This window comes from Streptomyces sp. NPDC005803, assembly GCF_040630435.1.
In the GTDB taxonomy this organism is placed as follows: domain Bacteria; phylum Actinomycetota; class Actinomycetes; order Streptomycetales; family Streptomycetaceae; genus Streptomyces.
The window spans coordinates 1-57,671 of the sequence record NZ_JBEXXO010000003.1 but is presented as its reverse complement, the minus strand read 5'-3'; the positions used below and the strand labels follow the sequence as shown (position 1 = coordinate 57,671).

Sequence of the window (57,671 nt, the reverse complement as noted above, 5' to 3'; positions counted from 1 at the left end):
CCACCCGGTCCGCAGGACTGCTCAACAAGATCACCACGCCGGGCGGCAAGACCCAGTCGGCCGTCACCTACGGCACCACGGACGACCTGGTCGTCCAGGCCACCGACGGCGACGGCGGCACCTGGAAGCTGAACCCCGCCACCGTCACCGGCTCGTCCCAGGTCTACCGCTCCGCGGTGATGGGCACGGCGCCGGCCGGATACTGGCGCCTGGACGACACCCAGGGCGCCGCACAGGCCGCCAACGAGCTGCACACCGGCTTCGGTACGTACAACAGCGTCACCCAGGGCGTGGCCGGGCCGTTCGGCACCGGTGACGTCACGGCGGCGCAGTTCAACGGCACCAGCTCGTACGCGGAGATCCCGTACGCGGGCTGGCACGGCAAGGGCGACCGCTCCGTCGAGCTGTGGTTCAAGACCGCGAAGCCGGGCGTGCTGGTGTCCGACCAGACCAAGGCCCCCAACGACGCGGCCGGGGCGAGCGGTCCCATCGACCCCGTCCTGTACGTGGGTGCCGACGGCAAGCTCCGCGGCCACTGGTACAGCGTGTCCGGTTCGGCCGCCACGGACTTCGGGTCCAAGGCGACGGTCACCGACAACACCTGGCACCACGCCGTGCTCTCGGCGACCGGAACCACGCAGACCCTGTACGTGGACGGCGTCAAGCAGGCCGACTTCACCGGGGCGCCCAACGACCAGACGAACACCCGGACGTTCATCGGCGCCGGCTTCGCCAAGGGCTGGATCAGCGCTCCGGCCGACGTCAGCTACTTCACCGGCTCCATCGCCGAGGTCGCCGTGCACGCGGGCGGACTCACCGAGGACCAGGTCGAGCAGCACTGGTCGGCGTACAAGGCATCCGCGGGCGTCGCCCCGGTGCGGACGGTGAAGCTCACCGACCCCACCGAGAAGACGATGACCTACGTGTACGACGCGGAGATGGGCAACCGTCTGCTCACCGCGATCGACACCAACGGCAAGCGGACCACCTACGGCTACGACACGGCGGGCTTCCTGCGCACCGTGACCGACGCCAACGGCAACCGCTCGATCACCGGCCACGACATCCGCGGCAACACGGTCTCCCAGACCATGTGCCAGGACACGGCCGCGGGCAAGTGCGCCACCGACTACTACACGTACTACCCGGACTCGACCACGGCGTTCCCGCCGATGGACCCGCGCAACGACCTGGTGCTCACCGAGCGCGACGGCCGTTCCTCGGGCCCGACGGACAACACCTACCTGACCAGCTACGCGTACGACACCGCGGGCAACCTCACCTCGGTGACGACGCCGCCGGTGCCGGGCCACCCGAACGGGCGGACCGCCACCACCACGTACACGACCGCCACCACCGCGGCGGCGGAGGGCGGCACCGCGAAGGCGCCGGCCGGGCTGGTCGCCGAGGTGGTCACCCCGGGCGGCCGGAAGACCGCGTACTCCTACTTCGCCAACGGTGACGTCGCCGAGACGACGGACGCCAACGGGGCGAAGGAGAAGAGCACCTACGACAACCTCGGCCGTCAGATCACCAGGACCGAGGTGACCGACGCCCAGCCGGGCGGCCTCACCACGACCCTGACGTACGACAAGGACGACCAGGTCCTCACCGAGACCGACCCGCCGGTCACCAACCGGGTCACCGGCGCCGTCCACACCGGGCGGACCAGCACCGTCTACGACGCCGACGGCAACGTCCTCTCGCAGACGATCGCCGACCTGACCGGCGGTGACGCCTCCCGCGCCACCTCGATCACGTACGACGCGTACAACCGCATGGCGTCGAGGACGGACCCGGGCGGCGACACCACGTCGTTCGAGTACGACGTGTACGGCAACAAGGTCAAGGAGACCGACCCGGCCGGCAACGTCAACACCTACACCTTCGACGGCGAGGGCAGGCCCCTCACCACCAACCTGCTGAACTACACGGGCGACCCGGCGAACCCCTCGCCGGCCACCACCCTCGTGCAGGAGTCCCGGGCCTACGACCCGGCGGGCCGGCTCGCGTCGATCACCGACGCGATGGGCCTCGTCACGGCCTACACCTACACCGACGACGGCCTCGCCGCCTCGGTGATGCGCAAGGACCCGGCCAACGGCCTCTCCTTCACCGAGGAGGCCAACACCTACGACGCGGCCGGCAACCTGGTCAAGCAGGTCACCAACGACGGCCAGACCGTCTCCACGTTCACGGTGGACGCCTCCGACCGCACCACGTCGTCGGTCCTGGACCCGGGCGGCCTCGCCCGGACCACGAAGGTGAGCTACGACCCGGACGACAACGTCGTCTCGGAGACCGACCTCGACCCGGCCGACGGCCGTACCAGCACCGAGGACACGCTCTACGACAACCTCGGCAACGTCACCGGATCCACCGTCCACGACGGCACCACCGCACCGGTGGCCCGCTGGAAGCTGGCCGAGACGAGCGGCACCTCGGCCGCGGACTCGTCCGGCGGGAACAAGGCCGTCACCCTCGGCAGCGGAGTCACCCGCTCCACCGAGCACGGTGGCGCCGCCGTCTTCGACGGCACGGCGAACGCCTACGGCGAGACGCAGGGCGCGGTGGTCAACACCGGCGGCTCCTTCACGGTCTCCACGTGGGTCAAGCTGAACTCCACCGCGGCCAACAGCACCTTCCTCGCCCAGGACGGGAAGATCGGCAGCGGCTTCCAGCTCTACTACTCCACGGCGTACGGCTGGACGTTCAACCGCCACGGCTCGGACATGTCCGGCCCCACCATCGCCCGGGCGTCCTCGGGGACGGCCGCGGTGAGCACCGGTACCTGGACGCACCTGACCGGTGTGTACGACAACGAGGCCGCCCAGATCAGGCTGTACGTCAACGGCGTCCAGTCCGGCACCTCTACGGCGTTCACCACGCCCTGGGACGCCACGGGCCGGCTCCAGGTCGGCCGCAGGCTCGCCAGCGGCGCGTACGCGGAGAACACCAACGGCGCGCTCAGCGACATCCAGGTCTACGGCGAGGCGCTGAACTCGGCCCAGGTGACCGCGCTCAAGGGCGGCACCCTCCCGGCGGCGGGCAGTTCCGTCCGCACCAACACCTGGAAGCTGGACCAGCGCGGACTGCCGCTGGCCATGACCGACGAGAACGGGGTCACGACCGACTACGGCTACGACGAGGCCGGTCAGCAGACCAGCGTCACCGAGCCGGCGGTCAACAGCGAGACCGGCGGTGGCACCCCGGTGTCGGTCCGCCCGGTGTCGATGACCGGCTACAACACGTTCGGTGAGGACACCGAGTCCTCCGACCCGCTCGGCAACGTGGTGACGACGGCGTACGACGCCGAGGGCCAGGAGTCCTCGACGACCATGCCGAACTACACCCCGCCGGGGGCCTCGGCCCCGATCACGGCCGCGACCTGGAACGAGTACAACAAGCTCGGCCAGGTCACCGCCGAGGTCGACCCGCTGGGCAAGCGCACCGAGTACACCTACACCCAGCTCGGCGACCTGGCCTCGGTCAAGGAGCCCGGCGGCGCCACGACGCGGTACACGTACACCGCCAACGGCGACCAGCTGTCGGCCACCCGGCCCGGCGGCGCCCGCCAGGAGACCACCTGGGACTACCTCGGCCGCCCGGTCACGGACACGGACATCGTGCGCCAGCCGACCCAGCGGGCGTACACCTCCATCAACGAGTACAACGCCCCGGGAGGTGAACTCTCCCGGACGGTCAGCCCGACCGGGGTGAGCGAGTCCTACAAGTACAACGTCCTCGGTGAGACGACGGAGGTGACCGACGCCGCGGGCGCCACCAGCCGCTTCACGTACGACATGGACGGCCGGCCGCTCACGTCGGTGGACGCCGACGGCACCAGCACCGCCAACACCTACGACGGCTACGGCCAGCTGACCGCCACGAAGGACCTGGACGCGACGGGCAAGGTGCTGCGCACGAGCAGCTCCACCTACGACCGTGCGGGCAACCCGACGTCGGTGACCGACTACCGGGGCCACACCGTCACGCTCACCAGCGATGCGACGGGTCTGATCACCAAGGCGGTCCAGCCGGTCTCGGCGACCGAGTCGATCACCACGACCTTCGGCTACGACGCGGCGGGCAACCGCACGCGCTTCACCGACGGCCGCGGCAACGCCTTCCTCACCACGTACAACACGTGGGGCATGGCGGAGAAGGAGATCGAACCGTCCACCCCGGCGCATCCGGACCTCGTGGACCGCACGTTCACGATGGTCTACGACGCGGCGGGACGCCCCCAGGAGCAGCGCTCCCCGGGCGGGGTCGTCGTCAGCAACGAGTACGACGACCGGAGCCGGCTGGTCCGCCAGCACGGCACGGGCGCGGAGGCGGAGACCACCGACCACACCTACACCTACGACGAGGACGACCAGGTCACCTCGGTGGCGGGTGCGGACGAGGAGAAGAACACCTTCTCCTACGACGACCGCGGCCTGCTCCTGAGCGCCAACGGCCCCTCCGGCACCTCCTCCTTCGCCTACGACGGCAATGGCGCGATGACCTCGCGCAAGGACGCGTCGGGCACGTCGACCTTCGGGTACGACACGGCGGGCCGGCTGAAGACGGCGGTGGACGGTGCGAGCGGTACGTCGATGACGTACGGCTACGACACCGAGTCCAACGTGACGTCGATCGAGTACGGGCAGGGCAAGGGGAGGCGTGACTTCTCCTACGACTCCCTGGGCCAGCTGACCACGGACAAGCTGACGTCACCGACCGGCAAGTCACTGGCGTCGTTCACCTACGGCTACGACCTCAACGGCAACGAGACGTCGAAGACGACGACGGGTGTCGCCGGGGCCACCACGAACACGTACACGTACGACTGGGCGAACCGCCTGTCGTCCTGGAACAACGGGAGCACGACCGAGCAGTACGGCTACGACGCGTCCGGCAACCGGACCCGCGTGGGCGGTGACACCTACACGTACGACGCCCGCAACCGCCTCACCTCGGACGGGCAGGGCACGTACACGTACACCGCGCGCGGCACGATGAGTTCGGTCACCGACGAGGGCGGTGTGCAGACCTCGGTGAAGGCGGACGCCTTCAACCGCGTCATCAGCGAGGGCGAGCGCACCTACACGTACGACGGCCTGGACCGGACGCTGAAGGCCACGGACGGCCAGGGCGGCACGATGTACGACTTCGCGTACAGCGGGGCCGGCAACGACGTGGCGTCCGACGGCGGCACCAGCTACAGCCGCAACGTCGACGGTTCGCTGATGGGCATCAAGTCGGCGATAGGTTCGGTGCTCGCACTGACCGACATCCACGACGACGTGGTGGGACAGTTCACCGCGGACGGCGAGGCGCTGACGGGCTCGACCACGTACTCCCCGTTCGGGAAGGTCGAGCAGTCCACGGGCATGGTCGGACACCTCGGCTACCAGTCGGGGTGGACGGACCCGGAGACCGCCAAGGTCAACATGGCGGCGCGCTGGTACTCACCGGAGACCGGCCAGTTCAACAGCCGCGACACGGTGGGCATGAGCCCGCTGCCGACGTCGGTGTCCGCGAACCGCTACGCGTACGCGGACCAGAACCCGATGACGGCGACGGACCCGACGGGTCACTGGCCGAGCTTCGTCGACAAGGCCATCAAGAAGGTCAAGAAGAAGGTCAAGAAGGTCGTCAAGTCGGCCTACAAGAAGACCAAGGCCGCGGTCAAGAAGGTCGCGAAGAAGGTCAAGGCCGCCGCCAAGAAGATCAAGAAGGCGGTCAAGAAGGTCGTCAAGAAGGCCAAGCGCGTGGTGCGCAAGGCCGTGCACTATGTCGCCGACAGCGTCAAAAAGGTCAAGAGATACGTCAAGCGGACCTATAAGCGCGTTAAGAAATACGTCCACAAGGTCGTCAAACACGTCAAGAAGACGGTCCGCAAGGTCGCCAAGGCCGTCAAGAGCGTGGCGCACAAGGTGGTGAAGGCCGCCAAGAAGGTCGGCAAGGCCGTCAAGAAGGCGGCCAAGGCCACAGCCAACTTCGTGAAGCAGCACGCATCGACGATCGCCTCGGTGGCGGTCGGCGTGGCGGTCTTCGCGGGCTGCACGGGGGCGACCTTCGGTGGGGGCGTTGTCGCTTGCGGAATGCTCGCGGGCGCTGCCGCCAACGCGGTCGGCTACGCGATGAGTGACGGTCCCAAGACCCTGGCCGGCTTCGCGACCGCGGTCGGCGTGGGAGCCCTCACCGGCGCCCTCGGCGGCGCGGCCGGCGGCGCGGCCTCCGGCGCGGTGGGCCGCCTGCTCGCCGGTGTCGGCGGCAAGGCGCTGAACGGCGCGGCGATGGGTGCTGCGGGCGGCGCTGCGGAAGGCGCGGTCGGCTACGGCATCTCCTGCGTGACCAGCGAGGAGGGCTGCAGCGTCTCGGGCGCGGCGAAGGCCTCGGCGGTCGGCGCGGCAACGGGCGGTGTGTTCGGCGCGGCGGCAAGTAAGTTCGGCCGCAAGTCGACGGCGAAGCAGGAACCGGACGGTCAGCCGACGTCTCCGGGTGGCAGTTGCCGGGTTCGCGTTCCGCACAGCTTTACGGGCCTGACCGCAGTGCTGCTGGCGAACGGCACGACCAAGCCGATCTCCGAGGTGAAGGTCGGGGACTACGTCCTGACGGCCGAACCGGGCAAGAAGAAGAAGGAGAAGCACAAGGTCAAGGCGGTCATCGTCACCAAGACGGACCGTGACTACGTCGACGTCGTCGTGGATACGAAGTCCGGCCAGAAGACGATCCAGACCACCAAGCACCACCAGTTCTACGAAGCCACCAAGAACGCCTGGACCCAGGCCGCCGACCTCAAGGCCGGCCAGAAACTCCAGAACGATACCGGCGGCCCGACGGTGGTGATCGACACCAAGGCCTACACCGCAACCCGCACGACGTACGACCTCAGCATCGAGGGACTGCACACGTACTATGTGCTGGCCGGACAGACTCCGGTCCTCGTCCATAATGCGTCGCCTACTCCTCCGACCCCCCCAGGCGTTATCTACCTGAGGACTGACATTATTTCCGGAGAGGAGTATGTCGGTCAGGCGAAGAGTTGGAAGCGGTACATGAAGCGTCAGCGTGAGCACGCCAAGGACTACCCCCACAAGTCGTTCACCTTTGAGGTGCTCGACAGGGCAAATCCTGGACAGGATCTTGATGTCCTCGAGGAGAGCTGGATGCGTGCCGGTGGCGGAAAGAAGTCAGTTCCAGGAAGTGTCCTCGAAAACGGTCGAGTGCAAATGAATGATGCCCGTTACAAAGCTGCAGGAGGGACTGTATGCTAGGGAAATACAGAAAGGGCGACATTCTGTCCGTCCCGGTGAACGGCCAAGAGATTGCTTTGGCGCAGGTGATCGAGAAGCTTGGTGGAAATGTTCTGCTGGCGGTCTTCTCTGATCTCCTGGACGTTGAAGAGTCACGCGACATCGAGTCAATTGAACTCGATACGCCAATCTTTCTCGTGGAGACCATGGATATTCGCATCAAGGACGGTGCCTGGCCTGTAGTCGGTAACCGTCAACTGGTTGGCGGTATCCCGGACCTGGAATACAAGGTTTGGGTCGAGCCGCCTGGGGAATATCGAATCCAGGATGTGCGCGGCAATGTAGGGGTCTCGATTTCTTCGGAGCGGGCGAGCAAAATGAAGCTTCACAAGTCATTTTCTCCTGCTGTCGTTGAATCGGCCCTTCGTGGATTCCATGGGTATGGCCCGTGGAACCAGGCTTTTGACGATCTGACGATCTGATCCGAAGGTCTGAGTCTTCTGCGGTTGGCTCTGTACCGATCGCACGGCTGGAGTCCTGCCACGATGTTCTGTGGCAGGACTCCAGTTGCGTTTCTGTCAAGAAATAAACGGATTATTCCTGAGAATTCGAATTCCAGCCGGGCGGACCGGCTTCCGGAGATGCTGCCCACGGACACCGGACGGGCGGATTCAGTCGATACTTGAACGTCCACGGAAGAGTCTGGATGCCGGACGAGCAGGGGCTGTCGGAGTCCGGCAGTCCCTGCTCCCTTTGTGCGGCGGAGTGCCGGGCGCGCCACCACCCGGTCCGGCCGGGCAGCCGCGGCGACTACACGGGGCGCGCCGTGTCGTGAGCCCGCAAGCCGTGGATCAGGACGGTTGAACCAGCCCCGCCTTGCCGTAGATCGTTGCCACCCGCGCGCCCGCGTCTCCCGAGGCGAACCCCATGCCGATCCGGAAGACGCCGGGCTGGGCCGGGTCCGGGACGTACACGCCGAGGCCCTCCGGCTCGCGGTAGTCCAGCGTGTACGCGGCCGCCGTGTGGGCCGGGTTGACGGTCTCCTTGAACGGCGTGGGCGGCGCGGGGTCCAGGGCGCCCGTGGTGAGGTTCACCGAGGTGATGAACGTATTGCCAGAACCTGATGACGGCGACGGACCCGACGGCTGTTCTGATCGACCATCTCGAATCACGTCTGGGCCGGCTCGTCGGAGCATGGCCGGTCAGGGACGGCGCTCCGGAAGGCGCCGCAGAGGTGGGGTATGTCACCGGTGGCGTCTTCGACGGAGTTCAGTCCTACGCCACCACCATCCTGCACCGGACGCATCTGGCTTCGCCCACCACGGGTGATCCCCAGCACCTGGAACTGCTCGGCTGCACCCGCCCCGTCGCCGGGGACGAGTACGGTCCGTTCCCGGAGTGCTGGAGTGGGCGGCTGAGCGTCTGATGACGTCCGGAACGGCGGTACAGGGAGAGACTGCCCGCCCGACGGGTCCGGATGACGTTCCGCCGATGAGGTGTTGAGGAACATCTCACCAACGTGTACCAGGTAAGCGAACTCGAGAACGAAGCGAGCCAATGTGATGGATCCTAGAGGGTTGCCGCAGTTGTCGGAGTGGGTGACCGGCGACGAGGCCGACGGGTACCACATTCAAGGCTTCATGTCTGCCCATGTCACCGTGGCCGAGGCCGCAGCGCTGGCAGACTTGTACTGGCCGAACTTTGTGGAATACCGAGACTGTGTATTCCTCGGTTTCAAGTTCGACAGGAAATCCGTCGATGAGTGGTATGTTCGTCTGCAAGGCGATGTGCGGGCGATCGAATCGGTAGTGAACCACGTGCACTTGTGGGACTACTTCGTGATCACTCTGCAATCGGAGTACGAGGCGCTTCCTGCATTGGCGGAGAGTATCGCCACCATGTGGCGAGCAGCGGCACGAACGGCTTTCCCTGACCGGGAGCTCGAAGTTGCCATGTCCGACGGTTCCGGTGACTACGGTCCGACGCTGAGACTCGCTGGGCGCTGATCCCTCCGGCAGTTGTTCCGACTGCCGGAGTAGACCTCAAGCCCCGCCGGACGGATTTCCGGCGGGGCTTGAGGTGCCTCCACGTCGCTTGTGATCCGTATTATGTGCGTTAGGGGAGCGGGCGAGAATGCTAGATGCTGAGCTGGAACGCCTCAGCGGCCATCTTCAGGCACTCGACAGGCCGGTAGTGGCCTGGATGGTGCCTGGGGTGGATGCCGGTCGCGTCGCATCGGTCCTCGGGGGTCCGATTCCGGATTCGGTTGCTCGGTGGTTTCACTGGTGCAACGGAGTTGCCGACGCTCCCGGGCAGGTCCAGGACGACGTCAACGTGATTCCGGGTTATACCCCGCTCTCCCTTGAGGAGGCTGCTCGTATGAGGAGCGCCTACGCGGGCGACTCGGTACTCGGTGATCACTGGGTGCCGCTCCTGGGAAGTGGCGGCGGTGACATCTACGCAGCTGTCTGGAACCTGGGCAAGGAGGCCGTGATTGCGGGCGTCCTGATCGGCGAACCAACAGAGATTGAGTTCTCGACGGTTGAACAGATGGTGAATTTGTTCAACCGGTGTTTCGAGGAAGGCGCCTATTTCGTAAACTCGGAGGGCATGTTCTGTATGTCTCCTGAGAAATACGATGAGGTGTACGAGCGCGTAGTGGGGCAGTGATCATTCCCCAGGGATAGCGAAGTGCGCCGGGTTGACGCCACGATGGCGTCGGCCCGGCGTTTTTCGTCGGTTTGGCTCGTGCCGCTCCACTGGGACTCTGGGAACTTGAGCAGGATGGAGGCCGTCAATGCTGAGCCTCTCGGTCGCACCCGGCTGGAAGGCCGGCGGATTCGCTTCCTGGCACGGCACGGGCCGCGCCGACGTGCTCTGCTCGTGCGGGGCCCGGACGGACCTTCTGGTGACGGTGGCGAGCAAGGAGTGGGACGGCGGCAGCCGCAGCTGGATTCCGGCGGAGGACCGTGCGGCGTCGCAGGACATGGACGCCAGTACGCCCACCCAAGTCACCGTGGGCCGCTGGGGCTCCATGAACGTCTTCCTCTGCCGGGCTGACTTCACGCATCCGCCGCAGCTCATCTTCCAGGGCTGAGATCCGCGCACGCGTCGAAGCGGCTGCCCGGTCTGCGCCGGCCTCGTACCAGAACGACCACCGCGGTCCCCGAGAGTGCACCTCACGCCCGGGGCAGTTGGCCGGTCTGCTTGTCGTCGACGACGTCTCCTCCGTCGACCTGGAGAACGGGACGCATGTAGGCCGGCGGCGGGATGAGCGCGGGCCTCCGGAACTCTCCGGGGGCCCGCGGTCGCGTCCGGGCGCCGGTGGGGGCGCTTGGCTCTTCCGCCCCGCCCCGCCCCGCCCCGCCCCGCCCAGTCAGGTCAGGACGGCTGAACCAGCCCCGCCTTGCCGTAGATCGTCGCCACCCGCGCGCCCGCATCTCCCGAGGCGAACCCCATGCCGATCCGGAAGACGCCGGGCTGGGCCGGGTCCGGGACGTACACGCCGAGGCCCTCCGGTTCGCGGTAGTCCAGCGTGTACGCGGCCGCCGTGTGGGCCGGGTTGACGGTCTCCTTGAACGGCGTGGGCGGCGCGGGGTCCAGGGCGCCCGTGGTGAGGTTCACCGAGGTGATGAACGTGTTGCCGACGCCGGGCGCGGAGATCACCGTGTCCTGGCCGTTGATGTCCTGGACGGAACCGTAGCTGTTGCCGTGCAGCATGTAGAGGTACTGGCCGACGACGGCGTACCCCTGGAGGAACGGGCGGCCGTAGGTGGTGAGGGGCCAGCCGGGAACCGCCGTGATGTCCGGTTCGCGGACACTCGCGAGCGGCTGGCTCCAGATGCCGAGGCGGGCCAGATCCAGGTCGTGGACCTGGAAGACCATCACGCCGTCCGTGTCGCGGAAGCGGATGGCGAGCCGGCCGTAGACCGGGTCGACGGAGGCGGTGTACGTCGTGGCCCCGGCGACCGGCTCGTACAGGGTGAGTCCGGCCGAGCCGGAGTCGAGCACCTGGCCGTTGACGAAGGGGAAGCGCGCCAGACGCCTGCCGCGGCTGGTGGTCTTGGTCGGGTCGTCCGGGTGCACCGGGTCCGCGACCTCCTGGCCGTCGGCCTCCGTCCACAGGTAGGCCTTGCCGCCGAACGGTTCGACACCGATGCTCATGCCGTGTCCGAAGCCGCGCAGATACATGTAGCCCAGCGTGTTGCCGGACATGTCCCACTTGGTGAGGGTCAGGTCGCCGCGCCGATTGCGGTCGACACTGCTCACCGCAGCGGACTCGCCCGAGAGTTTCAGCCCGCCCTGCGTCACCTGGGCCAGGTAGATGTGGCCGTTGGCGTTGTCGTAGCCGAACGACTGAATGATCGTGGTGTCACGGGTGGCCTTCTGGCGTATCCAGTTGTCCGACGCGCTGTTCAGGTCGAGCCGGGGTGACGGCACCAGCAACGCCGAGCCCGGCGTGGGGTGTGTGGCGGCGGAGGCCGTGCCGGTGCCGATGGACACGCCAGCAGCGGTGAGCGCGCCGACGCCGCTCCACGCGAGCAGGGAGCGGCGGCTGGGGTGAGTGGGTCTGTCGTGGGTCATGGTGCTCATCCAAGACGGGGGCCCGACCGCACTCAACCCCGCCTCCCCAGCTCAGTTCACCCAGCCGTCGCCCCCACGCCACACGCATCATCCGCCCTCGACACGTTGACCGGCTGATGTACATTCGTGCTGATCTCGCTGGTGGTGCCCTGCTTCAACGAGGAAGACATCCTCGAACGCTTCCATGAACGTGTGACGGACGAGATGACCCGCCTGGGCCACGCGTTCCACATCGTGTACGTGGACGACGGGAGCGCGGACCGGACGCTGCCGATCCTCCAGGAGCTGGCCGCCGCCGACCCCCGCGCCCGTTACGTCTCCTTCAGCCGCAACTTCGGCAAGGAAGCCGCCATGCTGGCCGGCCTCCAGCACGCCGAGGGCGACGCCGTCGTCATCATGGACGCCGACCTCCAGCACCCGCCGGAACTCGTCGGCCGCATGCTCCAGGAACACGCCCAGGGCTACGACCAGGTGATCGCCCGCCGCACCCGCAAGGGCGACCGCGTCACCCGCACCCTCACCGCACGCGCCTACTACTGGCTGATCAACCGCCTGGTCGACGTCGAACTCGTCGACGGCGTCGGTGACTTCCGGCTGCTGTCCCGGCGCGCCGCCGACGCCGTGCTCGAACTCACCGAGTACAACCGCTTCTCCAAGGGCCTCTTCGCCTGGGTCGGCTTCCCCACCACCACGTTCAGCTACGAGAACGCCGTACGGGAACAGGGACGCTCCGCCTGGACCTTCGGAAAGCTGCTGAACTACGGCCTCGACGGGCTCCTCTCCTTCAACAACAAGCCGCTGCGCGCCGCCCTCTACCTCGGCATGCTCCTGATGTCCCTGGCCTTCGTCTACGCCGCCTGGATCGTCGGCGTCGCCCTGGTGAAGGGCGTCGACACCCCCGGATACGTCACCCTCCTCGTGGTGCTCACCGCCCTCGCCGGAGTCCAGATGGTGATGGTCGGAGTGGTTGGCGAGTACGTCGGCCGGATCTACTACGAGGTGAAGCGCCGCCCGCACTTCCTGGTGAAGGCCACCAACACCCGCACCCGCCGGCCCGCCCAGGAGCAGGAAACCCTGGAGTTCGTACGCCGATGACGGTCAAGGCACAGATGGCCCGGTTCGCCCTCGTGGGCGCGGTGAACACCGGCACGTACTACGGCTGCTACCTCGTCCTGCTGCACCGGCTGCCGTACATAGCGGCTCATGTGCTGGCCTTCGCGCTCAGCATGACCGGGTCGTTCTTCCTCAACTCCTACTTCACCTACCGCACCCGGCCCACCTGGCGGAAGTTCCTGCTCTTCCCCCTCACCAACGCGGCCAACTTCGTCATCACCACCGGCGGCGTCTACCTGCTGGTCGACCTGGCCGGATTCAGCAGCCGGTACGCCCCGCTGGTCGCGGCAGCCGCCGCCATCCCCATCACCTTCGTCGTCTCGCGCACGATCATGCTGCGACCGGACGCCCCGCCGAAACCGGTCGAGCGGGTCGGCTGAGCCGGGCGGTACGGAGCCGGGTCCCCCGTATGGCAAAGTAACCCGGTCACATGCGCTGAGCTGGGCAAAGCCCTCCCGCCGCGCATCACTGGGCGGGGCCGTCGCTCCCGCAGCGGCCCGTCACGTCCGACGCGCCGCCCCGCCCTTGCCCGAACCACTCGAAAGGTGCGTCGTGAACGCGAGAAGACATCGTGCGCTGCTGGCCGCCGTCGCAGAGATGCTGGAGCCCGGTGAGCAGGTCCAGGCGACGTCGCTGGTCAATCTCAGCCAGGTCTCCGTCAAGAAGAACATAGCGGTGGGACTCGCCGCGGCGGTCCTGAGCGGTGGAACGATCATCGCCGCGGCGACCCCGCAGCCGATGTACCTCGCGGCCAGCGGCACCCGCCTGTTCCTGTTCCAGGCCAACCCGGCGTTCGCCAAGCCGGACCGGCACGTGGCGACGTTCCGGATCCCCGAGGTCAAGCGGTCCGAGGTCAAGCACGGGCTCGTGAAGCATTCCTTCGTCCTCCTCCACGAGCCCACCGGGAGCGCGCTGCGCATCTTCTTCCCCCGGCTCGCCGCGGGCAGGGACCTGGACGCCATCGCGGCACTCATACCGACGGCGACGGCGTAGCGGCAGGAAGGGCCACGACGGGCCCCGCCCCGCACACCCCCGCCGCCCGCCGAAACCGCCCCCACACGCCGGCGCGGCCACGCCGCCGGACGCCCACATCCCCAACTCCTCCCGAATCGTTGGTCGAATCAGTGGCCCGGACCAGCTCCACTGCCTACCATCGATCACCGCAAGGCTTTGTGCACCGCCGCACAATCTCCTCGGGAGGCTCCTTTGCACCGCCGCCGTCGCACCGCGCTCATCGTCTCCGCCGCACTGCTCACCGCAGCGCCGCTCCTCACCGCCTGCGGCAGCCAGGCCCACCCCGGCGCCGCGGCCGTCGTGGGCGGGGACCGGATCACGGTGGCCACCGTGCAGGGCCAGGTGGCGGACGTACGCCAGGCACAGGACGCCTCCGAGCAGTCCGCCCAGATGACCGGCCAGTCCGGCCAGCTCGTCCGCGCCAAGCTGCACGGCCTGATCCTGGACCGGGTCCTCGACAAGGCGTCGGCGGACGCCGGGGTGACCGTCACCCGCGCCGAGATCCAGCAGATGCGGCAGTCGGCCGTCGCCCAGTACAAGGGGGAGGACGGGCTGCGCGCCGCGGTGCTCCAGGAGCGCTGGATCGCCCCGGACCAGATCGACGCCTTCCTGCGCGAGCAGGTCCAGCTGACCAAGCTCGGCCAGGCGCTCGGCGCCGACCCGACGACCCCGGCCGGCACGAAGATCCTCGGCGACGCGCTGACGAAGGCGTCCAAGGCGCTCGAGGTCGACGTCAACCCGCGCTTCGGCGCCTGGAACAACCAGCAGATCCAGCTCGGTGAGTACAAGGCCCCCTGGATCACCCAGGTCACCGAGCCGGCCCAGTCGGCCGCGGAGGCCGGGGCCTGAGGACGGTTGGGCGGCCGGGGTAGATTCGCAGGGTGAACGCTGAAGACCCCGGCCGCATCGTCCTGCTCACCGCCAGCCACCGCGTGGCCCCCGGCCTGCTGTCCTGGCCCGCCTGGCAGACGCTGCACGCCGCCGACCGGGTGCACTGCGGGGAACCGGACCAGCCTCAGCTGCCGTACCTGCGCGAAGCGGGCATCACCGTCACGCTCGGCGTGCCCGAGGCACAGGAACTCGTCGACGCGTGCGCCGGCGGCCGGACCGTCGTCGTCCTCACCGGCGGCGAAGGCAACCAGCCCCTGACGGACGGGCTCGCCCGGCTGGCCGGCTCGGGCCGGGTACGGATGCCGAACCTGGAACTCCTGCCCGGTTCGTACGACCTGCCGGGCGCCCGGCTCCTCGATCTGGTCCAGGTCATGGACCGCATCCGCGTCGAATGCCCGTGGACCTCGCAGAAGACCCACGAGGGCCTCGCCAAGTACGCCATCGAGGAGGCGTACGAACTCGTCGAGGCGATCGAGGACGGCACCCGCGAGGAACTGCGCGAGGAGCTCGGGGACGTACTGCTCCAGGTCGTCCTCCACGCGCGCATCGCCGAGGATGCCGACGAGGAGCCGTTCTCCGTGGACGATGTCGCGGCCACGCTCGTCGAGAAGCTGATCCACCGCCACCCGCACGTCTTCGGCGACGAGACCGCCGAGACGCCCGAGGACGTCCACGCGCACTGGCTGCGCACCAAGGCCATCGAGAAGCAGCGCGCATCCGTCACCGACGGCGTGCCGCTCGGCCAGCCCGGTCTGGCCCTCGCAGCGAAACTGGCGAGCCGGGTCCGTACCGCCGGCCTCGACGTAGCACTCCCCGAGAGCGGGAACGGGGGCGACGACATCGGCTACCGCCTCCTCGCCCTGGCCGTGCGCGCCCAGGAGGACGGCACCGACCCGGAGGCCGCCCTGCGCGCCGCGGGCCGCGCCTACCGGGACGCGATCAGGGCGGCGGAGGGGCTCGGCTGAGGGCGGACGGCCACAGGAGGCGCCGGAGGGCTGCGGATAACGTCGGGGGGGTGAACGACCACCCCGCCGGCCGCCCCGCCGAAGCCCCTGCCGGCTGCCCCGCCCACGCGGCACCCACCGCTCCGCCCGCGCCCGAACTCTTCACGTGGGAGTTCGCCACCGACCCGTACCCGGCCTACGCATGGCTGCGCGAGCACAGCCCCGTGCACCGCACCACGCTGCCGAGCGGGGTCGAGGCCTGGCTCGTGACCCGGTACGCGGACGCCAGGGAGGCGCTCGCCGACGCCCGGCTGTCCAAGAACCCGGCACACCACGCCGGGTCCGCGCACGCCAAGGGGAAGACGGGCATTCCGGGCGAGCGCAAGGCGGAGCTGATGACGCATCTGCTCAACATCGACCCGCCCGACCACACCCGGCTGCGCCGGCTCGTGTCCAAGGCGTTCACCCCGCGGCGCATCGCGGAGTTCGAGCCGCGGGTGCAGGAGCTGACCGACCGGCTCATCGACGGGTTCGCCGGGAAGGGGGAGGCGGACCTCATCCACGAGTTCGCCTTCCCGCTCCCCATCTACGCGATCTGCGACCTGCTCGGGGTCCCCCGCGAGGACCAGGACGACTTCCGCGACTGGGCGGGCATGATGATCCGCCACGGCGGGGGCCCGCGCGGCGGGGTGGCCCGCTCCGTGAAGAAGATGCGGGGCTACCTCCTCGAACTGATCCACCGCAAACGGGAGGACCCGGGGGACGACCTGATCTCAGGGCTGATCCGGGCGAGCGACCACGGCGAGCACCTGACGGAGAACGAGGCCGCGGCGATGGCCTTCATCCTCCTGTTCGCCGGCTTCGAGACGACCGTCAACTTGATCGGTAACGGCCTCCACACCCTGCTGGGCCACCCGGAGCAGCGCGAGCGGCTCCAGCGCTCGCTGGCCGCGGGGGAGACGGAGCTGCTGGCCACCGGCGTCGAGGAACTGCTGCGGTACGACGGGCCCGTGGAACTCGCGACCTGGCGGTATGCCACCGAGGCGCTGACCATCGGTGGGCAGGAGGTCGGCGAGGGGGATCCCGTGCTCGTGGTGCTGGCGGCCGCCGACCGGGACCCCGCGCGCTTCGACGGACCGGACACGCTGGACCTTGCGCGGCGTGACAATCAGCACCTCGGCTACGGGCACGGCATCCACTACTGCCTGGGAGCACCGCTCGCCCGGCTGGAGGGGCAGGCAGCCCTCGCCACGCTCCTCAGACGCCTTCCGGACCTGCGACTTGCGGGGGAAGCTGCCGATTTGCGCTGGCGGGGCGGGCTCATCATGCGGGGGCTGCGCACCTTGCCGGTGGAGTTCAGCCCGGGACCGGCGCTCGGTGAAGGTGACACTCTGTCAACTCTGTGACTTTCACGTGATCTCTGCTGCATCGACTTGTGACACACGTTCGAGTCCCGCTAGGTTCACCGTTCGACTCACCAGTCACTCGTCAGTCACACGGAAGGCATTCCCATGGGCTCCGCGAACGGCAGACACCGTCGCCCTCGGCAGGCACCCGCGATCATCGTCGCCGCAGGCGTGACCGGCTCGGCCATCGCCATCCCGCTGCTCGGCGCGGCGGGTGCGCACGCCGCCGACGCCTCGACCTGGGACCGGGTGGCCGAGTGCGAGAGCGGCGGCATGTGGAGCGCCGACCTCGGCAACGGTTACTACGGGGGCCTGCAGTTCTCGCAGGACCTCTGGAAGTCCTACGGCGGCGACTCGTACGCCGAGCGCGCGGACCTCGCCAGCCGCTCGCAGCAGATCGCCGTGGCGGAGAAGGTCCTGGCGGACCGGGGATCGAAGGCGTGGCCCAGTTGCGCGGTCGTCTCGGGCCTCGCCGTGGACACCGGCCTGCCGGGTGTGGACCCGGGCAGCGCTCCGTCCGCGGACCCCGCCGGGAGTGCGGACACGTCCGCGAGCGCATCCCCCGCCGACCCCTCCGAGCACGCCGCCCCGTCGGACGGCGCGACCTCGAAGACGACGAAGCCCGCGGGCGACGCGAAGGGCAAGACGGCCGAGCCGGACGCGTCCGCGTCGTCGCCGGCCACGCCGTCCGCCACGCCCTCGGGTGAGGCCTCCGGGTCCCAGGAGGACGCGGGGGCGCAGGAGAAGGCCGGCAAGCACCGGGGCGCGCCCGCCCCCGAGGAGAGCCGGTCGGCCGGTCTCGGTGGTGACCGGGACGCGGGGCGGCATGCCTCGCGGGGTGACGGTGACGCACGCGACCCTGGCGCCGCGGCTGCTGACGGTACGTACACCGTCCGGGCCGGCGACAATCTCTGGGCGATTGCTGACGCACAGAAGCTGTCCGGCGGCTGGACGGCGCTGTACGAGGCCAACAAGGCGGAGGTCGGCTCCGATCCGGACCTCATCCTGCCTGGCCAGAGCCTCGATCTCGGCGTGAAGGCCGAATGAGCGCGGTCTGATCATCAGCTGAAAACGCCCCCGAAACTGGGGTAGTTAAGAGGCCTATGTCCCACTTTTGACTCAGTGAGACATGGGTCTCTTTGCGTGAACTGGCGCATCTTGTTCCGGAGGCCCCGTCACATCCGCCCCGACCTGCGCAAACAGCGGTTATTCGGATGCGCGTAAGGGCCGTTTATCCGGTATGTCTATCTTTGGTTCTGGGGGTGGAGTGTGTTTACGGTCGGAACCGCTCGCACCGCGGGCCCCATCGACCGTCACGCCGAATCCTGCCGTCGGTCGAAGGGAACAGACGCGTAAAGCGCCGTAGGCAGGAGCGGGGGACCCAGGTAAGCGCCGGGCCCGATCGTCGGGAGACGCATCAGGACCGGCTTGGGGTGAAGTCGCACGCAAGGACGTGCGACCGGGCAACTCACTTGGCCCGAACCCGACAGCTCACCTCGTAGGCGTCGGTGAGGAGAAGTCTCGATGCTGCTCAACAGCAAGGGCAACAAGCACCGTCGCCCGTCCAAGGCCGTCCGTCTCGCCACGCTCGCCGGTGTCGCCGGTGCCGCCATCGCCGTGCCCCTGATGGGCGCGACCGGCGCCTCCGCCGCCTCCGTGGCCACGTGGGACGCCGTCGCCCAGTGCGAGTCCGGCGGCAACTGGTCCATCAACACCGGCAACGGCTACTACGGCGGTCTGCAGTTCTCGCAGTCCAGCTGGGCCGCCGCCGGCGGCACCCAGTACGCGGCCCGTGCCGACCTGGCCACCAAGGCCCAGCAGATCGCCACCGCCGAGAAGCTCCTCGACATGCAGGGACCGGGCGCCTGGTCCTGCGCCGGCGCCGGCAACCTGAGCAACGACGGTGTCGACCCCGGTGTCGGCACCGGCTCCGCCGCCAAGACCGAGACCCCCAAGAAGCAGTCGGCCCCGGTCCAGAAGGCCGAGCCGAAGAAGGCCGAGCGCGCCGAGGCCCCCTCCACCAACCGCTCGGACCGTTCGACCGCCCCCAAGGCCGAGTCGAAGACCGTCACCACCCCGACCGGCAAGAAGGTCGAGAAGGGTGATGGCGAGTACAAGGTCGTCACCGGCGACTCCCTGAGCAAGATCGCCGCCGACCACAAGGTCGAGGGCGGCTGGGAGCAGCTGTTCAAGCTGAACAAGGACATCGTCACGGACGCCGACCTCATCTACCCGGGTCAGCAGCTCCACCTGACGAAGTAGTGGCGATCTCTCCTCGCTGATCACTCCGGCCGCCCCGGCCCCGTGCGCACCCTCCCCCGTGTGCGCCGGGCCGGGGTCGGCCGGTTTCCGCGTCGCTCGTTCAACTGTTGTAGTTACCGGCCAGTAAATTTCTGGTCCTATGCCCTGCTATGCCTGCCCTTGGGTCCTTTTTCGTCCCAGGGGACGGGCGGTCGGCCGACTGAGAGGGCCCAGCCGGTTAGGCTCTTGTCGCAAGGCCAAAGCGACCCTGCACCACCAGTGTCACATTCCAGAAGGAGATGCCTCGTGCCGTCCATCGACGTCGTCGTAGCCAGGGAAATCCTCGACTCCCGCGGAAACCCCACGGTCGAGGTCGAGGTCGGCCTCGACGACGGCAGCACGGGCCGTGCTGCTGTGCCGTCCGGCGCCTCCACCGGCGCGTTCGAGGCCATTGAGCTTCGCGACGGAGACCCCAACCGCTACCACGGCAAGGGCGTCGAGAAGGCCGTCCTCGCCGTGATCGAGCAGATCGGCCCGGAGCTCGTCGGCTACGACGCGACGGAGCAGCGTCTGATCGACCAGGCGATGTTCGACCTGGACGCCACGGAGAACAAGGGCTCGCTCGGCGCCAACGCCATCCTCGGCGTCTCGCTCGCCGTGGCCCACGCCGCCTCCGAGGCCTCGGACCTGCCGCTGTTCCGCTACCTCGGTGGCCCGAACGCGCACCTGCTGCCCGTCCCGATGATGAACATCCTCAACGGTGGGTCGCACGCCGACTCCAACGTGGACATCCAGGAGTTCATGATCGCGCCGATCGGCGCGGAGTCCTTCTCCGAGGCCCTGCGCTGGGGCGCCGAGGTCTACCACACGCTGAAGAAGGTCCTGAAGACCAAGGGCCTGTCCACCGGTCTCGGTGACGAGGGCGGCTTCGCGCCGAACCTGGAGTCGAACCGCGCCGCCCTCGACCTCATCGTCGAGGCCATCAAGGAAGCCGGCTACGCCCCGGGCAAGGACATCGCGCTCGCGCTCGACGTCGCCGCCTCGGAGTTCTACAAGGACGGAAAGTACGAGTTCGAGGGCAAGTCCCGCTCGGCCGCCGAGATGACCGAGTACTACGAGGAGCTCGTCTCCGCGTACCCGCTGGTCTCCATCGAGGACCCGCTGTACGAGGACGACTGGGCCGGCTGGAAGGTCATCACCGACAAGATCGGCGCCAAGGTGCAGATCGTCGGTGACGACCTCTTCGTCACCAACCCGGAGCGTCTGGCCCGTGGCATCGAGGAGGGCTCCGCCAACGCCCTGCTCGTCAAGGTCAACCAGATCGGTTCGCTGACCGAGACCCTGGACGCCGTCGAGCTGGCCCAGCGCAACGGTTTCAAGTGCATGATGTCGCACCGCTCCGGCGAGACCGAGGACGTCACCATCGCCGACCTCGCGGTCGCCGTGAACTGCGGTCAGATCAAGACCGGCGCCCCGGCCCGCTCGGACCGTGTCGCCAAGTACAACCAGCTGCTGCGCATCGAGGAGATCCTCGACGACGCCGCGGTGTACGCGGGCCGCTCGGCGTTCCCGCGCTTCAAGGGCTGACGCGTACTCACGTACGACGAGGCCTGAGCAACCCCGGCGGGGTGAAGTGCCCCGGCCTCCGTCCGTCCCCGCACTCGGTCCCGTACCGTGTGCGGGGACGGACGTGCGTAATGGGGAGGCGGAGACATGGCCGCGAAGGACCGGGACCGGTTCTCCACCGCGACCCGGCTGCGGTTGCTCGGCGAGCAGACCGCAGCCCGCGTGTACCGGTCCCAGAACCGCCGTCAGGCCCGCCGCTCCCGGCTGACCGGCCGGGCGGCGTTCCTGGCCCTGGTCGTCTGCTCCCTGATCGTCGCCCTCGCGTACCCGATGCGGCAGTACGTATCGCAGCGCGACGAGATCGCCGACCAGGAGCGGCTGGCGCAGGAGGCGGAGGCCCGCACCGAGGAGCTGCGTGACGAGAAGGCGCGGCTCGAGGACGACGCCTACGTCAAGCGGCTGGCCCGTGAGCACCTGCACTACCTTCTTCCCGGGGAGACCGGCTACACCGTGGTCGACCCCGACGCGGTCAGGGAGCGCAACGGGAAGCAGGAGGAGACCGACCGGCCGTGGCACTCCAACCTGTGGGACGGCGTCGACAGCGCCGACGGCGGCTGAGCCCCGGCCCCTGTTCCCCTCGCTCCCCTGACGTCGTTCCTCGTACCTCCCCGTCTCCGTCTGCGGAACCGCAGTTCGAGCAGTCCGATCAGAACCCTAGGCAGGCATGGAAACGCCCCCTCCCCAGACCGAGTCCACCGCGCCCACCGACGCGGACATCGCCGCGTTCCAGCAGCAGCTGGGGCGCCCGCCGCGCGGGCTGCGCGCGATCGCGCACCGTTGTCCGTGCGGCAACCCGGACGTGGTCGAGACGCAGCCCCGGCTGGAGGACGGTACGCCGTTCCCGACGACGTACTACCTGACGTGCCCGCGTGCGGCGTCCGCGATCGGCACGCTGGAGGCGAACGGGGTCATGAAGGAGATGACCGAGCGCCTCGCCACCGATCCCGAGCTGGCCGCCGCGTACCGGGCCGCGCACGAGGACTACCTCGCGCGGCGTGACGCCATCGAGGTACTGGAGGGCTTTCCCAGCGCGGGGGGCATGCCGGACCGGGTGAAGTGCCTGCACGTGCTCGTCGGGCACTCGCTGGCCGCGGGACCGGGCGTGAACCCGCTCGGGGACGAGGCGATCGCGATGCTGCCGGAGTGGTGGCGCAAGGGGCCGTGCGTGACGCCGTGCGGCGGGCCGGGCGAGGATGGGGGCGAGGGCTGAGCGTCCTCGCCCGGGGGCTCTGCCCCCGTGCCCCCGCTCCTCGATCGCCGGAGGGGCCTGAGCGGGGCTCTGCCCCCGTACCCCTGCTCCTCAATCGCCGGAGAGTTGAAGACATGACACGCGTGGCCGCCATCGACTGCGGTACCAACTCGATCCGTCTGCTGGTCGCGGACGCCGACCCCGCCACGGGTGAGCTCGTCGAGCTCGACCGGCGGATGGAGATCGTGCGGCTGGGGCAGGACGTCGACCGGACCGGCCGGCTCGCCCCCGAGGCGCTGGAGCGGACCTTCGCCGCCTGCCGGCGGTACGCGGAGGTGATCAAGGAGCTCGGTGCCGAGAAGGTCCGCTTCGTCGCCACCTCCGCCTCCCGGGACGCGGAGAACCGGGACGATTTCGTCCGCGGGGTGCTGGACATCCTGGGCGTCGAGCCCGAGGTGATCACCGGCGATCAGGAGGCCGAGTTCTCGTTCGACGGGGCCACCAAGGAGCTCGCCGGGCGCGACGACCTCGCGAAGCCGTACCTCGTCGTGGACATCGGCGGCGGCTCCACCGAGTTCGTCGTCGGCGACGACCGGGTGCGGGCCGCCCGGTCCGTGGACATCGGCTGCGTCCGGATGACCGAGCGCCACCTCGTACGGGACGGTGTCGTCGGCGACCCGCCCGCGCCGGACGCGGTCGACGCGATCCGCTCCGATGTCGCCGCCGCGCTGGACCTGGCCGAGGAGACCGTCCCGCTCACCTCGGCGGCCACGCTCGTCGGGCTCGCCGGAACGGTCACCACGGTGGCCGCCATCGCGCTGGGGCTCGAGGAGTACGACTCCGAGGCGATCCACCACTCCCGGGTCTCCCTGGAGCAGGTCCGGGAGATCACCGCACGGCTCCTCGCCTCGACCCACGCCGAGCGTGCGGCGATCGGCGCGATGCACCCGGGGCGGGTCGATGTGATCGCCTCCGGGGCGCTCATCCTGCTGGCCGTGATGGAGCGGACCGGGGCGCGCGAGGTCGTCGTCAGCGAACACGACATCCTCGACGGCATCGCCTTCTACGCGGCCCGTTAGAACCCGGCCCGCAGGGGCCCGCGTACGGTGCTCATCGGCACTCCGGCCTGCACCTTTGAGCCGCTCGGAACCGCTTCCCGGGGCCTGTGCGGGCCCCTTCGGGGACCCGGCGCCACGAAGTTCGTGAACTTCTTCACAAGGAATTCGGTCCCCCGGGCCGGACTTCTGCTCCGAACGGGCCCGCAGGGCGGTGGGCGGGGTCACTCGGGCCGCATACGGGACGGTTCCGGGCGCGTTGCGGGAGTGTGTACCGGAGGGGTGGTCCACTGCGTGCGGCGGCTCAAGGTCCAGCTCACAAGCGGTGAACAACGTTCGCCGGGGGGCTGTGGTTCCCCTGCCGGGTCATGACCTGGGTCACGTGGGCGGCGAAGTGTAGCAGAGGGCGGGGCATACCTTGTGAAGGGGCTCACGAGCATGCCCCCCGAGGGGGGTGGATACTCGATGGCATGAGCACCACGGAGCGTCCCAGGATCCTCGTAGTAGGCGGTGGGTACGTAGGCCTGTACGCAGCTCGGCGCATCCTGAAGAAGATGCGCTACGGAGAGGCGACCGTCACGGTCGTCGACCCCCGGTCGTACATGACCTACCAGCCCTTCCTCCCCGAAGCTGCTGCCGGCAGCATCTCGCCTCGGCATGTCGTCGTCCCGCTGCGACGCGTGCTGCCCAAGGCTGAGGTTCTCACCGGCCGAGTCACGACCATCGACCAGGACCGCAAGGTCGCCACGGTCGCGCCGCTCGTCGGCGAGGCCTACGAGCTGCCCTTCGACTACCTGGTCATCGCGTTGGGCGCCGTCTCCCGTACCTTCCCGATCCCCGGCCTGGCCGAACAGGGCATCGGTATGAAGGGCATCGAGGAGGCCATCGGCCTGCGCAACCACGTCCTCGAGCAGCTGGACAAGGCTGACTCGACGACCGACGAGGACGTCCGCCGCAAGGCGCTGACGTTCGTCTTCGTGGGCGGCGGTTTCGCCGGTGCGGAGACCATCGGCGAGGTCGAGGACATGGCGCGCGACGCGGCGAAGTACTACACGAACGTGAAGCGCGAGGACATGCGCTTCATCCTCGTCGACGCCGCCGACAAGATCCTTCCCGAGGTCGGCCCGAAGCTGGGCACCTGGGGCCGGGAGCACCTGGAGTCCCGCGGTGTCGAGGTCTTCCTCTCGACCTCCATGGACTCCTGCGTCGACGGTCACGTGGTGCTGAAGAACGGCCTGGAGGTCGACTCCAACACCATCGTGTGGACCGCCGGTGTGAAGCCGAACCCGGCGCTGGCCCGCTTCGGCCTGCCGCTCGGCCCGCGCGGCCACGTCGACACCTCCGAGAAGCTCCAGGTGCAGGGCACCGACTACATCTGGGCCGCGGGCGACAACGCCCAGGTGCCGGACATGGTGGGCCGCAAGGCCGGCAACCCGAACGCCTGGTGCCCGCCGAACGCCCAGCACGCGCTGCGTCAGGCCAAGGTCCTCGGCGACAACGTCATCTCCGGGATGCGCGGCTTCCCGCAGGGTGACTACAGCCACGCCAACAAGGGTGCGGTCGCCGGTCTGGGCCTGCACAAGGGCGTCGCGATGATCGTCATGGGCAAGGTGAAGATCAAGCTCAAGGGCCGTCTCGCCTGGTACATGCACCGCGGCTACCACGGCATGGCGATGCCGACCTGGAACCGTAAGATCCGGATCTTCGCCGACTGGACCCTGGCGATGTTCCTCAAGCGCGAGGTCGTCTCGCTCGGCGCCATGGAGACTCCCCGCGAGGAGTTCTACGAGGCCGCCAAGCCCGCTCCGGCCCCCGCCGCGGCCAAGCCCGTGGGCGAGAAGGCCAAGGCCTCCTAGGCCCGCACCCGGAAGGAGGGCCCCGGCCCTCCGCTCCGGTCCGCGGATCTCCGTATCCGCGACAGACAGTCGTACGACGCCCGAAGGGGCCGTCCGCCATCCGTGGTGCGGGCGGCCCCTTCGGCGTATCCGGGCAGGCCGGCGCGGCGGCCGGTGGGAGAGGGCGGGGGCCAGCCTCCCGGCGGATGCATGCGACGTACAGGTATTTTGCCGTTCCGTTGCGCGGTAGCGGGATGGGCCGGCCGCCGGAAACTGTTGAGGGGGGTGTACCTCGCCGCGGCGCCAAGGGGGCCGGGGCGTGGTCCGAGGCATGTGTGGGCATGTCTGGGCACGTCGGGAAACACCATCACGGAGGTGTGCGCCATGGCAGACGCCGCGTTGCGGCTGACCGCTCTCGCCCAGGAGTTGCTGGGAGAACCCCTACCGGTCCGCATCCGGGCCTGGGACGGCAGCGAGTCCGGACCCCCGGGAGCCCCCGTCCTCATCATCAGGAACCGCCGTGCCCTGCGCCGCCTGCTGTGGAAGCCGGGCGAACTGGGCCTGGCACGCGCCTGGGTGGCCGGGGAACTCGACATCGAAGGCGACCTGTACGAGACCCTGAACCTGATGGCCGGGCTGATCTGGGAACGCGGCGGCGAGACGAAGGACCGGGTGCACCCCGTCCGCGACCCGAAGCTGCGGGCCGCCGCCAAGGGGCTGCTGCAGCTGGCCGGGCCCTGGCCCCCGCCCCCGCCGCCGCCCGAGGAGGTGCGCCGCCGCACCGGCGGCCTGCACACCAAGCGCACCGACAAGGAGGCCATCAGCCACCACTACGACGTGGGCAATGACTTCTACGAACTGGTCCTCGGCCCGTCCATGGTCTACTCCTGCGCCTACTGGGAGGACGGCGGGAACCTCGAGGACGCCCAGCGCGACAAGCTCGACCTGGTCTGCCGCAAGCTCGCGCTGAAGGAGGACGACCGCCTCCTGGACGTCGGCTGCGGCTGGGGCTCCATGGCCATCCACGCCGCCCGCGAGTACGGCGCCCGTGTCACCGGAGTGACCCTCTCCGTCGAGCAGGCCGCCTTCGCCAGGAAGCGCATCGCCGAGGAGGGCCTGACCGACCGGATCGAGATCCGGGTCCAGGACTACCGGGACGTCAGGGACGGTCCGTACGACGCCATCTCCTCGATCGGCATGGCCGAACACGTCGGCTCGGTCCGCTACCGCGAGTACGCCGACGACCTCTACGCACTCCTCAAGCCCGGCGGGCGCCTGCTCAACCACCAGATCGCCCGCCGCCCGGAGAAGGACGAGTCCGCGTACCACGTGGACGAGTTCATCGATGCCTACGTCTTCCCGGACGGCGAGCTGGCCCCGGTGGGCCGGACGGTGGCGACGCTCGAGGAAGCCGGTTTCGAGGCACGCGACGTCGAATCGCTCCGCGAGCACTACGCCCTGACGCTGCGCCGCTGGGTCGCCAACCTGGAGCGGGAGTGGAAGAGCGCCGTGCGGATGACCTCGCCCGGCCGGGCAAGGGTCTGGCGGCTCTACATGGCCGCCTCCGCGCTCTCCTTCGAGCACAACAAGATCGGCGTGAACCAGATCCTCGCGGTCCGCCCGGCCGACGACGGGGGCTCCCGCATGCCGCTGCGCGCCCGTGACTGGAAGGCGTCCGCGACCGGCTGAGACACGGAAGAGGCCGGTACCCGCCCTCGCGGACACCGGCCGGACGAGAAAGAGGGCCGGTACCCGCCGTCGCGGATACCGGCCCTCTCCCGTGTGTGGTTCCGTCCGGTCCTACTCGGTCTTGATCGCCGTCAGCATGTTCAGCCTGGCGGCGCTGCGGGCCGGCCACAGGGCGGCCAGCACCCCCACCAGACCGGCCAGCAGCAGGAAGACCGCGATCCGGCCCCACGGCACGACCAGGACGTACTGCGGGATCTCGGCTGCCACGGTCTGCCCGATGGCCCAGCCGAGGAACGTGCCGAGCCCGATGCCGACCACCGCGCCGAAGAGCGAGATGACGACGGCCTCCAGCCGGATCATGCGCTTGACCTTGCGCCGGTCCAGGCCGATGGCCCGCAGCATGCCGATCTCCTGCTGCCGCTCGAACACGGACATGGCCAGGGTGTTGACGACCCCGAGCACCGCGATGATCAGTGCCATGGCGAGCAGCCCGTACATGATGTTCATCGCGAGGTTGATGGAGCCGCCGAACATGTCGCGGATGTCCTTGCGGTCCATGATGCTCATGCCGGGGTTGTCGCCCAGCGCGTCGACCAGCGCCTGCTCGTGGGCCGCGCTCGCGCCGCCGTCCGTCTTCACCCAGATCTCGCGGATGTCCGCACGGCCCTCGTGCGGGGCCACGATGTCACGGGGGATCAGGACCGGCGAGAGGAACTCGTTGTCCTTGTAGAGGGCGCCGACCTTCAGGCTGCCCTTCTTGTCGTCCTCGTAGGTGACCGGGACGCTGTCGCCGGTCTTCCAGCCGTGCGTCTTCGCGGTCTTGTCCGAGACGGCGATCTCGCCCTTGCCCAGGGAGTCCAGGGAGCCCGCTACGGTGTCGACGGTCAGGACCTTCTGCACATCGCCGGGGGTGACGCCGGACGCCGAGAGCGAGGTGTCGCCGATGTCCAGCCAGACCGCCTGCTGGGGCGAGACCGCGGTGACGCCGTCGGCCTTCTCCAGGGCGGTGAGCGCCGACTCGTCGAGTGAGTCCCCGCTCGCCATCGAGACCATGTAGTCGGCCTTGATGTTGTCGGTCGTCACCTTGTCGACCGCCTGGCCGAGGGTGACGCCGAGCACCGAGATGCTGGTGACGAGGGTGAGGCCGATCGCCAGCGCGGAGGCGGTGGCGCCGGTACGCCGCGGGTTGCGGACGGCGTTCTGCGCGGCCAGCTTGCCGGAGACCCCGAACAGCCGCAGCAGCAGCGGGCGCACCAGGGCGATCACGGGGCGGGACAGCAGCGGGATCAGGATGATGATGCCGATGAGGGTGAGGAAGGCGCCGCCCGCGAGGAGCAGCTGACCGTTCGACCCGGCCTGCGCCGCGCCTGCCACGACGGTCGCGCCGCCGAGCAGGGCGATGACGCCGCCGATCGAGTTGCGCAGCACCAGGGACTTCACCGTGGCCACCGCGTACTGGCTGTTCATCGCCGCGACGGGCGGGATCTTCGCGGCCCGGCGGGCGGGCAGCCAGGCGGCCAGCACGGTGATCAGGACGCCGACGGCGAAGGCCGCGACGACGGTGGTCGGGGAGACCACCAGGGGACCGGCCGGGATCTTGCCGCCGATCAGGCTCATCGCGGAGCGCAGCCCGGTGGCGAGGCCGAGGCCCAGGGCGAAGCCGACGACGGACGCGATGAGACCGACCACGGCCGCTTCGAGCAGCACCGAGCGCTTGACCTGGCGCCGGGAGGCGCCGACGGCCCGCAGCAGCGCCAGCTCCTTGGTGCGCTGCGCGACCAGCATGGTGAACGTGTTGGCGATCAGGAAGACGCCGACGAAGAGGGCGACGCCCGCGAAGGCGAGCAGCAGCTTGTTGAGGCTGCTCAAGGCGCTCTCGGTCTGATCGGCCTGCTCGTCCGCGCGCGCCTGGCCGGTCTTGGCCTCGGCGTTCTCGGGCAGCAGGGGCTTCACGGCGGTCAGCAGCTGCTGGTCGGAGGCGCCGGGCGCGGCGGTGACGGTGACGTCCCGGAACTCGCCCGGGCGCAGGAACAGCTTCTGGGCGACGGGGGTGTCGAACAGGACCAGGCTGCCGCCGGCGTTGACCGCGCCGTCCTCGGTGGTGAAGACCCCGGACAGGGTGTACTCCTTCACCGGCCCGTTGGTGGCGACGCGCACCGTGTCGCCGACCTGGTACTCACCCTTCCTCGCGGTGTCCTCGTCCAGGGCGACGCTGCCCGCGTCGGTGGGTCCGGAGCCGTCGGTGAAGGTGTACTGAGCGTCCTCGCCGTCCTTGCCGGGGGCGAAGTTGGACCCGGTGTTGGACCAGCCGTTGCCGATGAGCTTGCCGTCGGGGTCGGCGACCCCGGCGAAGCCGTCGACCCGGCCGGTGGCGGAGGCCACGCCGTCCAGGGCCTGGATCTTCTTCAGGGTGGCGGCGTCGATGGCGCGGGCCTTCTCGTCGCGCTGGTCGGCGTAGGTGGTGACGGCGACGGCGACGTCGTCGTAGTTCTTCGCCGACTGGTTGCGGAAGGCGTTGCCGAGGGTGTCGGTGAAGACCAGGGTGCCGGAGACGAAGGCCACGCCGAGCATCACGGCGAGGACGGTCATCAGCAGCCTGGCCTTGTGCGAGAGCACATTGCGCAGGGCGGTACGGAACATGTCTGTCAGTCCTGGGAGGGGAGGGGGCCGGAAGGGGCGGTACGAGGGGCCGGTACGGGCCGGCTCAGCTGGTGCGGCCCTTGGCGTCGAACGCCTTCATCCGGTCCAGCACCCCGTCCGCGGTGGGGTGCGTCATCTCGTCGACGACCGCGCCGTCCGCGAGGAAGATCACCCGGTCCGCGTAGGAGGCGGCGGCCGGGTCGTGGGTCACCATCACCACGGTCTGGCCCAGTTCGCGCACCGAGTTGCGCAGGAAGCCGAGGACCTCGGCGCCGGAGCGGGAGTCCAGGTTCCCGGTGGGCTCGTCACCGAAGATGATCTCGGGCTGCGAGGCCAGGGCGCGGGCCACCGCGACGCGCTGCTGCTGGCCGCCGGAGAGTTCGGTGGGCCGGTGCTTCAGCCGGTCGGCGAGGCCCACCATGTCGATGACCTTGCGCAGCCAGTCCTGGTCGGGCTTGCGGCCCGCGATGTCCATCGGCAGCGTGATGTTCTCCAGGGCCGAGAGCGTCGGCAGCAGGTTGAACGCCTGGAAGATGAAGCCGATCTTGTCCCGGCGCAGCTGGGTGAGCTGCTTGTCCTTGAGGGACCCCAGCTCCGTCTCGCCGATGCGCACCGAACCGCTGCTGAAGCTGTCGAGGCCGGCCACGCAGTGCATCAGCGTGGACTTGCCGGAGCCCGACGGGCCCATGATCGCGGTGAACTCGCCCTGCGGGAAGTCCACGGTGACCCGGTCCAGGGCGGTCACCTTGGTCTCGCCCTCCCCGTAGACCTTCGAGAGTTCCGTGGCGCGGGCGGCCACCGCGGTGGCGCGGTGAGCGGTGGACATGGTGGTCACGGGAGACTCCAGGGTCGGGTGCGTGCGGGACGGGGAGCCCGCCCGGCGGCCCCGCCGAGGGGCGGGGGCCCGGGTCAGGGGCACCGCTCCATCGTCTCCGCCGATCGGCCGCCGGTCGTCACTCCCGGTGCCCGTTCCGGGGGCAGCCTTGAGTCGCATCGCGGGGGCCCCGGCGTCCTCCTGCGGTATGACATCTCCCCTGACGGCCGCCCGCCGCCCGTGGGCTTTCCCGTGATCCCCGGCGGGGCGCGGCGACAGCTGCGGCGCCTCGCCGCGTCGTCGGGACGCCCGCGTGCATCCCGTCGGCGGACGTCCCCCCGCCTGGCGGCGCAGCGCGCCTGACGCCGCGCGCTGGTCCGCCGGGACGGCCCTCAGCGTGGCGGGGCCGTCGACCCGCGCGGGACCAGGCGGGCCGCCGCGTCCTCCATACCCGCCGCCGCACCGTCGGTGACCAGGGACAGCAGGGTGCGCGCCGCATGGGTCCCGTACGCGGGGATGTCGCGGCTCAGGGCGGTCAGGGGCGGGCGGACCACCCGGGAGAGCTGCGAGTCGTCCCAGGCGACGAGGGAGAGGTCGCGTGGCACGTCGAGCCCCATCTCCTGGGCCACCGAGAGCCCGGCCACGGCCATGATGTCGTTGTCGTAGACGACGGCGGTGGGGCGCTGCGGGGAGCTGATCAGCCGGCGGGTGGCGTGCGCCCCGTCCTGTCCGGAGTAGTCCGTGTGGACGATGACCGGGTCGCCGAGCCCGAGTTCGGCGCAGATCTCGCGCTGGGCCCGGTCGCGCAGGTCCGTGTGGTCGAGGCCGCGCAGTCCCGCGACCCGGGCGACCGACCGGTGGCCCAGCGCGGTCAGGTACGTGAGGGTGTCCCGGAGGGCCGCGTGTTCGTCCGACCATACGGAGGGGAGCGGGCCGGCCGCCGAGGGGTGGCCGATCACCACGGCCGGCAGCCCCAGTTCCAGGACGCCCTCGATCCGCGGGTCGGGGCTGCGCAGATCGGCCAGGAACACGCCGTCCACCCGGCCCTCGCCCCACCAGCGGCGATGGACCTCCAGCTCCTGCGCCGGATCGGTGACGACCTGGAGGAGCAGGGCGCAGCCGCGCGGCGCGAGTTCGCTCTCGATCCCGCTGATCAGCTCCATGAAGAACGGCTCGACGCCGAGCAGCCGGGCGGGCCGGCACAGGGCGAGGCCCACCGCGTCGGCCCGGGCACGGGTGAGCGCGCGGGCGGCGCTGTTGGGCCGCCAGCCGATCTCCTGAGCGATGGCCTTGATGGTGGCGCGGGTCGTGGGGGAGACGCCCGGCCGGTCGTTCAGGGCGTAGGACACCGCGACCTTGGAAACCCCGGCTCGGCGCGCGATATCCGCGATCGTGGGGCGGTGTCTGGGCAGGACGACCTCGCTTAACCGGTTCGTATGACAGGGATGGCTTCGGCGGCAGTCTCTCTCGTGGGCGGCCCCTCTCCAAGAAGGATGATCGCTCAAGTCCCCCCAAAAATAAAGGGAATGGGAGCGCTCCCGCTCCCTTGACATGCTCACTCGGCGGCCTTAGCTTCACGGCACTTACCCGGTTCAGTAACTCCGCTCGGCAGGGACGGCGGGGAGAAGGAGGGACGATGGGCACGGGATTCGGGGGACGGACCGCGGCCACACTCGCCGTGATCGCACTCGCCGCCACCGCGTGCACGGGGGGCGGCTCCTCGGGGGGCGGCTCCGGCGGCTCGGGCGGCGGCGGGGGCGGTGCGCTCCCGCGCAACGAGACGCTCTACACCACCGGCACGCAATGGGGGCCGCCGGCCAACTACAACCCGCTGCACAACTGGGACCACGCCACCGGCACCAAGGGGCTGGTCTACGAGACGCTGTTCCACTTCGACCCCGGCGCGGGCAAGCTGACGCCCTGGCTGGCGGAGTCGGGCAGCTGGACCGGTGCCAAGACGTACGAGGTGAGGCTCCGCGCGGGCATCACGTGGTCGGACGGCAAGCCGATGACCGCGAAGGACGTCGCGTACTCCTACGGCCTCGGCAAGATCGAGGCCTCGTCCTTCCACACCCTGTGGAGCTGGCTGTCGGACGCGAAGGCGGTGGACGCCACGACGGTCCGCTTCACCTTCAAGGAGGCCCGCTACCAGGAATGGGACTTCACCCTCTACGGACAGCCGATCGTCCCGGAGCACATCTGGAGCAAGCGCTCCGAGAAGGAGATCCTCGACGGCGTCAACGACAAGCCGGTCGGCAGCGGCGCGTACACCCTCAAGAGCCACTCCCAGGACCGGGTCGTGTGGCAGCGGCGTGACGACTGGTGGGGCGTCAAGGCGCTCTCCATGAAGCCCGCGCCCCGCTACATCGTCGACGTGTCCAACCCCAGCAACGAGGTCGTCATCGGCCAGCTGGGCCAGGGCCAGCTGGACCTCAGCAACAACTTCCTGCCCGGGGCCTCCTCGCTGATCAAGAGCAAGAAGGTCGTCTCGTACTACGACAAGCCGCCGTACATGCTCTCCGCCAACACGGCCTGGCTGGTGCCCAACACCACGAAGAAGCCGATGAACGACGCGGCCTTCCGCAGGGCGCTCGCCGCCTCCGTCGACACGGGCAAGATCGTCAAGGGTGTGTACGGAGAGCTGGTCAAGCCGGCCAACCCGACCGGTCTGCTCCCGCAGTGGGACAAGTTCGTCGACCAGGGCCTGGTGGCCAGTGAGGGCTTCTCCTTCGACACCGGCAAGGCCAAGCAGATCCTCGCGGACGCCGGCTACAAGGACACCGACGGCGACGGCCTCGTGGAGAACAAGGACGGTTCCAAGATCAGCCTCAAGCTGGCCGTCCCCACCGGCTGGACCGACTGGATGGAGGCCGCCAAGGTCATCGCCTCGTCCGCGAAGGACGCGGGCATCAGCATCACCACCGAGTTCCCCGACGCGAACGCCCTCAACGAGCAGCGCGGCAAGGGCGCCTTCGACCTGGTCGTCAACAACGAACGCCAGCTGTCCAGCACCCCGTGGACGTACTACGAGTACATGTTCCAGCTGCCCGTCCAGAAGCAGCAGAACACGGTCAACTTCGGCCGGTACGAGAACCCCGAGGCCTGGAAGCTCGTCCAGGAACTGGGCGGGGTGAAGACGGACGACACCGAGGGCATGAAGAAGGTCATCTCGAAGATCCAGGCGATCCAGCTCAAGGAGATGCCGGTCATCCCGCTCTGGTACAACGGCCTCTGGGCCCAGTCCACCACCGGAAGCTGGACGAACTGGCCGTCGGACGCCGCGGGCGCCCCCAAGTACGCGCCGGCCCTCTGGCGCAACTGGCTGGAGATGGGCGGCTTCGAGGCCCTCACCCAGCTCAAGCCCGCCAAGTGACACGGCCGTTCTGACGGAGCGGCCGGCCCCGCGCCGGCCGCTCTCGATTCCATGACCGCCCCGCCGTGCGCACGCCGCCCTGACCGCGGACCGCACGGCGGGGCTCTCTCCGGGGAGCCCCCTTGCGCCGCTACTTCGCCCGCAAACTTCTGATCTACGCACTGACCTTCGTCGTCGCCGTCACCGTGAACTGGATGATCCCGCGCTTCATGCCGGGCGACCCGGTCGCCGCCATGGTGGCCCGGGCGCGGGTCTCGCAGCCCGAGGCCGTCGAGGCCATGCGCGCCTACTACAACAACCTGTTCGGCTTCGACGAGCCCGTCTGGCAGCAGTACCTGCACTTCTGGGGCGCCCTGCTGCAGGGCGACTTCGGGCTGTCCATCTGGGTGTTCCCCAAGCCCGTCGCCGACGTGCTGCTCGACGCGCTCCCGTACACGCTGGGGCTGATGATCCCGGCCGTCCTGCTCAGCTGGTTCGTCGGCAACTGGGCCGGGGCGCTGGCCGCCCGCCGCAAGGTGCTCGACAACACCGTGCTGCCGGCGGGCTACCTGCTGACCGCGATGCCGTACATGTGGATCGCCGTCATCCTCGCCTGGGCGCTGGGCTCCAAGGCGGGCTGGTTCCCGCTCTCCGGCGGCTACAGCCTCGACATCCAGCCGAACTGGTCCACCGCCTTCGCCGTCGACCTGCTCCAGCACTGGGTGCTGCCGTTCCTCTCGCTGTTCCTGGTCGCCCTCGGCGGCTGGGCCATCGGCATGCGCAACATGATCATCTACGAGCTGGAGTCCGACTACTCGTCCTACCTGTCGGCCCTCGGCGCACCGCAGCGGCTCATCCGCCGCTACGCCTTCCGCAACGCCGTCCTGCCGCAGATCACCGGCCTCGCCCTCCAGCTGGGCGTCCTGGTGGCCGGCGCCCTCGTCACCGAGATCGTGTTCGCGTATCCCGGGCTCGGCTCGCTGATCCTGGCCGCGATCCAGAACCAGGACTTCTTCCTGCTCCAGGGCGCGTTCCTCTTCATCGTCATCGGCGTACTGATCGCCAACTTCCTCATCGACGTCGTGTACGTCGTCGTCGACCCCCGGACCCGTACCGGCATGGCAGGAGGCCAGTCATGAGCACCGTGCCCGAACCGGCCGCCGACACCGGCCCCGTCGCGGGGCCCGCGGCCGTCGCGGCCACCCCAGGCCGGGAGACGCTGCACTACGCCGTGCGCAACCCCAAGCTCATCATCGGGTTCACCGTCGTCGTGCTGCTCCTGATCGTCGGCATCATCGGCCCGCCGCTGCTCGACAACGCCGACCCCAACGAGTACGTGGGCCCGCAGGCCGCGCCGCCCGACGGCACGTACTGGATGGGCACCACCACCTTCGGCCAGGACGTGTACGCGCAGTTCGTGCACGGGCTGCGCGCCACCTTCCTCGTCGGTGTCGTCGGCGGGGCCATCGCCGCCGTCATCGCCATGCTCGTCGGCTTCCTCGCCGGCTACCGCGGGGGAGCGGTCGACGAGATCCTCAACATGCTCACCAACGTGGTCCTGGTGCTGCCCGCCCTCGCCGTCCTGCTGATCATCAACGCCTACCTCGGCGTCCGCTCGGTGCCGGTGCAGGGCCTGTTCATCGGCCTCACCTCCTGGCCCTGGGCAGCGCGCGCGATCCGGGCGCAGACCTTCTCGCTGCGCACCCGGGAGTTCGTGGACCTCGCCCGGCTCAGCGGCAGCGGCACCTGGCGGATCGTCTTCCGCGAGATCGCGCCCAACATGAGCTCGTACCTCTTCATGATGTTCATCCTGCTCTTCGGCGGCTCCGTCCTGATCGCCTCCTCGCTCGACTTCATCGGGCTCGGCCCCACCGAGGGCGTCTCGCTCGGGATGATGCTGCAGAGCGCCCAGCAGTGGAGCGCGCTCCAACTCGGCATGTGGTGGTGGTTCGTCCCGCCAGGGGCCGGGATCACCGCGATCGTCGGCGCGCTCTACGTCGCCAACGTCGGCCTCGACGAGGTCTTCAACCCGAAGCTCCGGGAGGCCTGAGACATGACTTCCGACCGTGACCGATCTCGGGAAGGCCTGAGCACATGACCCTGACCGTGACCGATCTCCGGGTCCACTACCGCACCCTGCGCGGCGAGGTCCGGGCCCTGGACGGCGTCTCCTTCGACCTGGCCGACGGGGAGATCCTGGGCCTGGCCGGCGAGTCCGGCTGCGGCAAGACGACGCTCGGCAAGTCGCTCATCCGCCTCGACGGCCGGATGCGGCACGCGGGCGGCACCGTCACCCTCGACGGCGACGACGTGCCCGTCGCCGACGACCGGGCGATGAACGCCTTCCGCTTCCACCGGATCTCGCTCGTACCGCAGTACTCCATGAGCGCCCTCAACCCGACCCGCCGCATCGGACGCATGATCCGCGAACTCCTCGCCTCGCGCGGGGTCAGCGTGGACACCGCCGAACTGCACCGGCGCCTGGACCTGGTGGGCCTGGACCACGACGTCCTGAACCGCTATCCGATCGAGCTCTCCGGCGGCATGAAACAGCGCACCGTCATGGTGATCTCCACCCTCCTCGACCCGGCCGTCCTCATCGCCGACGAGGTCACCTCGGCCCTGGACGTCTCCACGCAGCGGGCCGTCGTCGGCGCGCTCACCGGGCTGCGCGACAAGGGCCTGGTCACCAGCATGATCTTCGTGACGCACGACCTCGGCCTCACGTCGCACATCGCCGACTCGATCATGGTGATGTACGCGGGCAAGCTCGCCGAGAAGGCGCCCACGAAGGTCCTGACGACCGCGCCCCGCCACCCGTACACCAAACTGCTGCTCGGCTCGCTCCCGGAGGTCGGCGCCCGGTACGCCGACAAGCCGCTCAAGGGCATCGCGGGCGCCCCTCCCTCCCTCCTGAACCCCCCGGCCGGCTGCCGCTTCCGCGACCGCTGCCCGCTCGCCGACGACGGCTGCGCCGAGGAACCCCCGGTCGTCGAGATCGCCCCCCGTCACTCCGTCGCGTGCTGGAAGGCCTGATGCTGACCCTCGACCACGTCACCAAGACCTACCGCGCCGGAGCCTTCGGCGGCGGTTCCGTCACCGCGGTGGACCGGGTGTCGTTCACCGCCGCACCCGGCGAAGTCGTCTCCCTCATCGGCGAGAGCGGCAGCGGGAAGTCCACCATCGGCCGGATGATCCTCGGCCTGACCGGCGTCAGCTCCGGCAGCCTCACCCTGGACGGCCGTCCCGTGCGCCCCGGCAAGGACTTCTACCGCCGCGTCCAGGGCGTCTTCCAGGACCCCTTCTCCTGCTACAACCCGGTCTTCCGGGCCGACCGCGTCTTCACCCTCGTCCGCCGCGCCTACCACCCGGGCGTCTCCGACAAGGACTGGTCCGACCGCGTGGAGAAGGCCGTACGCGACGTGCGCCTGGACCCGGGCCAGGTGCTCGGCCGCTACCCGCACCAGCTCAGCGGCGGCCAGCTGCAACGCCTGCTGATCGCCCGCGCCCTGCTGCTCGACCTCAGCTTCCTGGTCGCCGACGAGATCACCAGCATGCTCGACGCCTCCACCCGCATCGACGTCCTCAACCTCCTGGCCGTCCTCAAGGAACGCGGCCTCGGCGTCCTCTACATCACCCACGACCTGGCACTCGGCACCTACCTCGCGGAGAAGACCGTGGTGCTGCGCCGCGGCCGGGTCGTCGAACGCGGCGACACCCAGAAGGTGTTCGGCAACCCGCTCCACCCCTACACCCGCACCCTGCTGGCCGCCGTGCCCCGGCTCAACACCCCGTGGGACCCGCCGCAGCCGCTGGAGAGCTGCGCCTTCCACGAGGCGGGCTCGCCCGACAGCGACCTGTACGAGACCGAGCCGGACCACTTCGTGGCCTGCGCCCAGCTCCCCGACTGCGGAAGGACCCCCGCGTGACCCTTCGCCACCTGCCCCTGCACGACGGCTGGACCCTCACCGCCGAGGGTCCCGTGCCGCTGGGGCTCCCCACAGGGGGCGTGCCCGCCACCGTGCCCGGCTGTGTCCACACCGACCTGCTCGCGGCGGGGCTGATCGACGACCCGTACCTGGACGACAACGAGAACCGGCTCGGCTGGATCGGCCGCACCGACTGGACGTACCGGACCACGTTCGACTGGACGCCGGACGGGCACGACCACGCCGACCTGTGCTTCGACGGCCTCGACACCGTCGCCACGGTCCTGCTCAACGGCATCGAGGTGGGCCGGAGCGCCGACCAGCACCGCAGCCACCGCTTCCCCGTCCGCGCGGTCCTGGCGGAGGGGGCCAACACCCTCGACGTACGGTTCACCGCCCCGTACACCTACGCCGAGGCGCTGCGCGAGCGGCTCGGCGACCGGCCCGGCGCCTATGCGGAGCCGTACGCCTTCATCCGCAAGATGGCCTGCAACTTCGGCTGGGACTGGGGGCCGACGCTGGTGACCTCCGGCATCTGGCGGCCGGTCGCCCTGGAGACGTGGAGCGGGCCGCGGATCGCCTCGGTGACGCTGCTGCCCGACCTCGACGACGCGGGGACGCCGCGCCTCACCGTCAGGCTCGACGTCGACCGGTCGGGCGGGCAGGCCCTCGAAGCGGTGGTGGAGGCCGCGGGGGAGCGAGCCTCCTTCACCGTCCCCGCCGGTGAGGACCGCGCCACCACCACCCTGTCCGTCCCGGGCGCCGCGCCGTGGTGGCCGCACAGCCACGGCGAGCAGCCCCTGTACGACGTCAGCGTCCGGCTCGGCGAGGAGGTCTGGCAGGGCAGGACCGGCTTCCGCGGCGTCACGCTGGAGCGCGAGGCGTTCCGCTTCGTCGTCAACGGCGAGCCCGTCTTCGTACGGGGCGTCAACTGGATCCCCGAGGACTGCTTCCCCACCCGCCTCACCCGGCAGCGCATCTCCGACCGCCTCGACCAGGCGGTCGCCGCGGGCGTCAACCTGGTCAGGGTCTGGGGCGGCGGCCTGTACGAGAGCGACGACTTCTACGAGCTGGCCGACGAGAAGGGGCTCCTGGTCTGGCAGGACTTCCCGTTCGCCTGCGCCGCCTACCCGGAGGAGCAGCCGCTGTGGGACGAGGTGGCGGCCGAGGCCCGTCAGAACGTCACCCGCCTCGCCCCGCACCCCTCCCTGGTCCTGTGGTGCGGCAACAACGAGAACCTGGAGGGCCACGCCGACTGGGGCTGGCAGAAGGAGCTCGGCGACCGCACCTGGGGGTACGGCTACTACCACGAGCTGCTGCCCGCGATCGTCGCCGAGACCGACCCGACCCGCCCGTACTGGCCGGGCTCGCCCTACTCCGGCACCCCGGACGCCCACCCGCAGGACCCGGCACGCGGCACCATCCACGTCTGGGACGTGTGGAACCGGGCCGACTACCGCGCCTACGCGGACCGGGTGCCGCGCTTCGTCGCCGAGTTCGGCTTCCAGGGCCCGCCCGCGTACGCCACCCTGCGCCGCGCCGTCAGCGGCCCGCTGACCCCCGACGCCCCGCTCCTGGCCCACCACCAGAAGGCCGAGGACGGCAACGCCAAACTGCTCCGGGGCCTGGGCGACCACCTCCCGCAGCCGGGCGCGGACTTCGACGACTGGCACTGGCTCACCCAGCTCAACCAGGCCCGCGCCGTGGCGTTCGGCATCCGCCACTTCCGCTCCCACACCCCGTACTGCATGGGCACGATCGTGTGGCAGCTCAACGACTGCTGGCCGGTCGTCTCCTGGTCGGCCGTCGACGGCGACGGCCGCCGCAAGCCCCTCTGGTACGCCCTGCGGGCCGTGTACGCCGACCGCCTGATCGCCGTACGCGACGGTGCCGTGCACCTCGTCAACGACGCCCCCACGCCCTGGACCGGCACCCTCCTCCTGGCCCGGCACGGTCTGGACGGGACGGTGCTGGCCGAGGAGGAGATGGTGGTGAGCACGGCCGCGCGCTCGGTCTCCCGGGTCCCGCTGCCGCCCTCGGTGGCCGAACCGGCCGACCGGACCCGCGAACTCCTGGTCGCCCGCCTCGGAGACACCCGGGCCGTCGAGTTCTACGAGGAGGACACCCGCCTCGCGCTGGAACCGGCCCGGTACGACGTCACGGTGACGGAGAACGGGGGCGATGCGCCCGGCTACCGCGTCGAGGTGACGGCCCGCACCCTCGTGCGGGACCTCGCGCTCTTCCCCGACCGGCTGGACCCGGCGGCCGAGGTGGACGACATGCTCGTCACGCTGCTGCCCGGGGAGAGCAAGGTGTTCATGATCACAGGCGCGGTCCTGCCGGACCCGGACGCCCTGGGCGCCCGCCCGGTCCTGCGCTGCGTGAACGACACCATCGCCCGGTAGGGGTGGCGCGCCCCTGGCGATCGGTGGCGCGCGCCTGGCGAATCGGCTGTGTGGGTGCGGCGACTTTCCGTCAATTCGGATACGGGGCCGCCGCGCCCGCCATCCCGCCCAGGCGTGTGACTATGCCGTCCGCCTGTGCTGACGGACCCTCAAGAGATCAATAAAATAGGACAACATCGAGCCACTGTCCGTCTGCTCGGGGGGAGCCCCCGGATAGGGTCATGTGCCAACGCGGAGCCGCGCGCCAAGCCCGGATGGTGGAATGCAGACACGGCGAGCTTAAACCTCGCTGCCCCTCGGGGGCGTACCGGTTCGAGTCCGGTTCCGGGCACCACATGCGCGCACGGACGCGCACGGGGAAATGAAGCGACGTACGGGTGGAACGGCCGCCGGCGACCTGCCGAGTGGCCGCCGGTCGCGGGTGCGAGCAGGCGGAGAGGCACCCGTGGGCCGGCCGGCCGCGCGCCGACGCCTGCCGCCCTCCCGTGCGGCGGGCCGGACAAGCTCCGTCCTCGTGGTGGGCCCGTCCCGGGCTGGGCCCGGTGGGCCCCGGGCGGTGCCACCCCCGGCCGACCGCGTTTTCGAATTGGGACCGGAATTGGGCCCACGGGCCCGTGTGGCACCAGGCGCACCTCTCGTAGCCTCCCTGGCCTCAGGCCATACGGGGAGGACAAGCCATGCCGCGGACGAGGTATCGGGAGACCATACCCAGCAGCAGATGGGGTGACCGGGGAGCTACCGCGTTCGAGTACCTTGGCACGATTCTGGTCGTCGTGGCCCTCATCGGCGGGATGGCGGTGGCCGGCCTCGGCGGGTCCATCAGCAACCGGATCCAGTGCCTCGTCTCGTCGGTCGGGGGCGGCAGCGCCGGGTGCGGCGGCGGCAAGGGCGGCGAGGCGGGCGGTGATCCCAACGCCGAGTTCGAGCCCCTCACCTGTGCCACGGTGACCAAGGCCGGAACGCAGGGCGGCAAGTTCGGGGTGTCGTTCGAGACGCTCGGTGTCGAGTTCGGCGGCGAATTCGGTTTCGAGGAGACGACGACCAAGGCGAAGACGGACGTCAACAAGGACGGCAAGATCGACGAGCACGACGAGCAGGTCTCGCTCACCTTCACGGACGCCGGCTCGATCAAGGGCACGGAGAAGCCCAAGGCCCGCATCAAGATCGGTGACGTCGGCAAGGACAAGGTCGAGCTCGGCGCCGGCCTCACCGTCACCACGGGCGACACCTGGGTCTTCGACAGCCAGGAGGAAGCCGACCAGTTCCGCAAGGACCTCGAGGAGTACAAGAAGCTCAGCCGGCTGAACAAGCTGTCCAACCTCAGTCCGATCGTGGGCGGCTCCACCGAGATCGCCAGCTGGTTCGGCAAGGGGCCGAAGGCCAAGGAGAGCCGCCTCAAGCAGAACATCGAGGACAGGCTCGGCAACAAGCACATCACCACGCAGAAGATCAGCCTCGAGGTCGCCGCCCAGGCCGGTTTCCAGTTCGGCGCGGGCATGAACGCCCCCGACACGACCAACCCGGACGGCACGACCACGCCGGCTCCTAAGCCCGGAGCCACCATCGAGGCGGGCCTCAAGATCTCCGAGGCCCAGGAAGTCACCCTGACGCAGAACCACATCAACAACACCGACGCGTACACCTACCAGGCCAAGGCCACCGGCGGCGCGTACGCGAAGGGCGAGGCCGGTCCGGCGAAGGCGGGCGCGGAGGCCGCGGGTTCGGCGGCGGGCGCCATCACCGTCACGGTCGACAGCAAGACCGGCAAGGTGAAGAGCATCACGATGACGCGGACCCTGGAGGGCAAGGCCGAGGCCAACGCCGGTCTCAAGGGCGACGTCAACGGCAACACGAAGGGCGGCGGGACGACCACCCAGGTCATCACCACCACCGTCCCCCTGGACGACAAGAACATGTCCAAGGCCGAGTCCGACGCCATCAAGGCCCAGCTGTTCTCCGGCCAGGGGATGAACAGCGCCTTCACCTACCTCTTCACCGGGACGCCGGTGCCGACCAAGGACCCCGGTACGGGCGACCCGTTCGGCCACTACGCGTTCAATCACGGCCAGGTCAGCAAGCAGGAGTACGACGGCTCCTCCTCGTCCGACGAGATCGGTCTCGACATCAACCTGGAGATCGCCGGCATCAACGGCGCCTACACCACCTCCGAGTCGGAGAAGAACCTGACGAAGGCCGAATTCCTGGGGGCTCCCTCCGGAGGCCAGCGGGCGTTCTTCCCGTACAGCTACTGTGCCAAATGATCCACAGGGACAAGGGAGACGTGATCATGACCAAGCTTTCCGTCCGGCGGACGGTGCGGGCTGTCGCCGTCACCACCGCCGCCCTCACCGCCGGTCTGATGCTCGCCGCGTGCGGCGGCGAGGACGGCTCGGACCAGGCCGCGCCCGCCACCCCCAGCGGCTGGAAGAAGCTCGCGGGTCCCACCGTGTCGCTCGCCTACCCGGCCGGTCTCACCGAGCAGAGCAAGGCGGAGCGCGGCAAGCTCAACGACGCCGCCGCCCTGCGGAGCGAGGGGGACCGGCCGACCGTGAAGGTGTCCATCCAGAGCGGCTTCGCCAACGCCTCGACCGGGGACGACGCGGCCTCGGTGGGCCGGGCGCTCCTCATGGCGACCACCGAGGTGAAGAGCACGAAGGACGCGGACATCAAGGGTGCGAAGGATGCCAAGCGCATCGACTTCACCTACACCGGTACGGGTGTGCCGCAGTCGCCCCCGAAGGGCGCGACGGTCGACGGCGTGGTCATCACGGGCGTCGACTCCGAGGGAACGATCTACTCCGTCCGCATCGACGCCCAGAAGGGCAAGCTCAGCGACGAGGACCGGACGAAGATCGTCGACAGCATCCAGGTCAAGTAACGCCCGCACGCGGGCGACGACGAAGAGGCAGCCGCATGTCCCGATACGACGCACACCGCGGGTACGCCCCCGCCCCCGTCCACGACCGGCCGCGGCTGATGAACCTCATGCTGCCGTGGGCCGCGGGCATCGTGGTGACCCTGGTGACGCAACTGGCCCTCGCCGTGCTGGTCTGGGACGTCATCACGGGCGATGACGTCTCCACCATGGACTCACCGCTCCGCACCGTCCTGCTGCTGCACCTGCCGTCCGCGGTCTGCGTCGCGCTGGGTGTCTGGGCCGCCGCGGCCGTGCACCGAGGCGTGTCGCGGGAGTCGCGGGTGCGGCACTGCGTCGCCGCGTTCACCCCGGCCGTCGCCCTGCAACTGGTCGTCTTCCTCTCCCAGGGGAGCGACCTCACCGTCCTCACGTTCCTGGTGCAGTCGGTGGTCCTGGTGGTTGGCTGTGCGGTGGGTTTCCTCGTCGACAGGCTGCGCAACGGTTAGAAGGACTCCATGGACACGTCGCTCGTCATCACCGGTGTGGTCGCGCTGGTGGCGCTCAGATCCCTCGGCCGGACCGTCCGGCAACTGCGCGGCGCACGCTCGGGCGTGTCCGCGCCGGCGCGCTGCGTCCGGGTGTACGAGCGCGACACGGCGACGGGCTCGTCGGGCGACCGGCGGTCCTGGCACGTCTTCGCGTTCACCGCGCAGGACGGGCAGTGGGTCGAGTTCCGGAACGGCGGGAACAAGCGGTTCCACGAGGGCGCGCGGGTCACGGTCCGCTACGACCCCGCCGACCCGCACCGGACGGCCACCCTGGCCGGCAGCCCGCGCGCCGCGCTGACGGAGGGGGCCGCCTCCCTGCTCCTGATGGGTCTGGTGCTGCTGGTGTTCCTCACCGACTTCCCGGAGACGCTGTTCGACTGACCGGCTGTCCGCCGGTTGTCAGTGCCCCCTGCTGTGATGACGGGAGGAAGCGACGACGACGCACAGCGCGGAGGCGGCACAGTGGGCACGTGGGGCGCGGGCAACTTCGACAGCGACACGGCGGCGGACCATCTCTCGGAGCTGGCCGGCCGGCTGGTGACCGAGGTGACGGAGGCCATGACCGGCGATCCGGTGGGGATCGAACCGGACGAGTACGGGGGCGTGACCGTCCCCTGCAACCTGGAACTGCTGCTCGTCCTGGCCCGGCAGGGCTGGGTGGGCGTGACCCTTCCGTCGCCCGAGGTGATCCGGTCGTGGCAGAAGACGTTCCTGGCGGTGTGGGAGGCGACGATCGACGGCCTGGAGCCGGAGCCCGTGTACAAGGCCGAACGCAGGGCGGTGCTCAACGGGACGTTCGAGCGCCTGGCCGAGGCGTCGGCGACGGCGGGATAGCGGCAGCCGGCCGCGCGACGGCCTGCGGACGACCGGCGCGGACGGCCGCGCGTGTACGCGTACGAGCAGCCGAGGCCGTCCCCATGACAGGCCGCGAGCGGGGAAGCGACGGATGACTGATGACCTCACCATCGACGGGCCGCTGACCCGTCTGGTCCCGACGACCGACGCGGACCTGGACCTGCTCGCCGCGTGGTTCGCCACCCCGGCGTTCGTCGAGCACTGGGGCGGGGTGCGGCTCACGCGTGAGGTGGTGGCCGAGAAGTACGTGGGGCGGCGCCGGCCACGGGTGGGGTCGTACGTCGTGCGGGCGGAGGGCCGGCCGGTGGGGTACGCGCAGTACTGGCACGCCGCGGCGGACGAGGGGGGCATCGACCTGGTGCTGACGCCGCAGGCGCGGGGCCGGGGACTGGGGCCGGATGCCGCGTGCGCGCTCGTCACGCACCTCGGCTGGCGGCGCGTGACCGTCGACCCGGCGGCGGGCAACGCCCGTGCGGTGCGCGCGTGGGAGAAGGCCGGCTTCCGGCAGGTGCAGGCCGACGGCGGGCACCTCCTCATGGAGCGACGCCCCGACGCCACAACCGGTGGCTGATCTCCGGGTCAGGCAAGCGGGAGAGGGGGACAGCAGCCGCGTCGGCCGGCTCGACCCCGCCCGCGTGCCACGTGCGGCCGCACCAGGGGCGGCCCGCTCGCTCTGTGGCGGCCGCCCGTCCACGAAAAAGCGCTTGGGCGCGGATGGGGCGCACGGCAGAGTGACGTCATGACTGGAGCAGGCTGGGAGACCGCCCTCAAGAAGGACCTGCACGTGTACCTGCAGGACGCCCGCGACGCCTTCCTGTGGAAGCTGGAGGGACTGTCGGAGTACGACATCCGGCGGCCCATGACCGCCACCGGCACCAATCTGCTGGGCCTCGTCAAGCACGTCAGCGGGGCCGAGGCCTTCTACTTCGGTGAGGTCTTCGCACGGCCCGTGGACGCGCCCGCGCTCTGGATCGCCGGTGACGCCGAGCCGAACGCGGATCTGTGGGCGACGGCCGACGAGACGCGCGAGGAGACCCTCGCGTGCTACCGCCGGGTGTGGGCCCACTCCGACGCGACGATCGAGGAACTGGACCTCGACGCGACCGGTCTGCTCCCCGGGGGCGAGGGCAGGGAGCTCACGCTCCACCGGGTCCTCGTCCACATGGTCGCCGAGACGCAGCGCCACGCCGGGCACGCCGACGTCGTCCGGGAACTGGTCGACGGTGCCACCGGGCAGCGGGAGAAGGGGCGCAACATGGCCCCCGGCGACTCCGCGTGGTGGGAGAGCCACCGGGCCCGGCTGGAGCGCGTGGCCCGGGAGGCGTCGGCGGCACAGGGGCCACGTCCGACCGCCGAGGAGGAGAACGAGCCGGGCCTCCCGGGGGAGGACGCCGACGGCGCCGCGGCGGGCGGCCGCTGAGGCACTCCCGCGCAGACGTGCGTGTCCTCCCGCGCGGGGGCCGGCAGGGCGTGGCGCGGCCCCACGAGGGCAGACGCAGATGCGGCGCGTGGTGGCGTTCCGCCCCCGGGCCCGCAGGATGGACCGTGGCGGGAAAGATCCTCCCCTGGCACTAGGGAGATTGTTTTGCCTAGCCATTACTCTTATGGGAAGGCCACGCTGGGTGGCCATGGAGGAGTGAGATGAGGAGCAGCAACCCGGTCTTCTCGCGACGGGGCTTCAGCCGCGACAACGGTTACGCGGGCTTCAACGCGGCGCCGCAGGCCGGGGCCCCCGCAGCGGGTGCCAACCCGTACGCGCAGGGCACCGCCCCGAACCCGTACGCGACCAACCCCTACGCCCAGCAGGACACCCAGTACGGCGCCCCGCAGGCGCCGGCGCGCTCCGGTGCGATGACGATCGACGACGTCGTCACCCGCACGGCGACCACGCTGGGCACGGTCGTGCTCGGCGCCGCGCTCGCCTGGGCCCTGCTGCCCGTCGACGAGGCCAACCTGGGCAAGTCGTACGGCATCGCGATCGGCGCAGCGCTGATCGCCTTCGTGCTGTCGCTCGTCCAGTCGTTCAAGCGCACGCCCGTTCCCGCGCTGATCATCGCGTACGCGGCCTTCGAGGGTGTGTTCCTCGGAGTCATCTCCAGCGCGGTCAGCACGTACATCGGGCCGGGCGTCGTGATGCAGGCGGTGATGGGCACCATGTGTGTCTTCGCCGGTGTCCTGCTCGCGTACAAGATGCGCTGGATCCGCGTCACCCGCCGGTTCTACGGCTTCGTGATGGCCGCCGCCATGGGCTTCATGCTCCTGATGGTGGTCAACCTGCTGTTCGCCGTGTTCGGCGGCGGTGACGGTCTGGGCTTCCGCAGCGGCGGCCTCGGCATCCTCTTCGGTGTCGTCGGCATCGTCCTCGGCGCGTGCTTCCTGGCGCTGGACTTCAAGCAGGTCGAGGACGGCATCGCGTACGGCGCTCCGCGCGAGGAGTCCTGGCTGGCGGCCTTCGGCCTCACCATGACCCTGGTGTGGATCTACCTGGAGATGCTGCGCCTGCTCTCCATCCTCAGCGGCGACGACTAGTCCCCGACGACGGATACGTGAAACGGCCCGCAGGCTCCGACGAGGAGCCTGCGGGCCGTTCCCGTCGCGCGAGACGCGAACGGGCCTGCCCGCGAGGACGGGGCAGGGGCTGCTCAGAGCAGTTTGCGGGCCGCTCTTCTCAGGTCGTACTCGTGGATGAGTGCCTTCGCGTGTCCGTAGGCGAGGTCGTGCTCGCTCCGCAGCCAGCTGACCTTCTCCTCGAAGCGGAGAGCGGGGCCGTCCTCGACGGTGCGGAGCCAGTCGGAGATCTCACGACCGGTGCAGTGCGGGATTCTGGAGAGCAGGTTGCGATGGGTCTCTTCGGAGAAGACTTGGGACATCGGCGCCTCCGACGCGTTGTGCGCGTTGCTGGTCCTTCCCGACACCGTGCCCGAGCATCGGGCCGTTGGCAACCATCCGGGCGGGGCGCGTAGGGTCGCGGAGTGCTCGATACGACGCCTCTGATCACCGCCGTGGACCGATTCGCCGACCGGCTGCGCGCCGCCCCGCAGAGCAGACTGCAGCGGGGAGCGGCGGCTGAGGGCCTGGCCGCGGCCAGGGAACTCGCGGTGCGGGCCCAACGCGCCGAGGCGCCGGGCAGGGAGCCGCGGCTCATGCCGGACGCCGGGATCTTCGCCATCGGCGACCAGCTCGCCGTCGCGGGGCGGGACCTGGCCGTGGCACTGGAAATGGCCCCGTCCGTGGAGCTGGACGAGGCCGTGCGGTTCGTCGAGGAAGCGGCCGCGCGGGCGTTCGCTTAGCCGGTACGCGCGGGAAGTCCGCGCTGTCCTGGGGCAAGGGGAGGCGCGGTGCCCCGGGGTGGGGCCGGAGACCGGTCCGCGGGCTAGAAGCTCGCGATGACGCGGTCGGCCAGTATGTAGACGTTCTCCTTGCCGCACGAGAAGGTCAGCGCGTACGCGCCGGAGACGCCGGATCCGCCCAGGAGCACGGGGTGCTCGCCGGCCCGCAGCGACGCGGCCAGCTGCTCGGCCGTCTCGCGGTGGCCGGGGGTCATACAGAGCGTGGTGCCGTCGGCGAAGACGTACACGTCGAGTGTGCCGAGCGGGCCGGGGCGCACGTCGGACAGTTCCGTCCGGCTGTCGGCCAGCTCCTCCAGGCGGTTCACCGTGCGCTCGTGGTCGGTGACGACGGGCGTCTGCACCGGCACGAAGTCCGGGTGCGAGGGGTGACGGCGGCGCGCCGCCGCGAGCTCGGGGGAGTCCTCGGCGAACTCGGCCGTCTCCGGAAGTTCGGCCATGTCGGCCAGCTCCGTCAGCTCGGCCAGTTCCGTCAGTTCCTCGAACGCCTCGGTGGCGTCGAGGTCCATGGACTCCAGCCCGGCGAAGTCGCTCTGGCGCGGCATGAAGAACGGCGCGTCCTCGCCGAGCCCGGCCAGGCCGCCCAGCAGGGACGGGGCGTCCGCGGCGTCACGTGCCTCCTGCGTGGCCCAGAAGGCCCGGGCCTCCGCGAGCTCCCGCTCCCGCTCCTCGGCCAGCGCCTCGGCGACGGCCGCGCGTATTTCCGCGGCAGGTGTGGCGTCGTTACGGCTCTGAGCGGGTACAGCGGCACTGAGGGCGCGGTCGTCGGCCAGCTCCCTCCGCAGGGCGGCTACCTGCTGACGCAGCCCGTGAGCGGCGTGCAGAGCGGCAGCGCCCACGGCCGTGGCAGCGGCGGTGGTCAGCAACAAGGCAAGAGGCATGGCGCTCACTGACATACTCCCGGTTTCAATCGATCCCCCGACTTCCTACATCAGCTTGTCCCCCACCGGCACCCTGTGTCAGTGCATTACGTCACGAATTGGACAGGTCTTTGGGCCCGGGGCCTTCCCCTGGTGCACGTGTGACCTGCGGGAATGAGTCTCCCCCAGGAGATAGGTCACATCCTGGGGGAGATTCGGTCACGGTCGGGGCTCGGAACCGGCCACCTCATCCGGCCGCAGGGCCTGGAAGGCGGCGTGCGCCCGGCGGACGCCGGTGACCGGTGACCCGGTGGATCCGGAGGGTCACGAAAAGCCGTGACCCGTAGGGGCGTTCGCGCCGGTCCGGCCCCGCGACCGCCCGGCTCAGCTCAGCCGCTCGATCACCATCGCCATGCCCTGGCCGCCGCCCACGCACATGGTCTCCAGACCGAACTGCTTGTCGTGGAACTGCAGGCTGTTGATCAGCGTGCCGGTGATCCGCGCGCCGGTCATGCCGAAGGGGTGGCCGACGGCGATGGCGCCGCCGTTGACGTTGACCTTGTCCAACGGCAGACCCAGGTCGCGGTAGGAGGGGATCACCTGGGCGGCGAACGCCTCGTTGATCTCGGCCAGGTCGATGTCGTCGATCGTCAGACCGGCGCGCTTCAGCGCCTGCTTGCTCGCCTCGACCGGTCCGTAGCCCATGATCTCGGGCGAGAGGCCGGAGACGCCGGTGGACACGATCCGGGCCAGCGGGGTCAGGCCCAGCTCGCGCGCCTTGGTGTCGGACATGATCACGAGGGCGGCGGCGCCGTCGTTGAGGGGGCAGCAGTTGGCCGCGGTGACCAGACCGTCGGGGCGGAAGACCGGCTTCAGGCCCTGCACGCCCTCCAGGGTGACGCCCGCACGCGGCCCGTCGTCCTTGGAGACCACCGTGCCGTCCGGGGTCGTCACCGGGGTGATCTCACGCTCCCAGAAGCCGTTCTTCAGGGCTTCCTCGGCGAGGTTCTGCGACCGTACGCCGAACTCGTCCATGTCCTGACGGGTGACGCCCTTGATCCGGGCCAGGTTCTCCGCGGTCTGCCCCATCGCGATGTACGCGTCCGGGACCAGGCCGTCCTCGCGCGGGTCGTGCCAGCTCGCACCGGACTCCTCGGCGCGGGCCGCGGTGCGGGCCTCGGCGTCGGCGAAGAGCGGGTTGCGGGTGTCCGGCAGGCTGTCGGAGTTGCCCTTCGCGAAGCGCGACACCATCTCGACACCGGCGGAGATGAAGACGTCGCCCTCCCCGGCCTTGATGGCGTGCAGCGCCATGCGGCTGGTCTGCAGGGAGGACGAGCAGTAGCGCGTGACCGTACAGCCGGGAAGGTGGTCCATCCCCATCTGCACGGCGATGATGCGGCCCAGGTTGTTGCCCTGCTCGCCCCCGGGGAGACCGCAGCCGAGCATCAGGTCGTCGATGTCCTTCGGGTCCAGCTCGGGGACCTTGGCGAGGGCGGTCTGGATGATCGTGGCGGTCAGGTCGTCCGCGCGCAGGTCCTTCAGCGAACCCTTGAAGGCCCGGCCGATGGGCGAACGGGCAGCAGAGACGATCACGGCTTCGGGCATCACGCGGCTCCATGAGGGCTGGAAGGCTGTCTGGCAGGACTGCTCTGGAAGTTACCCGGACGTACTGCTGAGGTCACCCGACGGGGCGTGTGATGCGGGCCTCTTTTCTAAGCAACCGCTCAGTCCGCTGCCGGCGGGGGCCGTACGGCGCTTGCGGCGACCGGCCGGTTCGCCGTCGCGGGAACCGTACGGCGTCCTCGGCGACCGGCCGGTTCGCCGTCGCCGAGGACGCGCCACGTCCTCAGGCGGGCCGGGAGGAGGTGTCCGTGCCGGTGCCCGGGTGCCGCTCCACGCGTGTCGAGCCGCCCGGCTCCCCGTGCGGCTCCGGATGCGCATGCGGATGCGGGTGCGGGTGCGGCTCCGTGGCCGCGGGCAGGCGCCGCCGCCTGCGGTGCTTGAGGAGCGCCCAGGGGGCCCGGGCCCCGGTGACCTCCGTACCGGCCTCCCTGGCCGCCTGGGAGGCCGCCTTGGCCACCGGCAGCATGTCCTCGCGCCGGGCCCCGTCCAGACGGTCGGTCTCCGGCCACAGCCCGAGCACCGCGCAGAGGGTCGGCAGGACCGCCATCGCCGCCGTCGCGTAGCCCTCCGCCGACGGGTGGTAGTTGTCCGGGCCGAACAGCTCCCGCGGGTTCGCCTCGAACTCCGGGCCCAGCAGGTCGCCCAGCGACACCGTGCGCCCGCCCTGCTCGACCGATCCGATCGTCTGCGCCGCCGCCAGCTGCCGGCTCACCCGCCGGGCCAGCCACCGCAGCGGCTGGTAGACCGGCTCGATCGTGCCCAGGTCCGGGCAGGTGCCCACGACGACCTCGGCGCCCGCCGTACGCAGTCTGCGCACCGCCGTCGTCAGACAGCGCACCGACTGGGTCGCGGGCATCCGGTGCGTCACGTCGTTCGCCCCGATCATGATCACGCAGACGTCCGGAACCCGGGACGAGTCCGTGAGCAGCAGCGAGACCTGCCGCTCCAGATCGTCCGACCGCGCGCCCGGCTGCGCGACGTTGCGCAGGTCCACCGGCCGCTCCGACACCGCCGCGAGCCCCGAGGCGAGCAGCGCCCCCGGGGTCTGCCCGGCCCGGCGCACCCCCTGTCCGGCCGCCGTGGAGTCACCGAGCAGCCCGAGCCGCAGCGGATCCGACGGGCCGGCGAACGCCACCCCGTAGCGCCCGTCCGCACTCGGCGGGACCGGGGCGGTACCGCCTCCCACCTGCCGCTTCGCCAGCTGGACCTCCGCCAGCAGGACGCCTACCGCCGCGGCGCCCAGCAGCCCGACGCTGCCACCGCCGTAGGCCGCGCCCGCCGCGATCCGCCGTGCCACCCTCGCCCTCGACACAGTCCGGTCCACCTCCTCGTCGCCTTACGGCCTCACCGCGACCGCCCGTGGCATCGCGGCCGTGAAGTCGTCACCGCCGTCCACAGAGCTAACTGCCCCCAAGTGACCGTCGTTCAATCGCTTCGCCCAATCTCGTGCCCGTACGCATACTCTTGCGGCACCATCTCGGAGACCCCGGAGTACACGGTGCAATTCCACGATTCGATGATCAGTCTCGTAGGCAATACCCCGCTGGTGAGGCTGCGCAGTGTCACGGCCGGCATCCAGGCGACGGTCCTGGCCAAGGTCGAGTACTTCAACCCCGGCGGATCGGTCAAGGACCGGATCGCCCTGCGCATGATCGAGGCCGCCGAACAGAGCGGCGAGCTGAAGCCCGGAGGCACGATCGTCGAGCCGACGAGCGGCAACACGGGCGTCGGCCTCGCGATCGTCGCGCAGCAGAAGGGCTACAAGTGCATCTTCGTCTGCCCGGACAAGGTGTCCACGGACAAGATCAACGTGCTGCGCGCCTACGGTGCCGAGGTCGTCGTCTGCCCGACGGCGGTCGACCCCGAACACCCGGACTCGTACTACAACGTCTCCGACCGGCTGGTCCGGGAGACGCCGGGAGCCTGGAAGCCCGACCAGTACTCCAACCCGAACAACCCGCGCTCGCACTACGAGACCACCGGTCCCGAACTGTGGGAGCAGACGGACGGGAAGATCACCCACTTCGTGGCGGGGGTCGGTACCGGCGGCACGATCAGCGGCACCGGCCGCTACCTGAAGGAAGTCAGCGGCGGCGCCGTCAAGGTCGTCGGCGCGGACCCGGAGGGCTCGGTCTACTCCGGCGGCTCCGGACGGCCGTATCTGGTCGAGGGCGTCGGTGAGGACTTCTGGCCGTCGGCGTACGACCGGACGGTCACCGACGAGATCGTCGCCGTGTCCGACAAGGACTCCTTCCAGATGACCCGCCGGCTCGCCAAGGAGGAGGGGTTGCTGGTCGGGGGTTCCTGCGGCATGGCGGTCGTCGGCGCCCTGGAGGTCGCGAAGCGGCTCGGGCCCGAGGACGTCGTCGTCGTCCTGCTGCCGGACAGCGGCCGCGGCTACCTGAGCAAGATCTTCAACGACGAGTGGATGGCGGACTACGGCTTCCTGGAGGACACCGGCCCGTCCGCCCGCGTCGGTGACGTCCTCGACTACAAGGACGGCCCGATCCCGACGCTCGTCCACATGCACCCCGAGGAGACCGTCGGCGAGGCGATCGACGTCCTGCGCGAGTACGGCGTCTCGCAGATGCCGATCGTGAAGCCCGGCGCGGGCCACCCGGACGTCATGGCCGCCGAGGTCATCGGATCGGTCGTCGAGCGGGAGCTGCTGAACGCCCTCTTCGCCCAGCGCGCCTCGCTCTCCGACCCGCTGGAGAAGCACATGTCGTCGCCGCTGCCGCAGGTCGGCTCCGGTGAACCGGTCGAGGACCTGATGGCGGTGCTCGGCGGCACGGGCGCGGCGGACGCGGCGATCGTGCTGGTGGAGGGCAAGCCGAAGGGCGTGGTCAGCCGGCAGGACCTGCTGGCGTTCCTCGCCAAGGACGCGGGGGCCGCCCCCGCCCAGCCGTAGGCCGGCCGCGGCACGGGTCGCGCCGGCCGGCCGCGGCGCGGGCTTCGCGAAAACGGTACGAGCGCGACACGTACCCGCAGCACCGGCTTAACACGGCTCGGGCAGATTGATGGGTGCCGGCAGGGAAACCCGCCGGCACCCCTACGGCGACACGGACTACGGAGCGGCTCCCGGACCTCCACCGTCGCCCGGACGCGGGGACCGGCCCTGACCCGGACCCGTGTCCTTCGCGGGGACCGCCGTCGTCCCGCCCCCTGGGAAACCGGGGGTGCGGCGGTCCCCGCGACACACCTCTATGCGCGCAGACCGCGCGCCCCTTCCTCGTCCCCGTCCTGCGCGTGCGGCGCGGCCGCCCAGCTCGCCAGCAGGGCGATGCGCTCCGCCGTCCGCGAGCCGGGCTCCGGGGTGTAGACCACCAGCGACTGATCGGGGTCGCCGGGCACGCCGAGCGTCTCGTACGGCAGCGTCAGCCCGCCCACGACGGGGTGGTCGATCCGCTTGACGCCGTACGTCTTCGCCTTCACCTGGTGGTCCGCCCAGAGCCGGCGGAAGTCCTCGCTCTTCAGGGACAGTTCGCCGACCAGGGTGGCGAGCTGCCGGTCATCGGGGTGGAGCCCCGCGTCCAGTCGCAGATACGCGACCGTCTCCGCCGCCACGGCGGGCCAGTCCGGGTACAGCTCGCGCGCCGCCGGTTCCAGGAACGTCTGCCGCGGCATGTTCCGCTCTGCGGCGGCCATGCGGGAGAAGCCGACGACCGCGTCCCCCAGCGCGTTCCACGCCAGTACGTCCATCCGGCGGCCGAGGAGGAAGGCGGGCGTCCGGTCGAGCGAGTCCAGGAGCAGCCGCAGCCCCGGCCGCACCCGCTGCGCGGCGGGCCGCGTCGCCGTACGCGGCGCGGGGCGCGCCACCGTGCGCAGGTAGGCGTGCTCCGTCGCGTCCAGCCGGAGCACCCGGGCTATCGCGTCGAGCACCGCGTCCGAGACGCTGGGACCCCGCCCCTGCTCCAGCCGGATGTAGTAGTCGACGCTCACCCCGGCCAGCTGGGCGACCTCCTCGCGCCTGAGCCCGGGGACGCGCCGGCGGCCGTACGAGTTCAGCCCCACGTCCTCGGGCTGGATGCGGGCACGTCGTGAGCGGAGGAAGTCTCCGAGGTCGCCGTCCATGCGGCTGATCGTAGAAGACCCGGCCGATTTCCAGCCTGGTACTGCCGGACCCAGGAAAGACGCATCCCTGGGTGGCCGCCGCGCGCCGTCGCAGAGTGGGGGCCAGGCCGGGGAAACGCCCTGGCGGCATCACCTCAAGGAGTACGGACATGTCGTACGCGACGCTCGCAGGCCGCACCGCCGTCATCACCGGAGCCGCCAGCGGCATGGGGAACGCGACCGCCCGGCTGCTCGCCGCCCAGGGAGCCAGGGTGGCGCTGCTGGCCCGCCGCGCGGAGCGGCTGGAGAAGCTCGCCGCCGAGATCATCGCCGCGGGCGGCCAGGCCCTCGCCGTGGCCACCGACGTCACCGACCAGGCGTCCGTGGACGCCGCCGCCGAGCGGGTGCACGCGGAGTTCGGCCGGGTGGACCTGGTGGTCAACGCGGCCGGGGTGATGCTGCCCAACCCCGTGGACGCGGGCCGGGCCGACGAGTGGCAGCGGATGCTCGACACCAATGTGGCCGGGGCCCTGCGCGTCATCCGGGCCTTCACCGGCGACCTGGTGGCCGCCGCGGCCGAGGGCCGCACGGCCGACCTGGTCAACATCTCGTCGATCGGCGCGCACGTCACGTTCCCCAACTACGCGGTGTACGGGGCCACGAAGGCCGCGCTCACCTACCTGTCGGCCTCGCTGCGCACCGAACTCGGCCCGCGCGACGTCCGCGTGACGAACATCGAGCCCGGCCTCACCGACTCCGAGCTGGCCGGACACGTCGACAACGCGGAGCTCAGCGGCCAGCTCGACGGCATGTTCGAGGCGCTCGGCGGGCTCGCCAGTGACGAGATCGCCGACCTGATCGCCTACACGACCAGCCGGGCGCGCCACATCAACCTGCGCCACGTGGTCGTCCTGCCGACCCGTCAGGCCTAGGCCCGGACGGCTCAGTCCTCCCAGTCGGACGCCGTCCGCCGCTCGTTCTCCCGGCGCCTGAACAGCCGCCCGCCGTGGGCGGCCTGGAAGGCGTTGACGCCGACGATGCCGAACCAGGCCACGACGAGGCCCTTGATCCCCGCGTTCGCGACCCCGATGGCGGACAGCGGGATCGCCAGGACCATCGAGATGATCCCGAACCCGAACCGCTCACCGAAGTGCCCCAGCGGCTGCTCCGGAGGGCGCGAGCCCCGGGCCACGACGATCTGCTGCTCCGCGAGATGTCGTCGGACCCTGCGGTCGAGCGTGCCGTCCAGCCGCTGCTCGACCTTCTCCAGAAATGACTCGACGAGCGCGGTCTCGTACTCGGCCCCCAGCTCGCTGCGGGCCTGCAGGGTCGCCTTGAGTTCCTTGTTGAGCTCGGTGTCGGGTGCGTCCATGGCCCCACGGTACGCACCGGGGGCGGCCGGGTCAGTGGGGCTAACCCCCCTGTTTTCGGCGGGGACGGGCACAGAAGGGCACAGAAGGAAGCCCGCGACATTCCGGTCCCGCCGAGCGGGCCGTGGCACCCGGTCCCCAGGGCGGGCCCGTCGGCTGAGCCGGTGTCACCGGCCGGTCAGGCGAGGCCCTTGAGCACACGGGTGCCGGGCCGGCGGGCCAGCCACCAGGCGGAGGTGAGGTGGACGCCCGCCGAGAGCGTCCCGCCGACGGCCATGCCGGCGATCCCCTGGTCGAGGCCGATGTACACGTCACCGAGCTGCGCGACCCCGGCCACGGCGAGGACCGGTACGAGCGCGCTCCGCTCACCGCGCAGCAGGTACACCAGCGCGGCGGCCAGCGGGACGGCGCGGACCGCGTACGCCTGGGCGTACATCCGCAGTCCGGCCGTCGGCTCGATGCCGGCCGGCAGGACGAGCGTGGGGTGCAGCACCCCGACGACGGCCGCGGCGGCCGAAGCGGCGGCGACAGCCGCGTTGAGACCGAGCACCATGCGTCGCATTCCGTCACCTCGTGAATCATTAAATCAATGAATGATTGGCCGATGATATGGTGCGGAGCGTGAAGGATGTCAAGCAGGACAAGCTGACCGGCACCCTGGCCTTCCGGCTCGGCATGCTCGGCTCGATCACCGCCGACCTCTTCGCCGAGCGGATCGCCGTCCACGGGCTGAGGCCCAAGCACGCCGGGCTGATGGCGCTGCTGGCCAGCGGCGCCGCGGCCTCGCAGCAGGAGATCGCCCGCACCATGGGAGTGACGCCCAGCCTGGTGGTCGGTCTCGCCGATCACCTGGAAGAGCTCGGTGCGGTCGGCCGTGAGCGCGACCCCGGCGACCGGCGCCGGCAGGTCCTCACGCTCACCGCCCGGGGCAGGGAACTGCTCGCCCTGTGCACCTCGGCGGCGCACGCCATCGACGAGGAGCTGACGGCCGGACTCGACGACGCGCCCCGCGCGGCCCTGCGCGAGGCCCTGGACGTGCTGGCGGCGAGGGCCGGCCTGCCCGGATAGTCCGCCGGAAGCGTTTGCATATGGACATGCAGACGCCTTGCTGGCTGAATGAATCCGTCGGTGCCGGGTCTCGGCGCGAACGGTCTACCGAGGGGACAGGATGAGCGGGAACAGCCCGGCCGCGCGGTTGCAGCAGCTGTTCGAGGGACGCAGGCTCACGCCCACCCAGCGGCGCATCGCGCACTCGATGGTGCGCAGGGCCGGCGACGCCCCGTTCCTCTCCAGCGTCGAACTCGCCGAACTGGCCGGTGTCAGCCAGCCCTCCGTCACCCGCTTCGCGGTCGCCCTCGGATTCGACGGCTATCCCGCGCTGCGCAAGCACCTGCGCGAAGTGGCCCCGGGCGGACCCGTCACGGGCGGCGAGGAGGACACGCACAACGAGTACCAGCAGGCCGTGCTCGGCGAGATCGAGAATCTGCGCCATCTCGCCGGACTGCTCGCCGACCCCGGACCCGTCGAGCGGGCCGGCCGGCTCCTCGCCGCCTCCCGGCCCCTGCTCGTGCTCGGGCTGCGCGCCGCGTCCTCCCAGGCGCGCGGCTTCGGCTACTTCGCCGCCAAGGTGCACCCCGACGTCCGGGTGCTCGACGAGGGCGGCAGCATGCTGCACGACCGCATCGACGCGGCCCGGCGGGCCGGGGCGGGCGCGCTGATCTGCTTCGCGCTGCCGCGCCACCCCCGCGAGGTCGTGGACGCCCTCGCCTACGCGCGCGCCCAGGGGCTGACCGTGGTCTCCGTCGCGGACTCCGCCTTCGCCCCGGTGGCCGCGCACAGCGACCTGCTGATCCCGGCGGCCGTCGGGACGGGGCTCGCCTTCGACACCGCCTGCGCGCCGATGCTGCTCGGGCGGGTGCTGCTGGAGGCCATGTGCGACCACCTGCCCGACGCGCAGGCCAGGCTGGAGGAGTTCGACGCGCGGGCGGCGGCGCGGGGTCTGTTCGTCGAGTGAGCGCGGGGCCCCTGCGGGGTGCGGGGTGCTGTGGTGCGGGGTTCCGTCCTCAATCGCCGGACGGGCTGGATTTGTGCGGGTTCCCCGCGGGGTCCCCTGCGGGGCGCTTCTGCTTGGTGGGTGGGGGTGGGGGCCCTCCGGGCAGACTCCTCAAAAATGGCGTGTGCACC

General features: G+C 70.3%; 51 protein-coding genes, 1 tRNA gene and 1 riboswitch (1 of these 53 running past the window's edge). Of the genes, 40 read left to right on the top strand and 12 right to left on the bottom strand.

What is annotated here, in order from left to right:
* On the top strand, positions 1-7,268 hold the 3' portion of the coding sequence (locus ABZ454_RS05620; protein WP_359536226.1) for a LamG-like jellyroll fold domain-containing protein. The gene continues 3,301 nt to the left of window position 1, outside the view; the window shows 7,268 of its 10,569 coding nt (coding positions 3,302-10,569); the start codon falls outside the window, past its left edge; it ends in the stop codon at positions 7,266-7,268.
* A complete protein-coding gene (locus tag ABZ454_RS05615) occupies positions 7,262-7,729 on the top strand; it encodes an Imm26 family immunity protein (RefSeq protein WP_359536225.1) in 468 nt (155 codons plus the stop codon). Before ABZ454_RS05620 ends, ABZ454_RS05615 begins: the two co-directional genes overlap by 7 nt.
* 369 nt (positions 7,730-8,098) lie before the next feature.
* Here the strand turns inward: ABZ454_RS05615 and ABZ454_RS05610 are convergent, their stop codons facing one another.
* Positions 8,099-8,341: a hypothetical protein gene (locus tag ABZ454_RS05610; protein ID WP_359536224.1), complete on the bottom strand. Its 243-nt coding sequence runs from the start codon at positions 8,339-8,341 to the stop codon at positions 8,099-8,101.
* A 29-nt stretch (positions 8,342-8,370) separates the two neighbouring features.
* Here ABZ454_RS05610 and ABZ454_RS05605 point away from each other — a divergent pair, with 29 nt between their 5' ends.
* The 4 genes from ABZ454_RS05605 (at position 8,371) to ABZ454_RS05590 (ending at position 10,344) form a co-directional block, all read left to right on the top strand.
* Positions 8,371-8,673 (top strand): hypothetical protein, encoded by a 303-nt coding sequence (locus ABZ454_RS05605; RefSeq protein ID WP_359536223.1) that lies wholly within the window; start codon positions 8,371-8,373, stop codon positions 8,671-8,673.
* A gap of 172 nt (positions 8,674-8,845) precedes the next feature.
* Positions 8,846-9,253, top strand: a complete 408-nt coding sequence (locus ABZ454_RS05600; protein WP_359536222.1) for a hypothetical protein — start codon at positions 8,846-8,848, stop codon at positions 9,251-9,253.
* Positions 9,254-9,380: 127 nt separating this feature from the next.
* On the top strand, positions 9,381-9,917 hold the full coding sequence (locus tag ABZ454_RS05595) for a hypothetical protein (protein ID WP_359536221.1): 537 nt from the start codon (positions 9,381-9,383) through the stop codon (positions 9,915-9,917).
* 127 nt (positions 9,918-10,044) lie between these two features.
* Positions 10,045-10,344 carry a hypothetical protein gene (locus tag ABZ454_RS05590; protein ID WP_359536220.1) on the top strand — a complete coding sequence of 100 codons (300 nt, stop codon included), beginning with the start codon at positions 10,045-10,047 and terminating at the stop codon, positions 10,342-10,344.
* A gap of 284 nt (positions 10,345-10,628) precedes the next feature.
* On the opposite strand, the gene ABZ454_RS05585 is transcribed toward ABZ454_RS05590, so the two are convergent.
* Positions 10,629-11,831, bottom strand: coding sequence for a teichoic acid biosynthesis protein C (locus tag ABZ454_RS05585; RefSeq protein ID WP_359536219.1), 1,203 nt, complete (start codon positions 11,829-11,831; stop codon positions 10,629-10,631).
* Between the two features lie 126 nt (positions 11,832-11,957).
* On the opposite strand from ABZ454_RS05585, the gene ABZ454_RS05580 reads away from it, so the two are divergent.
* From ABZ454_RS05580 to ABZ454_RS05515, 14 genes are all read left to right on the top strand, one after another.
* Entirely contained in the window at positions 11,958-12,926 is a 969-nt protein-coding gene (locus ABZ454_RS05580; RefSeq protein ID WP_359536218.1) for a glycosyltransferase family 2 protein, read from the top strand.
* On the top strand, positions 12,923-13,324 hold the full coding sequence (locus ABZ454_RS05575; RefSeq protein ID WP_359536217.1) for a GtrA family protein: 402 nt from the start codon (positions 12,923-12,925) through the stop codon (positions 13,322-13,324). The genes ABZ454_RS05580 and ABZ454_RS05575 overlap by 4 nt, the downstream gene beginning before the upstream one ends.
* A gap of 172 nt (positions 13,325-13,496) precedes the next feature.
* Positions 13,497-13,937, top strand: coding sequence for a hypothetical protein (locus tag ABZ454_RS05570; protein WP_359536216.1), 441 nt, complete (start codon positions 13,497-13,499; stop codon positions 13,935-13,937).
* Positions 13,938-14,150: 213 nt separating this feature from the next.
* Entirely contained in the window at positions 14,151-14,807 is a 657-nt protein-coding gene (locus ABZ454_RS05565; RefSeq protein WP_359536215.1) for a SurA N-terminal domain-containing protein, read from the top strand.
* A 32-nt stretch (positions 14,808-14,839) separates the two neighbouring features.
* Positions 14,840-15,814, top strand: coding sequence for a nucleoside triphosphate pyrophosphohydrolase (locus ABZ454_RS05560; protein ID WP_359536214.1), 975 nt, complete (start codon positions 14,840-14,842; stop codon positions 15,812-15,814).
* A 50-nt stretch (positions 15,815-15,864) separates the two neighbouring features.
* The gene (locus tag ABZ454_RS05555) at positions 15,865-17,199 is read left to right on the top strand and encodes a cytochrome P450 (protein WP_359536213.1); all 1,335 of its coding nucleotides are present in this window, start codon (positions 15,865-15,867) and stop codon (positions 17,197-17,199) included.
* A gap of 105 nt (positions 17,200-17,304) precedes the next feature.
* The gene (locus ABZ454_RS05550) at positions 17,305-18,246 is read left to right on the top strand and encodes a transglycosylase family protein (protein ID WP_359536212.1); all 942 of its coding nucleotides are present in this window, start codon (positions 17,305-17,307) and stop codon (positions 18,244-18,246) included.
* A 301-nt stretch (positions 18,247-18,547) separates the two neighbouring features.
* A riboswitch (cyclic di-AMP (ydaO/yuaA leader) is annotated at positions 18,548-18,719 on the top strand.
* Between the two features lie 4 nt (positions 18,720-18,723).
* Entirely contained in the window at positions 18,724-19,461 is a 738-nt protein-coding gene (locus ABZ454_RS05545; protein ID WP_359536211.1) for a transglycosylase family protein, read from the top strand.
* A gap of 285 nt (positions 19,462-19,746) precedes the next feature.
* Positions 19,747-21,027, top strand: coding sequence for a phosphopyruvate hydratase (gene eno, locus ABZ454_RS05540; protein ID WP_073738482.1), 1,281 nt, complete (start codon positions 19,747-19,749; stop codon positions 21,025-21,027).
* 126 nt (positions 21,028-21,153) lie between these two features.
* Positions 21,154-21,624, top strand: a complete 471-nt coding sequence (locus ABZ454_RS05535) for a septum formation initiator family protein (protein ID WP_359536210.1) — start codon at positions 21,154-21,156, stop codon at positions 21,622-21,624.
* A 106-nt stretch (positions 21,625-21,730) separates the two neighbouring features.
* Positions 21,731-22,276 carry a DUF501 domain-containing protein gene (locus ABZ454_RS05530; protein WP_359536209.1) on the top strand — a complete coding sequence of 182 codons (546 nt, stop codon included), beginning with the start codon at positions 21,731-21,733 and terminating at the stop codon, positions 22,274-22,276.
* A gap of 113 nt (positions 22,277-22,389) precedes the next feature.
* On the top strand, positions 22,390-23,334 hold the full coding sequence (locus ABZ454_RS05525) for a Ppx/GppA phosphatase family protein (protein ID WP_359536208.1): 945 nt from the start codon (positions 22,390-22,392) through the stop codon (positions 23,332-23,334).
* A 446-nt stretch (positions 23,335-23,780) separates the two neighbouring features.
* The gene (locus ABZ454_RS05520) at positions 23,781-25,166 is read left to right on the top strand and encodes an NAD(P)/FAD-dependent oxidoreductase (RefSeq protein ID WP_356322483.1); all 1,386 of its coding nucleotides are present in this window, start codon (positions 23,781-23,783) and stop codon (positions 25,164-25,166) included.
* Positions 25,167-25,529: 363 nt separating this feature from the next.
* Positions 25,530-26,834: a cyclopropane-fatty-acyl-phospholipid synthase family protein gene (locus ABZ454_RS05515; RefSeq protein ID WP_356322482.1), complete on the top strand. Its 1,305-nt coding sequence runs from the start codon at positions 25,530-25,532 to the stop codon at positions 26,832-26,834.
* A gap of 111 nt (positions 26,835-26,945) precedes the next feature.
* On the opposite strand, the gene ABZ454_RS05510 is transcribed toward ABZ454_RS05515, so the two are convergent.
* From ABZ454_RS05510 to ABZ454_RS05500, 3 genes are all read right to left on the bottom strand, one after another.
* Positions 26,946-29,474, bottom strand: coding sequence for an FtsX-like permease family protein (locus ABZ454_RS05510; RefSeq protein WP_356322481.1), 2,529 nt, complete (start codon positions 29,472-29,474; stop codon positions 26,946-26,948).
* Positions 29,475-29,538: 64 nt separating this feature from the next.
* A complete protein-coding gene (locus tag ABZ454_RS05505) occupies positions 29,539-30,309 on the bottom strand; it encodes an ABC transporter ATP-binding protein (protein ID WP_359536207.1) in 771 nt (256 codons plus the stop codon).
* A 371-nt stretch (positions 30,310-30,680) separates the two neighbouring features.
* The gene (locus tag ABZ454_RS05500; RefSeq protein WP_359536439.1) at positions 30,681-31,700 is read right to left on the bottom strand and encodes a LacI family DNA-binding transcriptional regulator; all 1,020 of its coding nucleotides are present in this window, start codon (positions 31,698-31,700) and stop codon (positions 30,681-30,683) included.
* A gap of 224 nt (positions 31,701-31,924) precedes the next feature.
* Between ABZ454_RS05500 and ABZ454_RS05495 the strand changes: the two genes are divergently transcribed.
* From ABZ454_RS05495 to ABZ454_RS05425, 15 genes are all read left to right on the top strand, one after another.
* Positions 31,925-33,661: an ABC transporter substrate-binding protein gene (locus ABZ454_RS05495; protein ID WP_359536206.1), complete on the top strand. Its 1,737-nt coding sequence runs from the start codon at positions 31,925-31,927 to the stop codon at positions 33,659-33,661.
* A gap of 122 nt (positions 33,662-33,783) precedes the next feature.
* Positions 33,784-34,779: an ABC transporter permease gene (locus tag ABZ454_RS05490; protein ID WP_359536205.1), complete on the top strand. Its 996-nt coding sequence runs from the start codon at positions 33,784-33,786 to the stop codon at positions 34,777-34,779.
* A complete protein-coding gene (locus tag ABZ454_RS05485) occupies positions 34,776-35,690 on the top strand; it encodes an ABC transporter permease (protein ID WP_359536204.1) in 915 nt (304 codons plus the stop codon). The genes ABZ454_RS05490 and ABZ454_RS05485 overlap by 4 nt, the downstream gene beginning before the upstream one ends.
* Positions 35,691-35,734: 44 nt before the next feature.
* Complete coding sequence (locus tag ABZ454_RS05480; protein WP_359536203.1) at positions 35,735-36,676, top strand: ABC transporter ATP-binding protein; 942 nt, start codon at positions 35,735-35,737, stop codon at positions 36,674-36,676.
* The gene (locus ABZ454_RS05475) at positions 36,661-37,569 is read left to right on the top strand and encodes an ATP-binding cassette domain-containing protein (RefSeq protein ID WP_359536202.1); all 909 of its coding nucleotides are present in this window, start codon (positions 36,661-36,663) and stop codon (positions 37,567-37,569) included. Before ABZ454_RS05480 ends, ABZ454_RS05475 begins: the two co-directional genes overlap by 16 nt.
* Positions 37,566-39,974 (top strand): glycoside hydrolase family 2 TIM barrel-domain containing protein, encoded by a 2,409-nt coding sequence (locus ABZ454_RS05470; protein ID WP_359536201.1) that lies wholly within the window; start codon positions 37,566-37,568, stop codon positions 39,972-39,974. The genes ABZ454_RS05475 and ABZ454_RS05470 overlap by 4 nt, the downstream gene beginning before the upstream one ends.
* Before the next feature lie 248 nt (positions 39,975-40,222).
* A tRNA-Leu gene (locus ABZ454_RS05465) sits at positions 40,223-40,308 on the top strand.
* A gap of 343 nt (positions 40,309-40,651) precedes the next feature.
* Positions 40,652-42,235, top strand: a complete 1,584-nt coding sequence (locus ABZ454_RS05460) for a hypothetical protein (protein ID WP_359536200.1) — start codon at positions 40,652-40,654, stop codon at positions 42,233-42,235.
* Between the two features lie 26 nt (positions 42,236-42,261).
* Positions 42,262-42,852: a hypothetical protein gene (locus ABZ454_RS05455; protein WP_359536199.1), complete on the top strand. Its 591-nt coding sequence runs from the start codon at positions 42,262-42,264 to the stop codon at positions 42,850-42,852.
* 35 nt (positions 42,853-42,887) lie between these two features.
* Complete coding sequence (locus ABZ454_RS05450; RefSeq protein ID WP_356326011.1) at positions 42,888-43,337, top strand: hypothetical protein; 450 nt, start codon at positions 42,888-42,890, stop codon at positions 43,335-43,337.
* 9 nt (positions 43,338-43,346) lie between these two features.
* Positions 43,347-43,760, top strand: a complete 414-nt coding sequence (locus ABZ454_RS05445; RefSeq protein WP_356326014.1) for a DUF3592 domain-containing protein — start codon at positions 43,347-43,349, stop codon at positions 43,758-43,760.
* A gap of 81 nt (positions 43,761-43,841) precedes the next feature.
* Positions 43,842-44,213 carry a DUF4259 domain-containing protein gene (locus ABZ454_RS05440; RefSeq protein ID WP_359536438.1) on the top strand — a complete coding sequence of 124 codons (372 nt, stop codon included), beginning with the start codon at positions 43,842-43,844 and terminating at the stop codon, positions 44,211-44,213.
* Between the two features lie 112 nt (positions 44,214-44,325).
* Complete coding sequence (locus ABZ454_RS05435) at positions 44,326-44,805, top strand: GNAT family N-acetyltransferase (protein WP_359536198.1); 480 nt, start codon at positions 44,326-44,328, stop codon at positions 44,803-44,805.
* 168 nt (positions 44,806-44,973) lie between these two features.
* The gene (locus ABZ454_RS05430; RefSeq protein WP_359536197.1) at positions 44,974-45,654 is read left to right on the top strand and encodes a DinB family protein; all 681 of its coding nucleotides are present in this window, start codon (positions 44,974-44,976) and stop codon (positions 45,652-45,654) included.
* Positions 45,655-45,875: 221 nt separating this feature from the next.
* A complete protein-coding gene (locus ABZ454_RS05425; protein WP_359536196.1) occupies positions 45,876-46,763 on the top strand; it encodes a Bax inhibitor-1/YccA family protein in 888 nt (295 codons plus the stop codon).
* 113 nt (positions 46,764-46,876) lie between these two features.
* Here ABZ454_RS05425 and ABZ454_RS05420 read toward each other — a convergent pair whose 3' ends face one another.
* A complete protein-coding gene (locus ABZ454_RS05420; RefSeq protein WP_356319971.1) occupies positions 46,877-47,104 on the bottom strand; it encodes a DUF4287 domain-containing protein in 228 nt (75 codons plus the stop codon).
* Between the two features lie 102 nt (positions 47,105-47,206).
* Here ABZ454_RS05420 and ABZ454_RS05415 point away from each other — a divergent pair, with 102 nt between their 5' ends.
* Complete coding sequence (locus tag ABZ454_RS05415) at positions 47,207-47,524, top strand: hypothetical protein (RefSeq protein ID WP_359536195.1); 318 nt, start codon at positions 47,207-47,209, stop codon at positions 47,522-47,524.
* 83 nt (positions 47,525-47,607) lie between these two features.
* Here ABZ454_RS05415 and ABZ454_RS05410 read toward each other — a convergent pair whose 3' ends face one another.
* The 3 genes from ABZ454_RS05410 to ABZ454_RS05400 form a co-directional block, all read right to left on the bottom strand.
* Positions 47,608-48,462, bottom strand: a complete 855-nt coding sequence (locus ABZ454_RS05410) for a hypothetical protein (protein WP_359536194.1) — start codon at positions 48,460-48,462, stop codon at positions 47,608-47,610.
* 363 nt (positions 48,463-48,825) lie between these two features.
* On the bottom strand, positions 48,826-50,046 hold the full coding sequence (locus ABZ454_RS05405; protein ID WP_359536193.1) for an acetyl-CoA C-acetyltransferase: 1,221 nt from the start codon (positions 50,044-50,046) through the stop codon (positions 48,826-48,828).
* Positions 50,047-50,287: 241 nt separating this feature from the next.
* Positions 50,288-51,361, bottom strand: coding sequence for an SGNH/GDSL hydrolase family protein (locus ABZ454_RS05400; RefSeq protein WP_359536437.1), 1,074 nt, complete (start codon positions 51,359-51,361; stop codon positions 50,288-50,290).
* 201 nt (positions 51,362-51,562) lie between these two features.
* Between ABZ454_RS05400 and ABZ454_RS05395 the strand changes: the two genes are divergently transcribed.
* Positions 51,563-52,975: a cystathionine beta-synthase gene (locus ABZ454_RS05395; RefSeq protein ID WP_356319979.1), complete on the top strand. Its 1,413-nt coding sequence runs from the start codon at positions 51,563-51,565 to the stop codon at positions 52,973-52,975.
* A gap of 293 nt (positions 52,976-53,268) precedes the next feature.
* On the opposite strand, the gene ABZ454_RS05390 is transcribed toward ABZ454_RS05395, so the two are convergent.
* The gene (locus tag ABZ454_RS05390; protein WP_359536192.1) at positions 53,269-54,138 is read right to left on the bottom strand and encodes a helix-turn-helix transcriptional regulator; all 870 of its coding nucleotides are present in this window, start codon (positions 54,136-54,138) and stop codon (positions 53,269-53,271) included.
* Positions 54,139-54,287: 149 nt separating this feature from the next.
* On the opposite strand from ABZ454_RS05390, the gene ABZ454_RS05385 reads away from it, so the two are divergent.
* Positions 54,288-55,049 carry an SDR family oxidoreductase gene (locus tag ABZ454_RS05385; protein ID WP_359536191.1) on the top strand — a complete coding sequence of 254 codons (762 nt, stop codon included), beginning with the start codon at positions 54,288-54,290 and terminating at the stop codon, positions 55,047-55,049.
* Positions 55,050-55,060: 11 nt separating this feature from the next.
* On the opposite strand, the gene ABZ454_RS05380 is transcribed toward ABZ454_RS05385, so the two are convergent.
* On the bottom strand, positions 55,061-55,489 hold the full coding sequence (locus ABZ454_RS05380) for a hypothetical protein (RefSeq protein ID WP_359536190.1): 429 nt from the start codon (positions 55,487-55,489) through the stop codon (positions 55,061-55,063).
* Between the two features lie 176 nt (positions 55,490-55,665).
* A complete protein-coding gene (locus ABZ454_RS05375; protein ID WP_359536189.1) occupies positions 55,666-56,049 on the bottom strand; it encodes a hypothetical protein in 384 nt (127 codons plus the stop codon).
* A 59-nt stretch (positions 56,050-56,108) separates the two neighbouring features.
* On the opposite strand from ABZ454_RS05375, the gene ABZ454_RS05370 reads away from it, so the two are divergent.
* Together ABZ454_RS05370 and ABZ454_RS05365 are read left to right on the top strand one after the other, a co-directional pair.
* Positions 56,109-56,555 carry a MarR family transcriptional regulator gene (locus tag ABZ454_RS05370; protein WP_359536188.1) on the top strand — a complete coding sequence of 149 codons (447 nt, stop codon included), beginning with the start codon at positions 56,109-56,111 and terminating at the stop codon, positions 56,553-56,555.
* Positions 56,556-56,655: 100 nt separating this feature from the next.
* Positions 56,656-57,501: a MurR/RpiR family transcriptional regulator gene (locus ABZ454_RS05365; RefSeq protein WP_359536187.1), complete on the top strand. Its 846-nt coding sequence runs from the start codon at positions 56,656-56,658 to the stop codon at positions 57,499-57,501.
* Positions 57,502-57,671: the final 170 nt, after the last annotated feature.

Excerpts from the sequence above, each read along its gene's own strand:
- ABZ454_RS05485 (WP_359536204.1), top strand. The coding sequence starts at position 34,776 with ATGAGCACCGTGCCCGAACCGGCCGCCGACACCGGCCCCGTCGCGGGG.
- ABZ454_RS05550 (WP_359536212.1), top strand. The coding sequence starts at position 17,305 with ATGGGCTCCGCGAACGGCAGACACCGTCGCCCTCGGCAGGCACCCGCG.
- ABZ454_RS05385 (WP_359536191.1), top strand. The coding sequence starts at position 54,288 with ATGTCGTACGCGACGCTCGCAGGCCGCACCGCCGTCATCACCGGAGCC.
- ABZ454_RS05615 (WP_359536225.1), top strand. The coding sequence starts at position 7,262 with ATGCTAGGGAAATACAGAAAGGGCGACATTCTGTCCGTCCCGGTGAAC.
- ABZ454_RS05575 (WP_359536217.1), top strand. The coding sequence starts at position 12,923 with ATGACGGTCAAGGCACAGATGGCCCGGTTCGCCCTCGTGGGCGCGGTG.
- ABZ454_RS05520 (WP_356322483.1), top strand. The coding sequence starts at position 23,781 with ATGAGCACCACGGAGCGTCCCAGGATCCTCGTAGTAGGCGGTGGGTAC.
- ABZ454_RS05535 (WP_359536210.1), top strand. The coding sequence starts at position 21,154 with ATGGCCGCGAAGGACCGGGACCGGTTCTCCACCGCGACCCGGCTGCGG.
- ABZ454_RS05515 (WP_356322482.1), top strand. The coding sequence starts at position 25,530 with ATGGCAGACGCCGCGTTGCGGCTGACCGCTCTCGCCCAGGAGTTGCTG.
- ABZ454_RS05495 (WP_359536206.1), top strand. The coding sequence starts at position 31,925 with ATGGGCACGGGATTCGGGGGACGGACCGCGGCCACACTCGCCGTGATC.
- ABZ454_RS05545 (WP_359536211.1), top strand. The coding sequence starts at position 18,724 with ATGCTGCTCAACAGCAAGGGCAACAAGCACCGTCGCCCGTCCAAGGCC.
- ABZ454_RS05460 (WP_359536200.1), top strand. The coding sequence starts at position 40,652 with ATGCCGCGGACGAGGTATCGGGAGACCATACCCAGCAGCAGATGGGGT.
- ABZ454_RS05510 (WP_356322481.1), bottom strand. The coding sequence starts at position 29,474 with ATGTTCCGTACCGCCCTGCGCAATGTGCTCTCGCACAAGGCCAGGCTG.
- ABZ454_RS05380 (WP_359536190.1), bottom strand. The coding sequence starts at position 55,489 with ATGGACGCACCCGACACCGAGCTCAACAAGGAACTCAAGGCGACCCTG.
- ABZ454_RS05450 (WP_356326011.1), top strand. The coding sequence starts at position 42,888 with ATGTCCCGATACGACGCACACCGCGGGTACGCCCCCGCCCCCGTCCAC.
- ABZ454_RS05420 (WP_356319971.1), bottom strand. The coding sequence starts at position 47,104 with ATGTCCCAAGTCTTCTCCGAAGAGACCCATCGCAACCTGCTCTCCAGA.
- ABZ454_RS05530 (WP_359536209.1), top strand. The coding sequence starts at position 21,731 with ATGGAAACGCCCCCTCCCCAGACCGAGTCCACCGCGCCCACCGACGCG.
- ABZ454_RS05605 (WP_359536223.1), top strand. The coding sequence starts at position 8,371 with ATGACGGCGACGGACCCGACGGCTGTTCTGATCGACCATCTCGAATCA.
- ABZ454_RS05585 (WP_359536219.1), bottom strand. The coding sequence starts at position 11,831 with ATGACCCACGACAGACCCACTCACCCCAGCCGCCGCTCCCTGCTCGCG.
- ABZ454_RS05525 (WP_359536208.1), top strand. The coding sequence starts at position 22,390 with ATGACACGCGTGGCCGCCATCGACTGCGGTACCAACTCGATCCGTCTG.
- ABZ454_RS05595 (WP_359536221.1), top strand. The coding sequence starts at position 9,381 with ATGCTAGATGCTGAGCTGGAACGCCTCAGCGGCCATCTTCAGGCACTC.
- ABZ454_RS05425 (WP_359536196.1), top strand. The coding sequence starts at position 45,876 with ATGAGGAGCAGCAACCCGGTCTTCTCGCGACGGGGCTTCAGCCGCGAC.
- ABZ454_RS05365 (WP_359536187.1), top strand. The coding sequence starts at position 56,656 with ATGAGCGGGAACAGCCCGGCCGCGCGGTTGCAGCAGCTGTTCGAGGGA.
- ABZ454_RS05435 (WP_359536198.1), top strand. The coding sequence starts at position 44,326 with ATGACTGATGACCTCACCATCGACGGGCCGCTGACCCGTCTGGTCCCG.
- ABZ454_RS05455 (WP_359536199.1), top strand. The coding sequence starts at position 42,262 with ATGACCAAGCTTTCCGTCCGGCGGACGGTGCGGGCTGTCGCCGTCACC.
- ABZ454_RS05405 (WP_359536193.1), bottom strand. The coding sequence starts at position 50,046 with ATGCCCGAAGCCGTGATCGTCTCTGCTGCCCGTTCGCCCATCGGCCGG.
- ABZ454_RS05375 (WP_359536189.1), bottom strand. The coding sequence starts at position 56,049 with ATGCGACGCATGGTGCTCGGTCTCAACGCGGCTGTCGCCGCCGCTTCG.
- ABZ454_RS05390 (WP_359536192.1), bottom strand. The coding sequence starts at position 54,138 with ATGGACGGCGACCTCGGAGACTTCCTCCGCTCACGACGTGCCCGCATC.
- ABZ454_RS05430 (WP_359536197.1), top strand. The coding sequence starts at position 44,974 with ATGACTGGAGCAGGCTGGGAGACCGCCCTCAAGAAGGACCTGCACGTG.
- ABZ454_RS05445 (WP_356326014.1), top strand. The coding sequence starts at position 43,347 with ATGGACACGTCGCTCGTCATCACCGGTGTGGTCGCGCTGGTGGCGCTC.
- ABZ454_RS05480 (WP_359536203.1), top strand. The coding sequence starts at position 35,735 with ATGACCCTGACCGTGACCGATCTCCGGGTCCACTACCGCACCCTGCGC.
- ABZ454_RS05410 (WP_359536194.1), bottom strand. The coding sequence starts at position 48,462 with ATGCCTCTTGCCTTGTTGCTGACCACCGCCGCTGCCACGGCCGTGGGC.
- ABZ454_RS05590 (WP_359536220.1), top strand. The coding sequence starts at position 10,045 with ATGCTGAGCCTCTCGGTCGCACCCGGCTGGAAGGCCGGCGGATTCGCT.